Here is a 57671-nt window from a genome sequence, read left to right on the forward strand (position 1 = left end):
TTGGCGAGGAGGCAAAGCTGTTCCTGACCTCGCTTGGTGTGTTGTTTCCGATCTATCTCAACACCTATCACGGCGTGCGCAATGTCGATCGCGGGCTGATCGAGATGGGCCGCATCTATGGCATGAGCAACTGGTCGCTGTTTACCAAGGTGATCTTTCCAGGCGCACTGCCCTCCATCTTCGTCGGCCTGCGTTATGCGCTCGGCATCATGTGGCTGACGCTGATCGTGTCGGAATCGATCGCTGCCTCCTCGGGCATCGGTTACATGGCCAACAATGCCCGTGAATTCATGATGACCGATGTCGTGGTGCTCGCACTCGTCATCTATGCCGTGCTCGGCAAGCTTGCCGATGTCATCGCAAGGGCGCTGGAGCGCTGGACGCTGTCCTGGAACGTCGCCTATCAACGCTGAAGCAAGAGGGTATCTTTCCCATGTCTATTGCACCATTCAATCCGACGCTTTCGCTTCTGCATCAGGCTGAAACCGCGCACACGACAGAACCTGTCGCCCTCGAGACCGGTCCTGTCAGGGCCGCAGCCTTGCGGCTGAAGGGGGTTGAGAAGAACTTCGGATCAAACCGCGTGCTGCGTGGCATCGATCTCGACATTCCCGCCGGGCAGTTTATCGCCATCGTCGGCAAAAGCGGCTGCGGCAAGAGCACACTGTTGCGGCTGCTGGTCGGGCTTGAGACGGCAAGCGGTGGCGACATTGCCTTCAAGGACGAACAGGGCCGTGCGATTGCCCCGGAGGCCCGCATTGTTTTCCAGGAGCCGCGCCTTCTGCCGTGGTTCAACGTTATCGACAATGTCGGTGTGGGCTTGGGCGAGGGGGTGTCGCGTGAGGAGGCTCGCCGGCGTGCCGAACACGTGCTGTGGGAAATGCATCTGCGCAATAAGGCGCTGGACTGGCCGGCAAGCCTCTCGGGAGGCCAGCGTCAGCGTGTGGGGCTGGCGCGCGCGCTGGTGAGCCGTCCGGGTTTTCTGGCGCTCGATGAACCCTTGGGAGCGCTCGACGCACTGACGCGTATCAGCATGCAGCAGCTTGTTGCACGTGTGTGGCGGGAACTCGGATTTACGGCGGTGCTTGTAACGCATGACGTGGCCGAAGCGGTGCATCTGGCCGACCGGGTGATCGTGCTGGACGAGGGCCGCGTGACGCTTGATCTCGACGTACCCAGCCCGCATCCGCGAAAACATGGCGATCCGGAACTGGCACAGCTGGAAGGACGCTTGCTATCGGCGATCCTCGGCACATCGTGAGGGGGCAGTTGCCCCTTCACGATGGGGCTTGTTAACGTCAGAACGGCTTGATGATGGCAAGGCCCACGACGATGACGATGGAGACGAGAACGATCGGCATGCCCTTGGCGACGAAAGCCGGCGGATCGATCAGCGGGTTGGCTTCCATACGACGTAACCAGGCGCTCTGCATGCCATGCAGGGCCGATAACAGCACGACGATCAGCAGCTTGGCATGGAGCCAGCCACCGGAAAAGCCGACATAACCGAAGACAAGGATGAGGCCAAAGATCCAGGCGCCGGCAAGCGCGCCTGTGGTGACGATCCGGTCATAACGGCGCAGCGCGCTGATGACGCCGGTGCGGATCGGCGCCGGCACCATGCCGATGACGAAGGCATTGATCAGCATGCCGCCGACCCAGATGATATCGGAGGCGACGTGAAGCGCCTTGAAGAGAAAATAGAGCATGGATCAACCCCAGATCTGTGTTTCGGAAAAGCCGAGTTCGGCAAGATCGCCCCGGCGCAGGGCCTGGTCAGTGGGCGATGCGCAGAAAAATTCATCGAGTTGCGGTGGTTTGGTGCGGGTGCCCGAGAGCATGGCATGCACCTGGCCGCGATGGTGGATCTGGTGCTGGAAAAGATGCAGCAGCAGGCGGTCGGTCTGTTCGTGCTGATCGCCGTTTGCGCGGGGGATGACGATGTCGCAGGCAAAGTCATCATCCTGCATCTGGCGACAGTGATCGATCAGGCGTCGATCCACGGCGCGCTGCTCGCGTTCCAGATCGCTGAAATCGAGAAAGGGAAGTTCCGGCGTGAAAGCGGCGACCCCCATCGGTCGGCCTTCCAGCGCGCTCACGTAAAACCAGTCCACCGTCAGGATGTGGTTCAGCGTATGCAGGATGGAGGGAAAAAAGCTGGTGCGGGTAACCTGCAGTTCCAACGGCGTCAGCGTTCGGCAGGCGCCAAGAAGCCGATGATTGGCCCAGGCATTGTTATAGGCCTGGACGAGGAAATAGCGGTTTGGTGTCATAGTGCCCCTCCGGTTGTCGCTGAATTTAGAGGGACAGGGCGGTGCTGGCTAGGCTTGATCGACGCTATCAGGCATTTCCGATAGCGCAAGCTTCCGAAGCCAACCGATCCGGTATAGGATTTCCGACAGCGCAGATGTTCAAAAAGATGGGACTGCGATGTTTCTTGACCTTAACGGCTATTATCGACGCCAGCCGGAGCCACCACCGCAAAACCCGCCGCGACGGACACTGACCGCCCGGGAGCAGAAGGTGATGATCTGGGTGATCTGCCTCAACCTCGTGCTGCTGGTGGTGGCGCCAATCGGTGGCGCGACCGTGATCCATGCAGCCATTGCCGCGCTGTTTCGCTAGGCGGAACAAGAGAAGATGGCGGGCCGGAGCATGTTCCGACCCGCAACCCAAAAACATCAGGCCCTGGTGAGGCGGGCGATGACCAGATGGCCCGGGCTCGGGTGGCCATCCTGCATGCGCACGTTGATCTCTTCCATCTCGATGACGACAAAACCCGTGGCGGCCAGGCGCTCGCGGATATAGGCGGCCGAATGGGCAAAACGCTGATGCGGGCCGACCATGTAAGGGCGGCCGGCGAGAACCTCGTCGGAGAGCGTTTCGGAGGAAAACACAAAGATGCCGCCATCCACCATGTTTTCCGCAGCGCCAAAAAACAGCGGTTCCAGCGCGCCGAGATAGGGAAGAACGTCGGTGGCGGTGATCAGATCGAAGGGTTCGTCGTCGTTGTCTTCGAGGAAATCCTCGATTTCGGCCACATAGAGCGTCTCATACAGATCCTTCTCATGGGCGATCTCGACCATGTTTTCGGAAATGTCGATGCCGGTGATATCCTCGCAGAGATCACGCAGCGTGCCGCCCGTCAGCCCTGTGCCGCAGCCGAGATCGAGCATGCGCTTGAAGGGGCCAAGTTCGCGTTCCTGCAGGCGCTGCAGCACCATTTTCGGCACATCATAGCCGAGCTGAGCGACGAGGATATCCTCAAAGCTTTCGGCATGCTGGTCAAACAGCGTCTCGACATAGGCATCGGGCGCCCTGGTTGGCGTTTCACCGCGTCCGAGCGAGGCGATGCGCACGGCAGCGCCACCATGATCTTCCGGATCGATTTCAAGAACCTCGCCGTAAGCGGCGACGGCGGCATCGATTTCGCCGGCCTTTTCGTGGGCGAGAGCCCGGTTATAGGCTTCCGCCAGCGCTTCTTCGTCGATCTTCGTCATGGCAGCCTTCTTGTGTCCGAACCGTTTGAGCCGGATTTAAGCAAAGTGCTGGCCAATGGCAAGGACAGGTGCCTGCCTAAAGCAAAGTCCACCCTAATGCAGGATGAACTCGCCTTTCAACGAGCGCCATTCGCTGGCGGCGATCAGCTTGCGGTGGACATACCGCACGGAATGCAGCGGTCCATCCAGCGTGTCCTGCCAGAATTTCAGAAAGCCGCGCATTTCGGGAAAGTCCGGCGCCAGATCGTAGTTTTGCCAGATATAGGTCTGCAGAAGGGCCGGATGATCCGGCAGGCGGTAAAGGATCTGGGCGGTGGTGAGGCCGTAGCCTTTCAGCATCATGTCCATTTCGGGTGTCATGCGTATCCCCTGGAGTTGACCCTGCATCGAGCGCGAGCGCTCTTAGACATTGGAGCACCGCTGGCTTAAGTGAAGCTTAACAAAACGATCATATCAAGAGTTTTATCTCAATAAATCAAATGCTTAGCACTCATCATGAACGGCTGCTGCCATAAGGGTTCATCTGCTGTTCACATCACCCGGTGTCTTGTTGAGCGTGGAACCAAAGACCGTGTCCGCCGTTGAGGCGCGCCGATCCCGGCGCAAGGGACGGTTAAAAGACGACCAGGAGAAAACATGTCCAAGCGAACCGGATATCTTGCAAGCGTTGCAATGCCGCTGATTTCGATGAGCCTGATGGTGCCGCACGCGCAGGCCATGCCCAACATGCCGCAGCTTGAGCGCGCTTATGGTGCAAGCGACATCATCCGCGTCCAGGACGCCGTGAGCCCGCTGCCTGCAGGCGCAGAAAGCGAAGAGGAGCTGAAAAAGCGCCGCGCACCGCCTGCTGCCGAAGAACAACATCAGAAGGCGCCGCCGGAGGCAAAGCCCGAGGCGCGCCCCGAACCGAAGCCCGAGCCGAAAGCCGAACCACGCGCCGCTGCCCCGGCACCTGAAGCCCCGGCCGAGCCCAAGGCACGCCCTGCCGCCCGTGAACCGGTGGCCGAAGAGCCGAAAGCGCCGGAGTCGAAAGCCCCTGAGCCCAAGGCTGCAGAACCAAAAGCTCCAGAACCCAAGGCCGCGGAGCCCAAGTCCGCGGAACCCAAGGCTCCGGAACCCAAAGCTGCTGAACCGAAGGCCAGGGAACCCGTAGCGGCTGACGCGCCTGCCGCTCGTTCGCAGCCGCCCGAACCAAAGCCAGCCGAGGCGAAACCCGCCCGCGAAAAGCCGGCGGCCGAGCCGGAGGCGCAGTCGCGCCCGGCGCCTGCCGAGGCCGCACCTACAGCAAAACCTGCCCCGGAGAAGAAGCCCGGCGAAGCGCCGCGCCCACGGCCGACGGATGCCCAGAAGCCGCAGCCGGAAGCCGGCGAGGCGCCGGCGCCTGCCGCGCGGCCGGCAACGCCGCTCTCTGGCGAAGCACCGGCACCGGCCGCACGCCCTGCCGCTCCGGCAGCTGTTGCTCCCGCACTGGTCCCCGGCGCAAAGACCCCAGCCGTTGTCGCCCCCGATGCTCAGGCACCTGCCGCTGGTCAGACGCCCGGTCAGCCCCCGGCACCCGGCGCTCGTCCCGTGCCGCCGGCACCGGGTGAAGCGGCAGCACCCGCCGCACCAAATGTTGCATCGCCCACCACACCGGAACAGGTCGAGCGGGCCCGCAAGATTGCCGAGAACCCCGCTGCCAGCAATCAGCCCATCGTGCTGCCGGTTGAAAACGGTGCAGCCGTTCTGGATAGCGCCAAGGAAGCGCCTTCTGCCATGGGCCGACCGGGCGGCCCTCGCGATGGCCAATCTCGTGACGGGCAATCCCGTGACGGTCAGCGCCGTGATGGCGGGCCGCAGGCAGGACAGCCGGGCGCCCAGCCGCAACCGGTGGCACCCAACACCCCGCCGCCACCGCCGCCGCGGTCCGATGCCGATGCCCAGGCAGGCCCTGCCGGCCGTGCAGCCCCGCCGGTGCGCATGGAGGCCATCACCTCCGAGCGTGGCGAGCGGATGCGTGAGCGCCCGCGTTATGACATGCCCGCCGGTTTTGACGGACGCGATGCCGGCGGTCCCTCCGATGACGGCCGCATCATCATCAACTTCGACAACCGCACCATCGTGCGCCACGACGACAGCCGCCGTTTCTACGACAGCGGTTACACGCCGGAATACGAACGCCTGCCGGGCGGACGGACCCGCGAAATCATCGCGCGGGACAATGGTGTGCAGATCGTGACGATCCGCGACCGCTACGGCGACGTGGTGCAGCGCTCGCGCATTGGCGAGGATGGCCGCGAATATGTGCTGTTTTATGCGCCAGAGCAGCGCCAGGACCGTGGCCCGGACTACGAATGGCGTGACCCCGCCGACGACCTGCCGCCGATGCGTCTGACGGTGCCGGTCAGCCAGTACATCATCGATACCTCGACCGATCCGGACCGGGACTATTACAAATTCCTGGAACAGCCGCCGGTGGAGCGTGTCGAACGGGTCTATTCGCTGGATGAAGTGCGCTATTCCGCCCGTATCCGCGACAAGGTGCGCCGTATCGACCTCGATACGATCACTTTTGCCACGGGCAGTGCGGATATCCCCATGAACCAGGCCCGTTCGCTGCGCAAGGTGGCCGATGCCATCAACGAGGTGCTGAAGAAGGATCCGAGCGAAACCTTCCTGATCGAAGGCCACACGGATGCCGTGGGTTCCGACGAGAGCAATCTTGTTCTCTCCGACCGCCGTGCCGAGCAGGTGGCGGTGGTGCTGAGCGACGTCTACGGCATTCCGCCGGAAAACATGACGACGCAAGGTTATGGCGAGCGTTACCTCAAGGTGAACACCGACGGCCCCTCGCAGGAAAACCGCCGCGTCACCATCCGCCGCATCACGGCGCTGGTAAAGCCGGTGGCGCAGAACCGCTAAAACCCTTCTGCACTGCAATCATGGCCGCCGGAGAGATCCGGCGGCTTTTTCGTGCGCTAGCGAGACTGAGGCCTCATTCGCCGCACCAATAGCAGCATGTCGCGGCGAGCAAGATTGCGGAAAGAAATGTGTGGGCGCATCCAATCGGCATCATATCCGCGCTCCGCGAGCAGTTCCTTTGCGTCTGGCAATCGCTCGAGCAGGTGGCGTGACAGGCGAAATGCGCCCGCCACGTTGCAAAACGGGCTGGAGCCGCGTGGCAGGAGACCACCAAGGCGGTCGAGGTGGCGATTATGCTGTGGCAGAGGCTGTGGCAACGGCATTCCGCCTTCCTGTTGCGCCGGAATCCGGCTATCCCTCCGTCAATCGAGAGCGGATAGGCCGCCCATTTGGGACATGTCGGGTTCGGTTACAAAATGCTGATGGAACAAGCCATGGCCGCGTTTTCCGGCCGGAATGGTCATTGAGGGACGGTCTAATGAACTTGCAGCTTGAGCAGGCATTGCCGGATGGCAGATCTTTGCATGCAGGCCGGATCGACAAGGAGATTGTAATCGCCGATCTCGCCCGTGATTGCGCGCACTCGCTGCCGCGGTTGCTTCCGATGCTGGAGGAACTGGCCGGCCGTTTTTCCCGGAGTCATTTCATTTTTCTCGAAAACGATTCCGTCGATCGGACAAAGGCAGTTTTAAAGTCTTTCGCTAGACAGCATCCTTCTTGTTATTTTGAAAGCTTGGACGGAATTGGCCGGACTTACCGCAAGCGTACGGCCCGATTGGCCTATCTGCGCAATGCCGTTCTGGCGCGCGCCGAAGTCTGTGTCGCGGATACTCAGCATGCTTTTCTATTGCTGCTCGACCTTGATGACGTCAATTCCACCGTCAGCGTCGATTATCTGGTGAATCTTGTCGAAAATGACACCGGCGACTGGGCCGGCCTCTTCGCCAATCAGGCGGACCGCTATTACGATCTGTGGGCCCTGCGCCATGCCAGGCTCTGCCCCTACGATGTCTGGAGGAAGGTGCGCGAGCGCCCCAAGGAGATGAGCCCGGAGGACGCCGTTGCGCGCTTCATCACCGCGATCTCCTTTTCGCTACCGCCAGATCAAGGGCGTGTGGAGGTAGAAAGTGCCTTCGGCGGATTGGGCCTTTATCGGCTTTCGGCGATTTCCGGGTGCCGTTATTTAGGGCTTGGCGATGATGGCCATGAGGTTTGCGAGCATGTGGCCTTTAATGAGGCAGTGCGTCGGCGTGGCGGTCGGCTTTTCATTGATTGCGCTCTCATCAATGCCAGAGGTACCGAGGTTCATGCGCCGCCCAAGACCCGCTGGCAAAAGTGGAAGAAGCGCCTTCGCAGACTGAGATTGGTATGAGGGGACATATGAACCCATCCTATTCACAAAGGCTGATTTTTGAACCTTCATGGCCGCCGCATCACGATGATCGTCGCGCAAGTCCACCGCAGCCGCCTGGTCCGCCCTGTGGCCGGGGCTGCACCACTTCGTATAACGACGAGCCGAGCGCCGCGTTTCAGGGCCGAGTTTCAGGATGGTCTCGCGTAAGCGGCGCAGGCGGCTGTCGCCCGTGCCGGTGACGATCTCCATCACCCGCCGTCCGGTGCGCAGGACCTCGTGGGCGAGCATGTCTGGAAAGGCAGGAGCAGTGCGTCAGGCGTCGCGTGCTGTCTTGGGAAGGCCCACCACCTTCAGCACAAAATCGGCAATCGCCATTGTGTCGTTGAGGTCAAAGACGGGGAGTGTGGCGTCGGGGACGGGGTGGTCGGCGGCGATGGCGGTGATGTGGGGATCGCTCGGGGCGAGCGGTTCGCGGTTTTTTGCTTCCAGCCGGCGCGCCTCGATCTTGGGCACCGGCTCGCGCTTGTAGCCTTCGATAAGGACGAGATCGCAAGGGGCAAGGCGCGCGAGGATTTCTTCGAAGCTGGGTTCAGGCGTGCCACGCAACTCGTGCATGATGGCAAAGCGGGTGCCGGAGACCAGCGCCACTTCATGCGCGCCGGCCTGGCGATGGCGATAGCTGTCGGCGCCGACCTTGTCGATGTCGAAATCGTGGTGGGCGTGTTTGATGGTGGAAACGCGAAAACCACGCCGCGTCAGTTCTTCCACCAGGCGCACGGCAAGGCCGGTCTTGCCGGAATTTTTCCACCCGGAAATGCCAAAGATGCGCGGGCGTGTGTCTGGTGCGGTCATGTCATAGAGCCTCGAGGTAGCGATGGGCGGTCTGCAGGTCATCCGGCGTGTTGACGTTGAGGAAGGGATCGAGCGGCCCGATGGCGGTTGCGATATCAGCAAAATCCACCTCCACCGTGTCATAACGGGCAAGGAAGGTTTTGACGCGCGGGTTTTCCGGGGTTTCCAGAAAGGCTTGCAGCGCATCGGCGATGTCGACCGGCCAGAGGCCGCAGACCGGATGCATGGCGCCGCGTGAGGCGGCAACCGCGATCTGGTGGCCGTCCTCAATGGCTCTCTGCAGACGTTTAACCAGATCTGTCGGGAGGAAAGGACTGTCGACGGGGGCGGTCAGTACGTGGCTTGCATCAGGCGCGCGGGTTTTGGCATAGCGCATCGCGGCGAGAATGCCGGCGAGCGGGCCGCGCTGGCCGGGGAGGGTATCGGGCACAAGGGCCAGGTTTTCCGGGGGCTTAAAACCTTCCGGCGCATTGATGGCAAGGGCCGACAGCTGGGGGGCAAGGCGCGCGATCGCGTGAGAGAGCAGCGTTTTTTCAGCGAGCAGCACCTGCGCCTTGTCCTCTCCCATCCGCTGCGAGCGGCCGCCGGCCAGAATGACGCCCGGAGGTTTTACCGAGACCGGATGAATTGTCGTCATATGTCCTCGCTTGCGGCGTTTCTGGCGGTCAGGCGGATGAACTCGGTGGCGGCGATGGCAAGGACCGCGCAGGCGAACATCAGCCAGAGGACCAGCATGACGCCGTCGCCAAAACTCAGGAGCCAGCCTGCCAGAACAGACAGCGCAGCGCCAGCGCCGGTGATGACCGCGCCGCCGAGACCCGAGGCGGAGCCGGCGAGATGCGGGCGAACGCTCACCATGCCGGCATTGGCGCTGGGCAGCGCCAGACCGTTGCCAATCCCGACAAGCGTTAGCGGGCCGAAAAAGGCGATCGCCGCCTCGCTTCCGGTGCCGACGAGAAGGAGCGAGCCGGCGACGCCTGCGATGCTGACGATATTGCCACAGGTGATCATGCCCATCAGGCCGACATGGCGGGCATAACGTCCCGAGAGGAAATTGCCGACGAGATATCCGACGGCCAAAAGCATGAATTGCAGGCCGAGCATGGCCGGCGCCAAGCCATAAACGACCGAGCCGATATAGGGTGCGCCGCCGAGAAAGGCGTAAAAGATGCCCGAGGCAAAACCGCCGGTCAGCACATAACCCCAGAAGGCGGGGGCGCGCACCAGTTCCGGCCAGGCGCGAAACTGCGCGCCGATACTTACCGTGCGCCGGTGGTTGGTTTCGCCGAGATCGCGCAGGCTGATGGCAAGGCAGACGAGGGCATAGACGAGGATGACGAGGAAGTTCGCCTTCCAACCAAAAACATCGCCGAGAAAACCGCCGAGTGCCGGCGCCACCATCGGCACCAGCGACATGCCCATCGTGACATAACCGATCATCGAGGCAGCCTCATCGGCCGGCACCATGTCGCGCACGATGGCACGCGACAGGACAAAGCCGGCAACGATGGCCGTCTGCAACAGGCGCCCGATCATGAAGACGGTGGCATTTGGGGCGACAAGGCAGATCAATGTGCCGATGGCCAGCAGCACGACACAGCCGATCATGACAGGGCGGCGGCCAAAAAGATCCGACAACGGCCCGATGACCAGTTGCAGGATGGCGGTGCCAGCGAGATAACCGGATACGGCAACCTGCATCACGCCGTAGCTTGTGCCGAAATGGGTGGCCATGGCCGCAAGCGTCGGCAGAAAAATATTCATGCTGAGTGCTGCAAGCCCCGCCACCAGCACGAGCGTGGAAATGTGCGGCGGGGTTGCGCGGTCAAGATAGACGGATCGTGTCACCGGTTCGGTACTGGTCATCCGGCCTGACCGCTCAAACAGGCGTGCGGGGCGGGGTCGTAGCCGCAATCGTTCGTGCCCGCTGTTTTTCCCGGTAGAAGGCATAGAGGCCCGACACGACGATGAGGCTTGCGCCGACGGCCATATAACCATCCGGCTGCTCACCGAAGAAATAGAAACCGAGGGTGAGCGAAAACATCAGGCTGGTATAACGGAAGGGGGCGACAAACGAGATATCGCCGGAGCGCATGGCAATCACGATGCTTTGGTATCCGGCAAGGATAAGCAGCGAGGCAATTGCGAGGTGCCCGAGAGCAGAGGCGCTGACGGGGCTCCAGCCGCCCATGGGGAAGATGAGGACGGCACCGAAGACCGTGTTGGTGAGCGCTGCAAACAGCGACACCAGCAGCGTGGGGATGCCTGCATGGATACGTCTTGTGGTCAGATCACGCCCGGCGGTGAAGACAACGGCAATGACGGCAAACAGCGAGGCGGGCACGAAGGCTTCAGGACTTGGCCTGAGAACAATCAGCACGCCGATGAAGCCGACAATGATGGCCGACCAGCGTCGCCAGCCGACGGGCTCCTTGAAGAAGGCCCATGCGCCAAATGTCACGGCGAGCGGCAAGGACAGAAGGATGGTGGCGGCAACCGCCAGATCGATATGGGCAAGCGCCGAGATATAACTGACGGCCGCACCGATCTCGAAGCCGGAGCGCAGGATGACGCTCGGCGCAAACATCAGCCTGACCTGATGCAGGAGGCCGTAATATCGGGCGAGCAGAATGAGCATCACCAGCGTCATGGTACCGCGCAGGAACATGATCTGGCCGACATTCATCTCCGGCGTCACCATTTTCACGAAGGCATCGTTGGTGGTGAACACGCCCATGGCAAGCGTCATCATCAGCGCGCCGCGTGCATTCTGCGACAAAGGCATTTCCGATTCCCTAGAAGATTTTTTCGACCTGATTTTAGCAAGGGCTTAAAGCATCGCCGGGGTGCGGACCAGCCATTCGATCAACCTATGAGACCTGCTGTCATATTTTATCCCATAAATGGCCAGCTTTTGCCGGGCGTTAACGTATGTTCAATAGCTGCCGGGCAAGTTTCGAAGTGTTCCGCATGAGGTGGAATGACGCGTGACAGGTGCCGATGCGGGCAGACCGGGTTACTGCACGGGGTAGTGCGATGTCATTCCTGGACCGTCTTTTGCAGAGCCGTCGGATCGTGACCAAGGTTCTGCTCTTCGTCGTGCCGTTGATCCTCTTGATTGCGGGGGTCGGCCTTGCCGGCTTTTATACGGCGCGGATGCTGAACGGCCACATGACTGTGACCCGGGCATCCATCGAGAATATTGGCGATTTCGAACAGCTGCAGGCGGATCTGCTCGGCTTTTTCGCCGATCCCTCCCGCAACAAACTGACAAGCCTCAACGAAGGTATCGACCAGCTGGAAAAGGGGGTCGTGACCCTTGACGGGCTGCAGCTGACCGATGCCGACCGGACGCGGCTGGATGTGGTGCGCCAGACAGCGCCGGCGCTGAAACAGCAGACGGCAGGCCTCTGGGAGATCGAGCGCAAGATCACGCGCACGGAACAGGCGATGGAATCCGGTGTCGATGAAATCCGCATGCTCGCTTCCTCTGTCAACGCGCAGATCATCACCGTGCGCAAAGAGGCGGAAAGCAAGGAACGTTTTGCCAAGGGCGCGCTGTTTGATGCCTTCGTGCTGAAGACGGTCGATCGCCATATCGAAAACATTATTGATGCCATCCGCGGCGTGACCGATGACGCCACCACCATCAAGGCGGCGTCCGCTTATCTCGGCGTCTTGCAGAAGCAGTTTCCGAAACTGGAAGGCCGCGGCACAACCAAATCCGCGCGCATGGTGGATGCCGTGAAGGCGCAGGCGCAAAGCCTGCAGGAGCTGATTGCCGGACCGATGCCGACGCCGGAAAAGGCGGTTGCCGTGCGCGCCGCAATCGACGCCTTCGTGCCCGTGCAGGAAGCGTTTCGGCAGGAGGTGCTGCGCAGCACCGCGACCGCGACCGACCGCTTTGCCAACCTGGAAGACGAAGTGCAGCTGATGCGCAGCCTGCTCACCGAAATCGGCACCTCGTTGCAGCTGATCGACCTCTTGCAGCTGCATACCGAGCGTCTGCGGGTAACGCTCTCCGAGGCTGCCCGCGAGGAGGTTTTGGCCGATATCCGCGCGCTGACGACGGCGAGCGGCAATGTCAGCAAGCTCGGCACCAAAAACGAAGCCATGCGCGAATTTTCGCCGCAGCTTCTGCCGCAACTGGAGCAACTGAGCGGCAACACCGATGTGATCCTGAAGCTCTCGGCCGAGTGGAAGGCAGCACGTGCGGCCGCCCAGGACACGCTTGCGAAGGGCATGGCGGGATTGAAGGATTTCGTGGCGCAGGCGCAAGAGGCCGGCAAACAGGACAGCGAGCTTTCGGCCAATCTGTCGGTCGCCGCAACCGTCGTCGGCACGCTTCTCGCCATCATTGGCGCCCTGATGCTGGTGGAGACCCTGCGCGGACCGCTGCGCCGGGTGACCGAGATCATGACCCGGCTTGCCGGTGGCGATCTCGAGGTCAAGATCGACGGGCGCGAGCGTGGCGACGAGATCGGCGACATGGTGCGCTCGGTCAGCGTGTTTCGCGATGCAGCGCTTGAAAACGTTCGCCTCGAGCAGGAGGCAAATGCGGCGCGCGGCGCAACGGAGGCCGAGGCGCAACGCCGTGCGGCCGAGCGGGCGCGCATCTCCAACGAGCAGAGCCAGGCGCTCTCCGCGCTCTCAGAAGTGTTGCATCGTCTGGCCGAAGGTGACCTCGAACAGGAAATGTCGGAAAATCTCCCCGCCGAATTCGTCGAGATGGCCCGCACCTATAACCAGGCCGTCTCGACGCTGCGGGCCACGCTGTCAGATGTTCGCATGGTCGCCGGCGATATCGACAGCGGCACCGGCAACCTTGCCGCCTCCGCCGACGATCTGGCACGGCGCACCGAACAGCAGGCCGCAGCGCTTGAAGAGAGCACACGCGCCTTGCGCCAGCTCGGCCATATCGTGCGCGCCACCGCAGACAGCGCCAAGCGCACGGCGCAATCCGTCGACCAGACGGAAGCCTTTGCGACCCGCTCCGGTGCCGTCGTGACGAATGCCATCGCGGCTATGGGCGAGATCAACCGCTCGTCTGAAAAGATCGGCACGATCATCGGCGTCATCGACGAGATCGCGTTCCAGACCAACCTGCTGGCGCTGAATGCCGGCGTGGAGGCCGCCCGTGCCGGCGAGGCGGGGCGTGGTTTTGCCGTCGTTGCGCAGGAGGTGCGGGAACTCGCGCAGCGCAGCGCAAATTCCGCCAAGGAGATCAAGGGCCTCATTTCCGAAAGTGCGCGGCAGGTGGTGAACGGCGTGCATCTGGTTGAGGAAACCGGCGAGGCGCTGACTGAAATCATCAGCCATATCGGCACCGTGCAGAAACTCGTCGCCGACATCTCGTCTGCCACCGGCGAACAGTCGGTCGGCATCAACGAGGTGACGCATGCGCTCGGCGAAGTGGAACTGATCACCCAGCGCAATGCCGCGATGGTGGAGGAAAATAACGCCGAGATCCACGGCCTTCGCGGCCGCGTCGAGGCGTTGTCGGAAAAGATCGAGCATTTTCGCACGGGTGAACCAGTCTCGGGCGGCGTGCGGCGGGAGCGGGCGGCGTAACGAACTTCTATAAGCCCTATAGGCAAAAGCCGTCGTGGAGAGATCCGCGGCGGCTTTTGCCGTTTTAGCGGTCGGTCAGAAGCTAACGCGCCTTCACCTTCGTCACCTCATCCCCGGCAAACACGATGACATAACCGCCCAAGGGTTCGGCATCTGCCGCCATCTGGCGCAGGCCGGTGGCATAGGGTTCGCGGGAAAATGCGTCTGCGCGGGCGGGGTCGACCAGCACGGTGGTCTGCAGCCCTTGCGTGTAGATCATCATGCCGGCCGTTTGCGGATGCCATTCGGGGCCGAGCGTGTCGGACATGCGCCAGAGACAGAGGAAATCGCGGCAGAGTTTTGGGCGGGTGTCGTAGATCGTGCAGCCCTTGTCCTCGACGCAGTGGCGGCACAGCGTGTTGGCCGGTTTGTCCAGCGCCTCGATGTCAGGGAGGTGGCAGCAGAAGGTGCAGGTGCCGCAGGTGCGGTCTGTTGCGCCGGAGGCGTTGGGGTTAAGGGGCTGTGCGGTCATGCCCGGTTTCTACAGCATGAGCGTTTTGCGGGAAAGCCAAAGGGTTGAGCGATGCGGGACGTGTGCGCCCCGCATCGGGAGGATCAAGCGCGGGACGCTGACGTCTGGCCTTCGAGCGAAGGCGTCGCCTTGCGGCGATAAAGGAAGAGCGTCGCGACTAGGCCGCAGAGGGCGGCAAAGCTCATCCAGTAGCCGGGGGCAGCTTTGTCGCCGGTGGCCTCGATGGCGAAGGTGGAGATCGCAAGCGAGGAACCGCCGAGCGTCGTCGCAAGGCTGTAGGCGAGCGAGAAGCCGGCGGTGCGCACCGTGACCGGCACCACTTCGGTGAGCGCCACCACCATCGCGCCATTGTACCAGGCGTAGATGAAGGACAGCCACAGCTCCACCACCAGCATATGGCCGAAGGTGATGTTGGCGGCAAGCCAGGAGAGTGCCGGATAGCTGGTGAGGATGGCGAGAACCGTAAACGCAATCAGGATCGGCTTGCGGCCGATGCGGTCGGATACGGCGCCGGCAATCGGCAGCCAGATGAAGTTCGATACGCCGACCGCCATGGTGACGAGAAGCGCCTGCGATTCGGAAAGATGCAGCACCGACTTGCCGAAAGAGGGCGTGTAGACGGTGATGAGGTAGAAGGACACGGTCGTCATCATCACCATGCCGACGCCGCCGAGCACCACCGACCAGTTGGAAAACAGGGTGCGGAAGATTTCCTTGGTATCCGGCTGGTGCTTGCGTGCGGCAAACTCCTTGGTTTCCTGCAGCGACCGGCGGATGATGAAGATGAATGGGATGATCATACAGCCGATGAAGAAGGGAATGCGCCAGCCCCAGTCAGAAATCTGCTGCTGCATCAGGAACTTGTTGATGAGAAAGCCGAGAAGGGCAGCCACCACGATGGCCACCTGCTGGCTGGCCGATTGCCAGCTGACGTAAAAACCCTTCTGGCCGGGTTTTGCCATTTCTGAGAGATAGACCGAGACGCCGCCAAGCTCCACACCGGCCGAAAAGCCCTGCAGGAGACGGCCGATGAGGACGAGAATGGGGGCTGCGATGCCGATGGTGGCATAGGCCGGCACGAAGGCGATGAGCACCGTGCCCGTGGCCATCAGAAGCAGCGTGACGATGAGACCCTTGCGGCGCCCGATGCGGTCGATATAGGGGCCGAGCGTCAAGGCGCCGATGGGGCGCATCACAAAGCCGGCGGCAAAGCTGAGGAATGTCACCATCAGCGAGACGAACGGATTGTCATTGGGGAAAAACGTTGCGGCAATATGCGAGGCATAGATGCCGAACAGGAAGAAATCGAACATTTCGAGGAAGTTGCCGCTCGTGACGCGCAGCACCGTCTTGATCGTCTCGGTTCGTGTTTCTGTCACGACCGTTCTCCTTGGAGTGAGGAATGCCATTGGCCGGCAGGTTTTGGGATACCCGCAGAAGGGCCGCCAAGGGCAGACAGGATGGAGCTAAAATTATTCAGCTGCTGCAAACGCCGGGCAACATCATCCAAACAAAAGGGTGGAATCGTGCGCGCCAGAACATCCGTAGCGGACGCTGGTTTGCGACCGAAACACGGCGAAAATCGGTCGAAAAGTATGATTGTTGGACGAGGTCGCAGCCCTCGATCGTTCCGGCTGTCAGGCTGCGACGGCTGAAAAACCTCAGCCGCCGGTGACGCTCATGTGGCGGGCGACGGCCGGGCGGTTGTTGCGGTCGATGATGAAATCGTGTCCCTTGGGCTTGCGGGTGATTGCCTCGTCGATGGCGGCAGACAGATAGGCGTCGTCGGGAGAGGCGCGAAGCGCCGTGCGCAAGTCCGCTGCATCGTTCTGTCCCAGGCACATATAGAGCGTGCCGGTGCAGGTAAGGCGCACGCGGTTGCAGCTTTCGCAGAAATTATGCGTCATCGGCGTGATGAAACCGAGGCGGCCGCCGGTTTCCGCGACGCGCACATAACGGGCAGGGCCGCCGGTCTGGTAACCGATGTCGGAGAGCGTGAACTGCCCTTCGAGATTTCTCCGCAGCTCCGAGAGCGGCATATACTGGTCGGTGCGGTCCTCGTCGATCTCGCCCATCGGCATGGTCTCGATCACGGTCAGGTCCATGCCGCGGCCATGGGCAAAACGCAGCATCTCTGGAATTTCGTGGTCGTTGAAGCCCTTGAGAGCGACGGCGTTGAGCTTGATCTTGAGGCCTGCCTTCTGCGCGGCCTCCATGCCCTCCATCACGCGGGACAAATCGCCCCAGCGGGTGATGGCCTTGAATTTTTGGGCATCGAGCGTGTCGAGCGAGACGTTGATGCGCCTGACGCCGCAGTCATACAGTTCATCGGCATAGCGCGCCAATTGCGAACCGTTGGTCGTCAGCGTCAGTTCCTCAAGGGTTCCGGCCTCGATGTGGCGGCCGAGCGCGCGCACCAAAAACATGATGTTCTTGCGCACCAGCGGCTCGCCGCCGGTCAGCCGCAGCTTGCGCACACCCTTGGCGATAAAGGCGGAACAGAGACGGTCGAGTTCCTCGAGCGTCAAAAGGTCCTTCTTCGGCAGGAAGGTCATGTTTTCCGCCATGCAATAGGTGCAGCGGAAATCGCAGCGGTCCGTCACGGAGACACGCAGATAAGTGACCGAGCGACCGAACGGATCGATCATCGGGCTCTTGTCGGCAGAAAGCGGCGCGTGGGCACCATCAAGGGCGAGCGGTGGCTGGACAAAACTGTTCAAGGCAATTTCTCCTCAAGCCACAAAATGGGTCTTGATGCTTGTGTCGTCAAGTCGGATAGGATGCACCAAACACGCCACTGCACGCCACTGCTCATTTCGCCGCGGTGATTGCCTCCCTTGCAGGAAGACAGCGGTGCTCCATCTTGCCTCGTGAAACGAAAGAACATCCGATGAGCGAACTTTACGACAAGGCCTGGCCGACCGAACTCCGGGTATCCGAGGATCGTCGCACGCTGACGGTGGCCTTTGACGATGGCTCCCGTTTTGCGCTGCCGGCGGAAATGTTGCGCGTGCTGTCTCCCTCTGCCGAGGTGCAGGGCCATGGCCCCGGCCAGAAGGTGACGGTGCCGGGAAAACGAATGGTTGGTATTCGCAACGCCATTGCGGCCGGCAATTATGCCGTGCGAATCGCCTTCGATGATGGCCATGACAGCGGCATCTTCACCTGGCGTTACCTGCGGGAACTGGGCGAAAAAGGCCAAGAGCTTTTTGCCGGCTACGAGGCAGAGCTTGCCGAAAAAGGCCTTAACCGCGACAACCCCGCCATGAGCAGGTAACCGTATGGCCGACGAGCAAGAGGAGCCGGGTGAACTGCTGCGCGAGGAACGCCAGGAGGACAAGCGCGTCGGTTTTCCCGAACTGTTCTTCGATCTGGTCTTCGTTTTCTCGCTCATCCAGCTATCACATTTCATCGTCACCGATTTCACCCCGCTTGGCCTCTTGAAGGGCACCATGATCGCGCTGTCGCTCTGGTGGGTGTGGAACCACACCGCCTGGGTGATGAACTGGCTGGATCCGGAACATGGCGCGGTGCGCGCCATGTTGTTCGGGCTGATGTTCTTTGGCCTCTTGCTGTCTGCTGCCATTCCACACGCCTTCGGCGACAAGGGACTGATGTTTGCCGGCGCGTATATCGCCATGCAGCTCGGCCGGTCGATCTTTGCCGTCTATGCCTTCAAGGAGGTGATGCCTGCTGTCAGGCGTAATTTTGCCCGCGTCTCCGTCTGGTTTGCGCTTTCGGCCTGCCTGTGGATTGCCGGTGCGCTGAGCCGCGAGGAGATGCGGGTTTTCCTCTGGCTTGCAGCGCTTGCGGTGGATTATGCAGCCCCCGAACTGCGTTTTTTCGTGCCGGGCCTTGGTTTTTCGCGCACCAGCGACTGGGATATTTCCGGCGAGCACATGGCCGAACGCTGCGCCCTCTTTGTGCTGATCTGTCTTGGCGAAAGCGTTCTGGCCATCGGGCGCACCTTTGCCGAGGAGGACATGACGGGGGTGCTGATGGCAACCTTCGTCGGCGCCTTTGCCGCCACCGTCCTGATGTGGTGGATCTATTTCCATTTCGGCCAGGCCAAGGCCAGCCAGGAGATCGAAACGACCGATGAGCCGGGCGAGGTGGCCTTGCATGTGTTTACCTATGGCCACATGCCCGTCGTTGCCGGCATCATTTTGACAGCGGTTGCCGCCGAATATCTGATCGCCCATCCCCCGGAGCCTGCCGATACGGCGCACGCGGCTGTCATTCTCGGCGGGCCGCTTTTGTTTCTCGCCGGTAATCTCTGGGTGAAGCGCATGACGACGGGGCGCCTGCCGGCCTCGCATCTGGCGGGTCTGACGCTCTGCATCCTGTTGTTCTTCCTGGCGCCTTTCGTTGTCATCCATGTCACAGGCCTTGCCGCGGTGCTGGCGCTGCTGATGGTGGCCGTCTGGGAATACCGCCAGCTGTCACGCCGGCCCGCAAGCTCCGGCGACATTGCCGATGCGAGCGGCGAATAGAGCCGCAAAGACCTCATGGCTTTGTCTTGCGTGGTGACGGCAGCCCCGTTAGCGTCTGCGCAGCATTACCGGAGAGCCTGACATGTCGATCATCGAAAGCGTGGAAGCCCTGCGCGCCATCTACCAGGAAAAATCCGAGGCCTCCGTTGCCAAGGTGACGCCGGCGCTGACCGGACCTTACCGGCAGATGATCGAGGCATCACCCTTCATGGCGCTGGCAACCGTCGGTCCGGAAGGGCTCGATTGCTCGCCGCGCGGTGATCTCGGCGGCGTGGTGCGGGTTGAGGACGACAAGACGGTGCTGCTGCCGGACTGGCGCGGCAACAACCGCATCGACAGCCTGGAAAACATCGTGCGTGATCCGCGCGTGGCGCTGATGTTCCTCATTCCCGGCTCCAGCAGCGTGATGCGCATCAACGGCCGTGCCGTGGTGTCCGTCGATCCGGCCCTGCTCGAAAGCTTTACGATGGATGGCCGCCATCCGCGCAGCGTGACGGTGGTCACCATCGTCGAGGTCTATTTCCAGTGCGCGCGCGCCGTGATGCGCGCCGAGTTGTGGAATAGCGAGCGCCATCTCGATCCCAAAGCGCTGCCGACGCCGGGCGACATGCTGAAGGCGGCAAAGACAGATTTCGACAACGAGACCTATGACCGTGAATGGCCCGCACGCGCTGCCGCGAGCCTTTGGTAGACAAGCCTTTGGTAGACAAGCCTTTGGTAAAACGGGCCTTCGGTAAAACGGGCCTGACGCGGCAGGCGTTGCAACACCGTCAGCCCTTGTAAATCAGCCAGCTCTTGCCGGTGTAATCCTTGGCCATGCCATCCTCGTAGAGCATGGTGCGGTTGCGGCCGGCATTCTTGGCGCAGTAGAGGGCCGTGTCTGCCCTGACATAAAGCTCGCCGGGGTCTTGCGCCTGTGCCCCCATGGCAAAACCGAGCGACAGGGTGACCGGTCCATAATCGACGCCCGTGCGCAGGTTGCGCAAGGGGCGGCCCTCAAGGGTCCGGCGGATGCGTTCGCAGATCTCCATCACCTCGTCCATGGTCTTGTTTTCCGCAATGATGGCAAACTCCTCGCCACCGGTGCGGGCCACGAAAACATCGCGCGGAAGGGCCGCACGAATAATGGCGGCGACGGAGGCCAGGATCTTGTCGCCGACCGGGTGGCCATAGGTGTCGTTGATCTTCTTGAAGTGGTCGATGTCGGCGAGAACCAGACCCGTCACCGGCAGCACCATCGGATCGTCATAGAGGGCAGCCAGTCGCTCATCGAAGGCTCGACGATTGCCAAGCCGCGTCAGCGAATCCGTGTTGGCGATGCGCTTGTACGTGTCCAGTTCCTTGCGGACTGCTTCCATTTCCCGCGAGCGCTGCACCATGCCCTCGACGGTCTTTTCGCCATTGGCCAGCGTTTCCCCGGTGGCGGTTGCGACGAGATTGATGGCGCTCGCCAGCAATTCGGCTGATAACGTGTGTTTGGCAGTGACGCGTTCTTGCGTTTCCGACAGCAGGCGGTTGTAGTTTTCGAGCGAGGCCTGTTCCTGGCGTAGCAGTGCCAGCACGCCTTCGAGTTCCTCACGGATGCGGTTTTGCGCACGCTCGACCGCGCCGGTCCCGTGCGTGCCGAGGTAAAGGGCGGCCAGTTCGTCCAGTTCCTCCTGGCGAACCCGGGGGCCGAGCTTTGCAAAATCGCGGGACAGATCCGGGTGGTTGCCAAGCATGGCTTCATAAAACAACTGGTAATTGCGCGGAATGGGCGATACGCCCATGCTGCGCATTGCCTGCATGATATGGCCCGCAATCTCTGAAGGGGCCCCCTTTGGCGCAACGGCCGATGTCATCGTAACCCTCTGGCGCTTTCGGTTAATTCCGACGAAAGCTTTAGGGACAAGATATTGGAAATCTCTTAAGGCAGCATTGCAGGTATCTGGCACAAATGTCTTTTTCCGCATCGGCCAGCGGCATGGATCTTAGCCCGATAAGGCCGGAAAAATGCTCCGGGCGACGCGCCTGCGCCGCCCGGAGCCGGACCTTACTTCGGGCCGATCATGTTTTCCGGGCGCACATACTGGTCGAACTCCTCATTCGAGAGGTAACCGCCGCCAACGGCTTCCTCGCGCAGCGTCGTGCCGTTCTTGTGGGCGGTCTTGGCGATCTTGGCGCAGGCATCATAGCCGAGCTTGCCGTTCAGCGCCGTTACCAGCATCAGCGAGTTTTCAACGCCCTTGCGGATATTGTCTTCCCGGGCTTCGATGCCAACGACGCAATTGTCGGTGAAGGAAACGGCGGCATCACCCAGCAGCTGAACCGACTGCAGGAAATTGTAGGCCATCATCGGATTGTAGACGTTCAGCTCGAAATGACCCTGGCTGCCGGCAAAGGTGATGGCGGCATTGTTGCCAAAGATGTGGGCGCAGACCTGGGTCAGCGCTTCCGACTGGGTGGGGTTGACCTTGCCCGGCATGATGGACGAGCCCGGCTCGTTTTCCGGCAGCGCCAGTTCGCCAAGGCCGGCGCGCGGGCCGGAGCCAAGGAAACGAATGTCGTTGGCGATCTTGAAGAGGGCAGCGGCTGCCGCATTGATCGCGCCGTGCGAAAACACCATCGCATCATGGGCTGCAAGCGCCTCGAACTTGTTCGGGGCGGTGATGAAAGGCAGGCCGGTGATGGCGGCGATCTCTTCGGCAACCTTTTCGGCAAAGCCGATGGGGGCATTAAGGCCGGTGCCGACGGCGGTGCCGCCCTGCGCCAGTTCGTAAAGGCCCGGCAGCGTGAGTTCCAGGCGCTTGATGGCAGACGCCACCTGCGCGGCATAGCCGCCAAATTCCTGGCCAAGCGTCAGCGGCGTTGCATCCTGCGTGTGGGTGCGGCCGATCTTGATGATATGGGCAAAGGACTTTGCCTTGGCATCCAGCGCCTGGTGCAGATGCTGAAGCGATGGAATGAGGTGGCGCACGATCTGCTCGGCGCAGGCGATATGCATGGCCGTCGGATAGGTGTCGTTCGACGACTGGCTCATGTTGACATGGTCGTTCGGGTGAACCGGCTTTTTGGAGCCCATCACGCCGCCCAGCATCTCGATGGCGCGGTTGGAGATGACTTCATTGGCATTCATGTTCGACTGGGTGCCGGAACCGGTCTGCCAGACGACGAGGGGGAAATGATCGTTGAGCTTGCCGTCGATGACTTCCTGGGCAGCGGCGATGATGGTTTCGCCGATCTGAGCATCCAGCCCGCCGAGCGCCATGTTGGCGCGGGCAGCCGCCTGCTTGACAATGCCGAGCGCACGCACGACGGAGAGCGGCTGCTTTTCCCAGCCGATCTTGAAGTTGCCGAGCGATCGCTGCGCCTGGGCACCCCAGTAGCGGTCGCTCTGAACGTCGATCGGGCCAAAGGTATCGGTTTCGGTGCGCGTGGTCATCTCAAAGCCTCTGTGTGACAAAAAAGGATCGTGGAACCGGGTTAGCCAAGCCACCGGCGCCGCGCAAGATCAGGCGGCGAATTACTATACGATCACAGCGGCACTGCAAGCGGGGCAAAGCACCCCCATCCGACGATGGGCCGGGGCAGGCACCACGAAAGATCCGTCGGCCTTTGACGGTTGCAGCGTGCCCTGAAAGACACGGCCTCCTTATAAAACAAGCGCTTTTTGCCGCGTCACGCCAGCGTGAACAGGCCATTTGGCGTGGTGTTATAAAAAATTAACCAGTGGTTTCTTAGGGTTCTGGAAACGATAAACAGATGCGTCGGATCTTTTTGCCGATCTCGTGCGTCTTTCGTTTGCTTTCCACGGCGCGCCGCTTCCGTTAGAGACAGGCGGAACAGGCTGAACGCACGCTGATTCACGGCTCATAAGGTGACGGGGACAACATTGTCGCACTCCCACAAAAAGACTTCGCTCGCACTTGCCCTTCTGTCGGGCATTTCGTTTTCTTCCCTGGGGGCAGGTCACGCCCATGCCCTGACGCTGATGGAGATGTTGCGCGGCAACCGCCAGGGCACGCAGCAACACGTGGATACCCGCAACCTCGTTTCGCCGGACACGCAGCGTGCCGCCGACCGCAGCGACCCCGAGCCGCTGCCAAAAGTGTCGGCGCCGAAATATCTCACCTACAAGAGCGACCAGACGCGCCAGATCCGCACGCAAGGTTTTACCGCTGCCCATGCGACCGACCAGACGCGTTTTCTCGCCAATGCGTCCGTCACGGCGCCCTCCGATGTCGCAGCCGCCGTCGAAGCCTATTACAGTAAGGGTGGCGCGCCGCTCTGGGTGGAGCAGGGCGATGTGAACGAGCGCGCCCATGCGGTGATGGCCCTGTTTGCCAAGGCAGAAGAGTTTGGCCTTGATCCGTCCGACTACCGCCTGACGGTTCCGGCCATGACGACGGCAAGTGTAACGCCCGAGCAGGCGACGCCGGCATCGACGACCGCATCGACACCGGCCGAGACGGTTGTGGCTCCGGCAGGCGCTGCGAGTGCCCAGCCGGTTCCTGCAGACGCTGCAACGGCTGCAACGCCGGCGCAGGCTCCCGCGACACAGCCGGCAGCGCCCGTTGCCCAGCCCGCAACGCTTGCCGACAGCCATGACCGCGACCTGATGCAGTTCGAGCTGGCCATGTCTGCCAAGATGGTGCTTTTTGCCCAGGACCTGGTGCGTGGCCGCGTCGATCCCAACCGGCTTTCCGGTTATCACGACCTGAAGCGCCGCGACTTTGCGCTGGACGGCCTGCTGGCGTCTGCCGGTGCAGCACCGGATGCGAGCGCCTATCTGCAGGGGCTTGAGCCGACCGGCGCCGAATACCGCGTGCTGAAGGCCGAACTGCTGCGCCTTCGGGCCGAAAGTGTCAACCAGGTGGAAGCCGTCCGCCTGCCGAGCGACCTCGTTCTGAAGCCGGGCAACAGCAGTGCCGAAATGGCGCATGTCGTTGCCGCGATCCAGCATCGCGGTTCGGCTGCCCTGAAGGCAAGCCATGCCTCGACGCTTGCCGGTTATCAGGCAAGCCCCGACTATGCGCCGGATCTTGTCGATCTCGTCAAGGGTTTCCAGCAGGAAGCCGGCCTCAAGGCCGACGGTGTGATTGGACCCGCGACCGTGCGCGCCATGGTGGGCGAGACGAGCGAGAACAAGCTCGAAAAGCTTGTTGTTGCCATGGAGCAGACCAAATGGCTGCCCAACACGCTTGGCGACCGTTATGTCTTCATCAACCAGCCCGCTTTCCGCGTCTATTACCATGATCAGGGCCGCGAGCAGTTTTCGATGCGCGTCGTGGTCGGTTCGAAGTCGAACCAGACCTATTTCTTCCGCGACGAGATCAAGACCGTGGAAGTGAACCCCTATTGGGGCGTGCCGCAGTCGATCATCATCAACGAGATGCTGCCGAAGCTGCGCCAGGACCCGAGCTATCTCGACCGTCTCGGTTATCAGGTGGAAGTGGGCGGCAAGGCCGTGTCCTCGACTGCGGTCAACTGGTACGGCTCGACCCAGTCGATTGCCGTGCGCCAGCCGCCATCCAGCGACAATGCGCTTGGCGAATTGAAGATCCTCTTCCCCAACAGCCATGCCATCTACATGCATGACACGCCGTCGAAGAGCTTCTTCCAGCGCGACATGCGTGCGCTGAGCCATGGTTGCGTGCGCCTTGCCGAACCGCGCAAGATGGCAGCCGCCGTGCTGGGCGTGAGCGAGCAGGAGGTTGGCGCCCGCATTGCCCAGGGCAAGAACCTGGCGCTGCCGGTGACGGCCAAGATCCCTGTCTATGTCGCCTATTTCACCGCCTGGCCGAACAAGGATGGCAAGGTGGAATTTTTTGACGACGTTTATGACCGCGATCAGGCAGTGGTGAAGGCGTTCGAGGCGACGAGCAAGGCGCGCGGCGCCTGATCGCCAGAGCCTGAAACACATGATAAAGGCGGCTCGCGGGCCGCCTTTTTTCGTGCATGGGGGCCGTCGGCCCTTGAGGCCAGTCAGGCGGCCTTGCGCTGCGCCAGCACCTGATGGACCAGATCGACGGTCAGCTCATCGAAATGCGAGATGACAGCGGTCGGATCGAGTGTATCGACGGGCACGTCCGAATAACCGAAGGTGACGGCAATGGAGGCGACGCCGGCATTTTTGGCGGCCAGAATGTCGTTGACGCTGTCGCCGATCATGACGGAGCGGGCAGGATGGCCGCCGGCCTGTTCGATCGTGCCCAGCAGATGACGGGCATCGGGCTTGCGCACGGCAAATGTATCGCCGGCGGTCATGGCGACAAAACGCCCGGCAAGTCCCAGCTTTTCGAGGAGCGGATAGGCGAGTTCGCCGAGCTTGTTGGTGCACATGGCAAGCCGCATGCCAGATGATTCCAGCCGCGCGAAACTGTCCAGAAGCCCGTCATAGACGCGGCTGTGGCCGGGCATTTCGGCCTTGTAGTGATCGAGGAACCGGGCAAGCAACGGCTCGACTGCAGTGTCGTCGAGCGGCTTGCCCCTCAGATCGAAGGCGCGGCGGATCATGACGCGGGCGCCCTGGCCGACGAGATGCGTCAGGTCGTTGAAATCGACCGGCGCAAGATCGGCGACCGCAATCGTGTGGTTGAGGCTCGCGATCAGGTCCGGAGCAGTATCGATCATCGTTCCATCGAGATCGAAGACGACGAGAGGTTGGGTCACGGCAAGGCCTTTGCATCAAGGAAGGTCTGATCCCGCCAATTACGGTTTGCCGCGGAAAAATGCAAACGGGCCGGCAAAAACAGCCCACAGGAAGCCGGTATAACATGCATGCGGGGGACTTTTGTTTGACAGGCGGGCCGTGTAAACAGCTTGCGGCGAAACAGACGGGAGCGAGCGGCGTATGGACGCCCGGGACATGAAGGTGAAGGCTGCCGAGGCGGCCCTTCAATATGTGGAAGACGGCATGCGGCTGGGCATCGGCACCGGCTCCACGGCGGAAGAATTCGTGCGGCTGCTGGCGGAAAAGGTCGCAGACGGGCTCTCGGTTCTGGGGGTTCCGACCTCCGAGCGCACGGCGCGGCTCTGCCTGGAGCTTGGCGTGCCGCTGAAATCGCTGGACGAACTGCCGCAGCTCGACCTTACCATCGATGGTGCAGACGAGGTGGACGGGCATCTGACCCTGATCAAGGGTGGCGGCGGCGCGCTTTTGCGCGAAAAGATCGTGGCAGCCGCCTCGACGCGGATGATCGTCATTGCCGACGAAACCAAGGTGGTCGAAACGCTCGGAAAGTTTCCGCTGCCGATCGAGGTCAACCCGTTTGGCCTTGGCTCGACGCGCATTGCGATCGAGACGCTGGCCGCACGGCTCGGCCTTTCCGGCGATATCAAGCTTCGGCGTTCAGGTGAAGATGTCTTCACAACCGATGGCGGCCACTACATTTTTGACGCATTCTTTGGCCGTATTCCTGATGCAGAGGCTCTTTCGACCCAGCTGAATTCTATCCCCGGCGTCGTGGAGCACGGGCTTTTCATCAACATGGCGTCCTTCGCGATCATTGCCGGTGCGGCAGGAGCGCGGACGCTGAAGGCGAATTAAGACAGGAGCAACGAAACATGATCAGACAAGCGGTTCTCGGCCGTGCTGCGGCACTTGCAATCCTTCTCTCAGGCGCCATGGTCGGCGCGACGGCGCAGGCGCAGGAGATCGCTGCCGATCACCTGAAGGCGGCCCGCGACGTCATCTCGGCGCTCAAGGCCACCGAACGTTACGATGCCATTCTTCCCGGCCTCGCCGAGCGGCTGAAGAGCGAATACATCACCGCTTCGCCGAACTTCCAGGACCAGATTTCCAAGACCGTCGATGCGCAGGCGCTGGCTCTTGCTCCGCGTCGCGCCGATCTGGAAAAGGAAGTGGCGACGATTTTCGCCCGCTCGTTTACGGCCGATGAACTGAAGGCGATCTCGGCTTTCTACTCCTCCGACGTTGGTCAGAAATACCTGAAGACCCTGCCGCTGGTGCAGCGCGAATCTGTTCGCGCCGCCCAGATCTGGGCCAATGGCGTCTCGCGTGATCTGACCACCGGCAGCACCGAAAAGCTGCGCGGCACCATCGATGCGGCACCGATCGCACCGCCGGTGGCCGAGGTGGAAGGCCAGGCGCCCGCCGCCAAGCCCTGATCCCTGCCATTTGTGCATGACAGCCCTGAAAGCCCGGAGCGATCCGGGCTTTTGCTTTTGCAGCGTCCGCATTATATGGCAGGGCAACACATCCCGTTGCGGGCGGCCGGTTCGCGCACCCCATGCGTTGCGTTGCTGCGGTCGCCGTTTATCCCGATCCCTGACAGGAGTTTCTCATGGCCAGTTACGATTACGATCTCTTTGTCATCGGCGGCGGATCGGGCGGCGTACGCTCGGCGCGGCTGGCAGCCGGCCTTGGCAAGAAAGTGGCGATTGCCGAAGAATACCGGTTCGGCGGCACCTGCGTCATCCGTGGCTGCGTGCCGAAGAAACTGTTCGTTTATGCCTCGCAGTTTCACGAGCATTTCGAAGATGCCGCCGGTTATGGCTGGGCGGTCGGCGAAAGCCGTTTTGACTGGAAGGCGCTGATTGCGGCCAAGGACAAGGAAATCGCCCGTCTGGAAGGGCTTTACCGCCGCGGACTGGAAAATGCCGGCGCAGAACTTCTCGATACCCGCGCCGAACTGGTCGATGCCCACACGATCCGGCTGCTGAAGACCGATACGACGGTGACGGCGGAACGCATCATCATCGCAACCGGCGGCACCGCCAATCCGCATGCGGCATTGCCCGGCCACGAGCTGTGCATCACCTCCAACGAGGCGTTCCATCTCGAAGACCTGCCGAAATCCATCCTGATTGCCGGCGGCGGTTATATCGCGGTTGAATTTGCCAATATCTTTCATGGTCTCGGCGTCGAGACGACGCTGATCTACCGCGGCAAGGAAATCCTGTCGCGTTTCGACCACGACATGCGCCAGGGCCTGCACAAGGCCATGGAAGCCAAGGGCATCCGCATCGTGCTCACTGATATCATCGAGGAGGTGACGCAGTCGCCCGCCGGCGGGCTGAGCGCGCGCACTAAGGCCGGCGCCACCATTGTTGCCGACCAGGTGATGCTGGCGCTTGGCCGCGACCCCTATACACAAGGCTTGGGTCTCGAAAAGGCAGGCGTTGCCGTGGATGAGCGCGGCGCCGTCATCGTCGACGCCTATTCGCGCACCAATGTGCCGCATATCTTTGCGCTTGGCGACGTGACGGATCGCGTGCAACTGACCCCGGTCGCCATCCATGAGGCGATGTGCTTCATTGAGACCGAATACCGCGGCAACCCGACCTCGCCGGACCATGATCTCATTGCAACGGCTGTGTTCTCGCAGCCGGAAATCGGAACTGTCGGAATGTCCGAGGAGGACGCGGCCAAAAAATTCGACGAGATCGAAGTGTACCGCGCCGAGTTCCGTCCGATGAAGGCGACGCTGTCCGGCCGGGCGGAAAAGATGATCATGAAGCTCGTCGTCAATGCCAGCGACCGCAAGGTGGTGGGCGCCCATATTCTCGGTCACGATGCCGGCGAAATGGCGCAGCTTCTCGGCGTGTCGCTGAAGGCCGGCGTCACCAAGGACGATTTCGACCGCACCATGGCGGTGCATCCGACGGCCGCCGAGGAACTGGTGACCATGTACAAGCCGAGCTACCGCGTGCGGGGCGGAGAGCGTATCGACGGCTGATTGCGCAAAAGTGCCGCCTCATCGTCAGCCGGTGAGGCGGGGGGCGCTCAGCAGTTTTCGAAACAGCACCTGCATGGCGTCCTCGATGCCTTCGGTCGGGCTCACCTCGAAGAAATAGCCTGTCGACGCGCAGGCCTCCATATGCGGCGAGATCTTGGCGTTGAACGGCTTGATCCAGTTGACCCAGAAGCTGTCGTCCATCAGCGGCAGGTAGGTGGTGTAGAGGACGGCGATCTTCACGCCGTTTTTCTTCAGTGCATCGCAGAAACTGGTATCGATCGGCTCCTGGCAGCGTGTTACCCTCAGGGGCTCGCTGCAGGTGGGCTTGGCCGCATCGAACACCCCGTCGGCCACGAAAAACAGCACTTTCTGGCGGTTTGTGGTGCTGTCGCCCGTGCCGCCCTTGCCGATCAACGTCTTCATCTTCGATAGTGCTGAATCGAAATCCGTCAGCTGGTTGCTCTTGTAGTTGTTTTTCGGCGTCGTCATCAGGTCGACGAGGTCGGTTGCGGTGCGCACCTTGGCCATGTCCGAACTCATGGGCGAGACTTCGGTGAGGCCGGCGGTATCGGCGGTCGCACCGAACGTATAGACCGCCATGCGGTATTGATCGGCAAGCTGGGCATAGCGGGTGGCGTCATGGGTGAGGGCCTGGGTCGCCTCGCGCACCACGTCGATGCGCATCTTCACGCCGAGCGATTTGGCCAGCAGGTAGTAGTTGTCGGCATTGGTGGTCTCGTGGCAGGCGAAGGCGCACTGGTCAGGCGTATTGCGCTTCATCGTCGCAATGTCGGCGGTGGTGGCGGCAAGTCCCATCGACGGCGTGTTGTCGAGCAGCATGTAGAAATCGACAAAGGCATTCGTCTGGTAAGTGGCCGTTGCCGTGCCCGAGATGGTGATGCTGTCAAGGCCGAGCACGCGCATGAAGGCGGTGGGCACACTTGCCTCGAAGGTGAGGGATGAGACGAGATCCTTGCCCTGACGATTGAGATCGATATCGACCCTGGTCACCTGCGCCTGGATATTGGACATCTGGCCGCGAAACAGGCTGAGCGCGTCCTGGGCGCCGATCGCCACCTTACCATCGCCGCCCATGGCAAGCGCTGCCGCCACGCCCGGGGACTTTTCCGACAGGGCGCCGAGAGCTGCTGCATCGGCGGCGGCCATCAGCGCCGTACGCTGGTCGAGCGCATAGGCCAGATCGACCGCCATGCCGCCACCACCGATCAGAGGTGCCGCGATGAGGGCGGTCGTGATGCCGAAATTGCCGGAACGGTCGCGCAGGAGCGTGAGGAGGCGCATGAAAAAGCCATCTGTCGTGAAAGGATCACCAAAAGAGTGCTGCATCATGCGGCAGGAGGGGCGAAACACGCCCCCGAAGTGCCCAAGATTAGAACGCATCGATTGCCACAGGTTGAAGAAACAGGATGAACAAATGCCTGCCTCAGCAGCCGGCGAGGGTGGTTTCCCCGGCTATGCAAGCCGCCTGCAAAGGTTTATAAGCCGCCAACTTGAGGAACGGCACCGGCAGGACCCGGTGCGAAGGACGGATAAAAGACCATGGCACAGAACTGGACCCCGAACACGTGGCGGCAAAAACCGATCCAGCAGGTTCCGGATTATCCGGACATGGAGGCGCTGAAGGCAACGGAAGCCCAGCTCGCAACGTTTCCGCCACTCGTGTTTGCCGGGGAAGCCCGCCGCCTGAAGAAGAGCCTTGCCCAGGTGGCAGAAGGCAACGGCTTCCTGCTGCAGGGCGGCGACTGCGCTGAAAGTTTTCAGGAGCATGGCGCCGACACGATCCGCGACTTCTTCCGCGCCTTTCTGCAGATGGCTGTTGTATTGACGTTTGGTGCCCAGCAGCCGGTGGTGAAGGTTGGTCGTATTGCCGGCCAGTTCGCCAAGCCGCGCTCGTCCAACATCGAAAAGCAGGGTGATGTGGAACTGCCGTCCTACCGCGGCGACATCATCAACGGCATCGAGTTCAACCCGGAAGCCCGCATTCCGAACCCGGAACGCCAGCTGATGGCCTACCGCCAGTCGGCAGCGACGCTGAACCTTCTGCGCGCGTTTGCGATGGGCGGTTATGCCAACCTGGAAAACGTCCACCAGTGGATGCTCGGCTTCGTCAAGGACAGCCCGCAAGGCGAGCGTTACCGCAAGCTGGCCGACCGGATTTCCGAAACGATGGACTTCATGAAGGCCGTCGGCATCACCTCGGAAAACAATCCGGCGCTGCGCGAGACCGATTTCTTCACCAGCCACGAGGCGCTGCTTCTGGGTTATGAGGAAGCGATGACGCGCGTCGATTCGACCTCCGGCGACTGGTATGCCACATCAGGCCACATGATCTGGATCGGCGACCGCACCCGCCAGGCCGACCATGCCCATGTGGAATTCTGCCGTGGCATCAAGAACCCGATCGGCATGAAATGCGGCCCGTCCATGCAGGCCGACGATCTGTTGCGGCTCATCGACATTCTGAACCCGTCCAACGAGGCCGGCCGCCTGACGCTGATCTGCCGCTTCGGTCATGACAAGGTCGCCGACCATCTGCCGCGCCTGATCCGTGCCGTCGAACGCGAGGGCCGCAAGGTCGTGTGGTCCTGCGATCCCATGCATGGCAACACGATCACGCTCAACAACTACAAGACCCGGCCTTTCGAGCGGGTTCTGTCGGAAGTCGAAAGCTTCTTCCAGATCCACCGTGCCGAAGGCTCGCATCCCGGCGGCATCCACGTGGAAATGACCGGCAAGGACGTGACCGAATGCACCGGCGGCGCTCGTGCCGTGACGGCCGGCGACCTGCAGGACCGTTACCACACCCATTGCGACCCACGCCTCAATGCCGACCAGGCGCTGGAACTGGCCTTCCTTCTCGCCGAGCGCATGAAGACCGGCCGCGACGAAAAGCGCATGGTGGTGAACGGCTGATCGGCCGTTTTCACGCACAGGATTGAAGAGGGGCCGGAGGGAAATATCCGGCCCTTTTTCGTGGGCGTTGGAAGGTTACGGTTCCTGACAGGCTTAATAGCCGAACTTGGCTTTCAGTGCCAAAGCCTGCTCGGATGCTGTATCGCCCTTTTTGAGCTTCTTCTCGATGCCGGTCCAGATGTCGCCCATATATTGCGGCTCATCCTTGGTGTTCTCGACCCAGACCTTCTTGCCATCACTGTAATATTTCGCACACAGGTCTTCGAGATAAGGCGGCTTTGCCTTGTCCGGACCATGCCATTCGAGGTGCAAGCAGACCTCGTTGCCGCGGGCGGTCCACGTTCCCTCCGTAAAATATTCCTGGCCCTTTTTCGGGTTGAACCCGATCGCCGTACCATCCGGTCGCCAGTAGACCCGCGATGGCTGCCAATCGATCGTCTTGCCCGAGTAGATCGCTTTCGCTTCTTCCTCCGTCAGAGGTTTTGCGGTTTTGGGCAGTTTTCCATCATTTTTCGCCAATGCGGGAAGGGCTGCCGGCAGCGCGAGGCTGATGGCGAGCACGGTAAGGCTTATCACATGTTTCATGACATTCCCCCTTGTGTTCATGCTGCTGGTGATTGATCTGCTGTCAGAGATGCAAGACTGCCGGAGACGATCGGGTGTCGGCGTCGTACCGCTGTCTCAATGATGGCACTTCGTGTAGGAATGACAAACATTATTTTGCGCGTCTTTAGCTATAGAATTGGAAAATTGTCAGGTCGTTCAGAATTTTTATTGAATTTATATTGACGATACATCCATGTGTATGAATGCGCGGATGAATATATCTTTGAGTTGCAGTCCGGGGCCCTTTAATAGGGGCATCTGCTACCGCCGATCGAACCAGCGTGCCCAAACATTGTCGCGGCGCATTAGGACGGAGCAGGCGCGAGCGGAAAGACCGGTGGGCTTGTCCACGCCGATCTGCAGCACGCGTTTCCAGTCGACGGCGCCTTTGAGAGCCTCCGGCGCCTCTCTATGTGCCATCAATTTCGCTGAAACTTCCTGTCAGCCGAAGCTGTTTGACCCGGACGCAACGAAACGTCAGGTGTTTCTGACGCGACCGGAGGGACATGGAATGGACGATCATCAGGGTGGCTGCCTCTGTGGCGCGGTGCGATTTGTGGTGCGGGGGCAACTCGACGGGGTGGTTGGCTGTCATTGCTCGCAGTGCCGGCGCCAGACGGGGCTTTATTATGCCGCGACCGAATGTGCATTGCGTGACATCACCATCGAGGATGCCGGCACGCTCCACTGGTACCGTGCAAGCGACAGCGCGGGACGGGGATTTTGTGGTCGCTGCGGCTCGGCGCTGTTCTGGCAGGCCGATGGTGAGGATCGGGTGTCGGTGATGGTGGGCGCCTTCGACGATCCAAGCGGACTTTCGATGCGGTACCACATCTACTGCGCCGACAAGCCCGATTTTTACGAGATCGGCGGCGATGCCCCGCAATATCCCGCCGGCCATTCCCGCCGGCCGCACGAGGCGCAGACCTGACATCGAAAATTCACCCTCTGCCGCATTGCTCCGACGAGAGGCGCACGCTAAATCAGGGACATGACCCAGGAACCTGCACAGACCCTTCGTATTGCCCTTGCGCAGCTCAATCCGACCGTCGGCGATGTCGCCGGCAATCTGGCGCTTGCCCGCGAGGCGCGCCGGGATGCCGCCCGTGAGGGGGCAGACCTGATCGTCTTTCCCGAGCTTTTCCTCTCCGGTTATCCGCCGGAAGACCTGGTGCTGAAGCCGGCTTTTCTAAAGGCTTGCTGGACGGCGCTGGAGACGGTTGTCGAAGACACCAGGGATGGCGGTCCCGGCGTTATCATCGGCCTACCGAGGCAGGGCGACAAGGGGCGGCACAATTCGGTGGCCATTGTTGATGGCGGCAAGATTCTGGCGCTGCGCGACAAGATCGACCTGCCCAATTACGGCGAGTTCGACGAAAAGCGCGTGTTTGACGAAGGCGAAATGCCGGGGCCGGTGAACTTTCGCGGCGTACGGCTTGGCGTGCCGATCTGCGAGGAAATCTGGAACGATCTTGGTGTTTGCGAGACGCTGGCCGAATCGGGCGCGGAACTTTTGGTCGTGCCGAACGGCTCGCCCTATTATCGCGGCAAGCTGGATGTGCGCCATCAGGTGGTGCTGCGCCAGGTGATCGAAAGCGGGCTGCCGCTCATCTTCGTCAACCAGCTTGGTGGACAGGATGAACTGGTGTTCGACGGCGCAAGTTTCGGTTTCAACGCCGACAAGACGCTAGCCTTCCAGATGAGCCAGTTCGAGACGGCGATGGCCGTGACCGACTGGCACCGCGACGGCGGCACATGGCGCGCAACGTCCGGCCCCATGGTCCATATCCCCGAAAAGGAAGAGGCTGATTACCGCGCCTGCCTTCTGGGCTTTCGCGATTACGTCAACAAAAACGGCTTCAAGTCGGTGGTGCTCGGCCTCTCCGGCGGCATCGATTCGGCGGTCTGCGCGGCAATCGCCGTCGATGCGCTGGGCGAGGAGCGGGTGCGCACGGTGATGCTGCCTTATCGCTATACGTCCGAAGAAAGCTTTTCGGATGCGGCCGATTGCGCGCGCGCGCTCGGCTGCCGTTATGACATCGTGCCGATTTCCGAACCCGTCGAAGGATTTTTGTCCTCGCTTGCCGACATGTTCGAAGGCACCGAAGAGGGCATTACGGAAGAGAACCTGCAGAGCCGCACGCGCGGCACCATCCTGATGGCGATTTCCAACAAGTTTGGCGCCATGGTGGTGACCACCGGCAACAAGTCGGAAATGTCGGTGGGCTACGCGACGCTCTACGGCGATATGAACGGCGGCTTCAACCCGATCAAGGACCTCTACAAGATGCAGGTCTATGCGATTGCCGAATGGCGCAACCACCATGTGCCGGCAGGGGCGCTCGGGCCGAGTGGCGAGGTGATCCCCAAGAATATCATCTCCAAGGCCCCCTCGGCGGAGCTGCGGCCGAACCAGACCGACCAGGATTCGCTGCCGCCTTATCCGGTGCTGGATGATATCCTCGAATGCCTCGTGGAAAACGAAATGGGCACGGACGAGATTGTTGCGCGCGGCCATGACGTGGCAACCGTCCACCGCATCGAGCATCTTCTTTATCTCGCCGAATACAAGCGCCGGCAATCGGCGCCGGGCGTGAAGATCACAAAGAAGAATTTTGGCCGCGACCGACGTTACCCGATCACAAACCGGTTCCGCGACCGGGCTTGAGGCTTTTCGCTCGCAAGAAACTGTCGCTTTCCACACGGTCATCGCCTCCGGAGAAATACCATGCGCAGTTCCATCGAGATCTATGACCTGAAAAGCCGCTCGTCCCGCGTGGTATGGCAAACCGAGGCCCTGTTTGAGGCGCCGAACTGGGCGCCGGACGGGAAAAGCCTGGTGCTGAACAGCGAGGGGCGAATGGTTCGTCTGGCGCTTGACGGCAAGCCTGAGCTTGAGGTGATCGACACCGGTTTTGCCGTCCAGTGCAACAATGATCACGGGCTTTCACCGGATGGGACGCTGATGGCGATTTCCGACAAGGTGGAGTTCGGCAAGTCGGCGATCTATGTGCTGCCGGCGGAGGGCGGAGCTGCCAAACTGGTGACGAAAAACCTGCCAAGTTATTGGCACGGCTGGTCACCGGATGGGCAAAGCTTCACCTATTGCGGCATCCGCAATGACGTCTTCGATATCTACACGATCGGGATCGACGGCGGTGACGAGACCCGCCTGACCCATGGCGAAGGCCGCAATGACGGGCCGGATTATTCGGCTGACGGACAGTGGATCTATTTCAACTCCAGCCGCAGCGGGCGCATGCAGATCTGGCGCGTGCCGGCTTCAGGTGGCACGGCTGAGCGAATCACCGACAGCGAATTTGGCGACTGGTTCCCGCATCCCTCGCCGGATGGCAGGAAGGTTGTCTTCGTCTCCTATGATGGCGATGTGTTCGACCATCCGCGCGACCATAATGTCCGCGTGCGGCTGATGGACCCGGATGGCAAAAACGTCGAGACACTGTTCGAACTGTTTGGCGGGCAGGGCACGATGAATTCGCCAAACTGGGCGCCGGACGGATCGGCCTTCGCCTATGTCCGATACTTTCCGCTGCCATGAGCCAGGAAAAGCCTGAGACCGGGGCAGGCGGGCTTTGCCCGGCAGCACCCTTTGATGAGACGGCGCGCGATGCCGTTTATGCGGCCATTCACACCCGGCGCGACGTGCGCGACCAGTTTTTGCCGACACCGCTTCCTGACGATCTGGTGCGACGCCTGCTGGAAGCGGCCCATGCGGCGCCATCAGTGGGTTTCATGCAGCCGTGGAGCTTCATCCTAATCCGCGACGAAAAAACGCGTGCGCGGGCCGTGGAGGCCTTCAGCCGTGCCAATGACGAGGCAGCAGCACAGTTTGCCGATGAAAAACAGGCGCTGTATCGCAGCCTGAAGCTTCAGGGCATTGCCAAGGCGCCGCTCTCCATCGTCGTGACCTCGGATCCCGACCGGGCAGGACCTGTGGTGCTGGGGCGCACGCACAATCCGCGCATGGATGTCTATTCCACCGTCTGTGCCGTGCAGAACCTCTGGCTTGCCGCGCGGGCCGAAGGCGTCGGTGTCGGCTGGGTCAGCATTTTTCACGATCGCGACGTGCGTGCGCTGCTGAACATTCCCGAACGCATCGAGATCGTCGCCTGGCTCTGCCTCGGTTATGTCGAGGAACTCTATGACGCGCCGGAACTGGCGGTGAAGGGCTGGCGCCAGCGGTTGTCGCTTGATGATCTCGTCTGCGCGGAAAGCTGGCGGGAGCCCGGAGCCTGACGACACGGCGACCTGTTGCCGCCAGCGCCGTATCACTGCGTCGGCTGCGCACCTGCGCTTTTTGGATGGGCGAGATCGATTTTCTGCTGGTCCGGGAAAAAGACCGGACCCACGGTGCGCACCGGCTTGGAAGCATCCCAGTCTCGGTCCGGCGGCCCCTGCGGCCGGGCCGCCTGAAGCGGCTCGATCTTTGACTGCAGGCTGAGGATGGACGGTGAGGCTGGCACACTGGACGTCGCGGCCTGCGGCAGAACGGCCGGGCGCGGCGCAAGTTTTTCCTGTTCGACGGCGGCATAATCGATTTCGCCACAGCGGAGCGCCCGCATTTCCGCCCGGATCTCGTCTTCGCTGCGGATCGGTGCTCGAACGACGGACAGATCCCCCTGGCGGCGGGCAATCATCGCGCGCCGGTTCGTCTCCATGGAAGACAGTGTTTCATCCAGGCCGATGCAAGGGTCTGGATAACCGTCCTGATAGGTGACGATGGCGCCGACGTGGCAGCGCAATTGCTGCATTTCGAGCCGGACACCGCGAATTTCGCGGTTCTGGGCCGCCAGCATCTGGCCGAAGCCGCGCGCTTCCTGCGTATTGCCGATCACGGTGGGGGCAGCGGCAATCTTCTGGCCGAGGCTGAGGCAGCGTTCGGCATTTTCGGCCGCATGGGCCGCAGCCGGCAACAGAAGAATCACGGTGGTCAGCAGCGATGATAGTCGCATGAAAAAGATGTCCGGTGGTTGTCACATCTGTTCGAAGCGGCAGGATGCCGCTTTGAGGTTGAGAATGTGATAAGTCACCGGAAAATCTAGAGCACCTTGCCGTTTTAGCCAGAGGTCACGGCAAAATCCGCATGCGAGGCTTCAACGACCGCAAGTGCCGCCATGTTGACGACGCCGCGCGAGGTAACCGAGGTCGACAGGATATGTGCGGGCTGGGCTGCCCCAAGCAGGATCGGACCGACATGCAGCGCATCCATCATGGTGCGGGCAATACCGAGTGAGATATTGGCAGCATCGAGGTTCGGGAAGACCAGAAGGTTTGCCTCGCCCGTCAGGCTGCTATCGGGAAGCGCGCGCTTGCGCAGCTGTTCCGAGAGGGCCGAACCCGCCTGCATTTCGCCGTCCACTTCCAGTTCCGGCGCCCGCTCGCGGATGAGCTTCAGGGCAGCCCGCATCTTGGTGGCGCTTTCGGAATTGCGCGAGCCGAAATTCGAGTGGCAGATCAGCGCGGCCTTTGGCGTGATGCCGAAGCGGCGGATTTCCTGTGCCGCGAGAATGGTGATCTCGGCGATCTCTTCCTGCGTCGGATTGTAGTTGACGAAGGTATCGGTGAAGAAGACCGGGCCCTTCTGGGTGATCAGCAGGCTCAGGCTCGAAAACGCGCACACGCCCTTCTGCTTGCCGATGATCTGGCTGACATCCTTGAGATGGCGGTCGAACCGGCCCTCGACGCCGCAGATCAGCGCATCCGCTTCACCGCGCTTCACCGATAGGGCACCGATGACGGTGTTATTGGTGCGCACGATGGTGCGGGCCGCTTCCGGGTTGATGCCGGCGCGCCCGACGAGCGCCACGTAATCATCGACGTAATCGCGATAACGCGGATCGTCTTCCGGGTTCACCACGGCAAAATCGACGTTCGGGCGAATGCGGATGCCAAAACGCTTGAGGCGCGCCTCGATGACGGAGGGGCGGCCGATGAGGATCGGCACGCCGGTCTTTTCCTCGAGCAGAACCTGGGCGGCGCGCAGCACGCGCTCGTCTTCGCCTTCGGCAAAGATCACGCGGTTCTTTTCCGCCTGCTTGGCGCTCGTAAAGATCGGCTTCATGACGAAGCCGGAGCGCCAGACGAAGCGGTTCAACTGGTCGAGATACTGGTCAAAATCGGCAATCGGGCGCGAGGCAACACCGGTTTCGGCCGCAGCCTTGGCCACAGCCGGCGCAATGCGCAGGATGAGGCGCGGATCGAACGGCGAGGGGATGAGGTAATTCGGGCCGAACACCGGCGTTTCATCCGCATAGGCGCGGGCGGCAACGTCGGAGATTTCCTCGCGCGCAAGGCCGGCAATCGCCTTGACCGCCGCCATCTTCATTTCTTCGTTGATCGTGGTTGCGCCGCAATCGAGCGCGCCACGGAAGATGTAAGGGAAGCAGAGGACGTTGTTGACCTGGTTGGCAAAATCCGAGCGGCCGGTGCAGATCATCGCATCGGGACGGGCGGCCCGCGCCAGTTCCGGCATGATTTCCGGCGTCGGGTTGGCCAGCGCCATGATCAGCGGCTTTTCAGCCATCTGTTCCAGCAGTTCCGGCTTCAGCACGCCGGCGGCCGAGAGCCCGAGGAACACGTCGGCGCCGCCGATCGATTCGGCAAGCACCCGCTTGTCGCTCTTTTGGGCGTAGATTTCCTTCCACGGGTCCATCAGCACGTTGCGCCCGTCATAAACGAGGCCTTCGATATCGTGGACCCAGATGTTTTCGACCTTCGCCCCGAGCGAAACGAGGAGGTTGAGGCAGGCAAGTGCCGCAGCACCGGCGCCCGAGGTGACGATCTTGACGTCGGAAATCTTCTTGCCGGCAAGTTCCAGGCCGTTGAGGATGGCAGCCGCCACGATGATCGCCGTGCCATGCTGGTCGTCGTGGAAGACCGGGATATTCATCTTCTGGCGCAGCTGGCGCTCGACTTCAAAACATTCCGGCGCCTTGATGTCTTCCAGGTTGATGCCACCGAAGGTTGGCTCCAGAGCGGCAATCGTCGACACCATCTCGTCCACCGTTTCAGCAGCGATCTCGATGTCGAAGACGTCAATGGCGGCGAATTTCTTGAAGAGGACGGCCTTGCCTTCCATGACCGGCTTGGAGGCAAGCGGTCCGATATTGCCAAGGCCAAGCACGGCGGTACCGTTCGACACGACGCCGACAAGATTGGCGCGTGCCGTATATTCAGCGGCCATCTCGGGATTGTCGCGGATGGCAAGGCAGGGGGCTGCAACACCCGGAGAATAAGCAAGCGCGAGATCGCGCTGGTTGCCGAGCGGCTTGGTGGCCACGACCTCCAGCTTGCCCGGGCGCGGATAGCGGTGGAAAAACAGTGCCTGCTCATCCAGGTCCGCCTTTGCGGTGTCCTTGTCCACAGGTGTGTTGTCCTTGTGTTCCATCGCCATCTCCTTTCAGTCTTTTGTCTTGGTCTGTCTCATACATCAAACGGCGTCGGGGAACAGTAGTGAAATATCGGGGGCAAGGACGCAAGTCTGTGTCCCTGCTGCCGCATCCGGCAGTTTGCGGCGGCGGAATGGCCCCGCAACCGGCCGCTGTCATGCTCCTGAAATACGAGTCTGATTTGGACAGAGGAGGGGCGGTCTGACGAAAGGGTGAGCGACGTGGCAGAGACACTGGAAACGAAACACTTCAGGACCTTGTTCATTTCCGATATCCACCTGGGTTCCAAGGCGGCAAAGACCGATTTCCTTCTGGATTTCCTACGCTACCACGAGGCCGAGACGATCTTTCTGGTCGGAGACATCGTGGATGGCTGGCGGCTGAAGCGCAGCTGGTACTGGCCGCAGGGCTGCAATGACGTGGTGCAGAAACTGCTGCGCAAGGCGCGCAAGGGCACCCGCATCGTCTACATTCCCGGCAATCACGACGAGTTCCTGCGTGCCTTCCCCGGCGTTCACTTCGGCGGCATCGAAGTGGCGGACCGGATGGTGCATGAAGCCGCCGACGGCCGAAAATACCTCGTGCTGCATGGCGACGAGTTCGACGTCGTCGTGCGCAATATCCGCCTCCTCGCTTATCTCGGCGATTGGGCCTATGACGCAGCCATTGCCATCAATGTCGTCCTGGCGGCGGTGCGCCGGCGCCTCAACCTGCCTTACTGGTCGTTTTCGGCCTGGGCCAAGCTGCAGGTCAAACAGGCCGTCAACTTCATCGGCGAATTCCAGAAGGTCGTGGCCGAGGAAGCCCGGCGCAACAATGTCGACGGCGTGATCTGCGGCCATATCCATCATGCTGTCATGGAGGATATCGACGGCATCCGCTACATCAACACCGGCGACTGGGTGGAAAGCTGCACGGCCATCGTCGAGCACATGGATGGCACATTCGAGCTGATTTCCTGGCAGCATTCCGGCCAGACTGTGGAAATGCCGGCGCTGCTGGCGCCGCCCCTTACGGCAAAAGGTGACATGCAGGCAGCCTGAGCATTCTCCCTGCCGGCTTTCTCCGGCAGATTTGCCTGCCGTGCGCGGGGCTTGATGTCCGAGCGGTGGCAAGAGTGTGGCGCATGCTGTGCATGCGTGGTAAAGCGATCAAATTCCAAGACGATTCCCGATCGCCCAACCCGCCGCCGTCAGCATGGGAGCCCCCGTGGCCCAGGCTTTTTCCCCGATTGCCATTCCCCGTCTGTTTCCCGTTCGTTGCGCGCTGGCCTATGCGGCAGCGCTTGGCGTCAACGGTATTCTTTTGCCATTCTTTCCGGTCTGGCTGAAATCGCTGGCGCTCGACGAGTGGCAGATCGGCCTCATCCTGTCGGTGCCGATCGTCCTGCGCGTTCTCTCGGCGCCGGTTGCCGGTTACCTTGCCGACCGGCTGTCGGAGCGGGTGCGTATCCTTCTGTTTTCCGCCGTCCTCTCCATCACCACCGCACTTCTGCTGATGGTGGTCGACGGCTTCTGGATGGTGCTTCTGGTGTTCAGCCTGCAAGGGGCTGCCTTTGCGCCCTTCACGCCGGTTCTGGAAAGTATCACTGTCATGGGCGTGAGACGCTGGGGTTATCGTTATGGCACGATCCGGGTCTGGGGCTCGATCGGATTTGTGGCGATGACGCTGCTGGCGGGCGAGGCGATCTCGCGCTTTTCAGCCTCCGTCGTGCCGCTTGTGGCGGCCTCGGCCTTCTCCTTGACGCTGGTGGCGGCGCTCATCGTGCCGCGTCTCGGGCGCGCTGCCGCACTGCCGGAAAAAGTGGTTTGCACAAATCAGTCATCGGTGATTGCCGCACCGGACCTCAACCTCCTGATGATCGGCTGCACGCTCGTGCAGTCCACGCATGGCATGTATTATGCATTTTCCGGCATTCACTGGCAGCAACTCGGCTTTTCCGGGTCTGAGATCGGTGTGCTGTGGTCGGCGGGCGTCGTGGCGGAAATCCTGTTTTTCTTCCTGTCCGGCCTGATTGCCCGAAAGGTCTCGCCGGTCGGGCTGATGGTGTTCGGCTCGGTGGTGGCCGTGCTGCGCTGGGTTCTGTTCGTCCAGCCGCTCGGCTTCGTGAGCGCCACTCTTTTGCAGTGCAGCCACGCCTTCAGCTTTGCCTTCCTGCATTTCGGCATGCAGCAGAAGATCGTCGAGAGCGTGCATGAAAGTAAGGAATCGACGGTGCAGGGCACCTATTTCTTCTATAACGGCGTGTTTCTGGCCACATCGACCTTCCTGGCCGGCCTCATCTACCGCGAGTTCGGCCAGAACAGCTATTACCTGATGGCGCTTGTGGCGGCCGGTGGCCTGGCGCTGACGCTGAAGGCCGCACGCAGTAGCCCACGACGGGCCGGTAGCGAGGCCGGCGTCTGATCAAGCGGGATTTGCAGACAAGGCTGCGTTTCTTCCCGTTCGCCTTTTATCTTGCCGGCCGTTCACACGCCGTGCCGTGCCGGTGGCGTACGGTCAGAAAACGACCTGTGGCTTTGAGGTTACTGCTCGGCCTTTTTGGCTTTGGACAGCATGGCAATTCGCACGGTGGCGGCTATATTGCGCCTCTTAAGTGCGGGATCAACCGTGCGTCCGAGCAGTAATAGATGCCCATGAAGCCGAAGCCCGTCAACGACCGGTCTGCCACAATCGAAAAAGATGAATCTGCTGGCGAGGGGGAACGTTATCTCCTGTCGGGGGATTGGCGCAACCGTGGCATTTCGGGGGTTCTGAAAGATCTGTCTGTCCTGGAGACGCAAGAGGCAGCCGGCAGGCTTGAACTCGACGTCTCCGCAATCGACCAGGTCGACACATCCGGCGGCTGGCTCATTCGCCGGCTGATCAATGCGCGCCGGGCGCAGGGTGGTGATGCCGTTGTGGTGGGGGCAAGCGAGCAGCTGAAGGAGCTGCTCGATGTCATGCCGCAGGAAACGCCGGCCCCGCCTGCCAAGGCCGCCGACAATGCCTCGCTGTTCCAGCGCGTCTTTACGCCGCCCGGCCGCGCCATCGTCGAGCTTTGGCAGGATGCCGTTGCCGCCATGAACATCCTTGGCTCTGCCGTGGGTGGTGCGCAGCTGAAGCTTGGCCGCGGCACCGGCATCTCGCCGGCTTCCGTCGTCACCCATATCGACCGGATGGGCGTGCGCGCCGTGCCGATCATCATGCTGATGTCCTTCCTGATCGGCGCCATCATTGCCCAGCAGGGTGCCTTCCAGCTGCGATATTTCGGCGCCGAACTGTTCGTTGTCGATCTCGTCGGCATTCTGCAGCTGCGTGAAATCGGTGTGCTGCTGACGGCCATCATGATTGCCGGCCGCTCCGGAAGCGCCATCACCGCCGAAATCGGCTCGATGAAGATGCGCGAGGAAATCGATGCGCTGACCGTGATCGGGCTCAATCCCGTCGGCGTGCTGGTGTTTCCACGCCTGGTGGCGCTGACCATCGCGCTGCCGCTTCTGACCATCGTTGCCAATTTCTCCGCCCTTTATGGCGCAGCCATCGTCGTGTGGCTCTATTCGGGCATCACCTTCGAGACGTTTCTTGCCCGCCTTCACGAGGCGGTGGAATATTCGTCCGTTGCATCCGGCATGATCAAGGCGCCGTTCATGGCGCTTGCCATCGGCATCGTATCGGCCGTCGAGGGCATGAAGGTCGGCGGCAGTGCCGAATCGCTTGGCGCCCATGTCACGGCGGCCGTGGTGAAGTCGATCTTCGTGGTCATCCTGATGGATGCGCTTTTTGCAATCTTCTACTCCGCAATCGACTTTTAGGATGGGTATGGCCGTTCAGGACAATGTGATCGATGCGGTCGAGCATCCGGAGCCGGGGAGCGTCATCCTGTCCGTGCGCGATCTGACGGTTGGTTTCGGCACGAAGACGGTGTTGGAAAACCTTGATCTCGACATCTATCGCGGTGAAATTCTTGGTTTCGTCGGCGCCTCCGGCACCGGCAAATCCGTGCTGATGCGCACGGTGCTGCGCCTTCTGCCACACCGGTCCGGCACGATCGAGATCCTCGGCGTCGACTACGAAAAAGCCGACGACCGACAGCGCATGGCGCTCGATATGCAGCTAGGCGTGCTGTTCCAGCAGGGTGCCTTGTTTTCCTCGCTGACGGTGAAAGAAAACATCCAGCTGCCGATGCGCGAATATCTCGACCTGCCGCAGTCGCTGATGGACGAGCTGGCCTATCTGAAGATCGAGCTGGTTGGCCTTGCTGCCGACGCGGCGGACAAATACCCGTCCGAGCTGTCTGGCGGCATGATCAAGCGGGCAGCCCTTGCGCGGGCGCTGGCGCTCGATCCGGCGCTGGTCTTTCTCGATGAACCGACCTCCGGCCTCGACCCGATCGGGGCTGCCGAATTCGACATGCTGATTGCAAAGCTGCGTGATACGCTCGGCCTTACCGTCTACATGGTCACCCACGATCTCGACAGCCTGTTTTCCGTCTGCGACCGTATCGCGGTGCTTGGCCAGAAGCGGGTTCTGGTCGAGGGAACGCTGGACGACATGCTGGCCTGCGACGATGCGTGGGTGCAGTCCTATTTCCGCGGAAAGCGGGCCCGGTCCATCGTCACCGACCACGGCGCAACCGGCACAGTACCAGGAAAGTCTTGAGAGCCATGGAAACAAAAGCCAATTACGCCATCGTCGGATTTTTCACCCTGCTGGTCGTGGCTGCCGCCTTCGGTTTCGTCTACTGGATGGCGCAGTATGGCCGCAGCGGACCGACCGCCGAAGTGGCGATCCGCATTCCGGGCTCGGCGAACGGGCTTTCGGTGGGCTCGGCCGTGCGCTTCAACGGCATTCCGATCGGCTCTGTGCGCAGCCTGACGATCGATCCGGAAGATCCGCGTTACTCGATTGCCTTCACCGAAGTGCAGACGTCTGCCCCGATCTATCCCTCCACCAAGGCTGTGCTGGAAGTGCAGGGCCTGACGGGTGCCGCCTATATCGAAATGTCGGGCGGGCGCACGGACGAGGAAAACCTCCTGAAGACATCGGAAGAGACGGGCCGGCCGGCCGTACTGATTGCCGACCAGTCGAGCGTGACCAACCTTCTGGCCACCGCCGACAAGATCCTGCAGCGTGCCGATGATGCAATCGGCCAGATCCAGGGTTTCGTGACCGACGCGCGCGGGCCGCTGACCCGCACCATCGAACATGCCGAAGCCTTTACCGGCGCGCTCAGCTCCAATTCCGATGCCATCGACGATTTCCTGCGCAGCCTTTCGACTCTTTCCGTCACCTTCAACCGCGTTTCCGAACGGGTTGATTCGACGCTTGAAGCGGTTGACGGTCTTGTCCGTGCGGTGGATGCGCAGAAGATCAACAATGTCATCACCAATGCCGAAAAGGTGACCGGCGACATTGCCCAGTCCACGAGCAATATTGGCCCGATCATGGAGCAGGTGAAGGAAGCAGCCGGCGGCTTCAACCAGGCGAGCGTCGAGGCGCAATCGGTGCTGAAGCGCGCCGATAACCTGCTGGCTGCCGTCGATCCGACGCAGATCGGAAACGCCGTCAACAATATCACGGCGGCCTCCGTTGATGCGCGTGGCGCCATTGCCTCTGCCCGTCAGGTGGTCGATAACGTTTCGGCGCGCCGCGACGAAATCAACAATGCCATCCGTGACTTCACCGACATGGCGCAGAAACTGAATCAGGCCTCGACGCGCGTCGACACCATTCTGGTGAAGGTGGACACGATGGTGAGCGGCGACGATTCCAAGGGCCTGTTTGCCGAGGCGGAAAAGACGCTGCAATCGATCCGCGCCACGGCTGACAACCTGAACGCCCGCATCGGTCCGATTGCCGACAACCTTGCCCGCTTCTCCGGCACCGGCCTGCGCGACGTGCAGACGCTGGTCGGCGATACCCGCCGCGCCGTGGATAACCTCAACCAGACCATCACCAATTTCGACCAGAATCCGCAGAGGCTGATTTTTGGCGGCGAGTCGGTGAAGGAATATGACGGCCGTACACGGCGTTGACGGGAGCGAGTAACCCAATGATGGACACACAGATGCTGAAGCGCCCGGTCAAAACCACCGCCTTTCTCGCCCTTCCCCTGATGGCGCTGCTTCTGGCCGGCTGCGGCACGAAGGCCAATAACGACACATTCGATCTGTCACTGACGCCGATGGCCGATGCGCCGACGGCGCGCAACAAGCAGATCCTCGTGCCCGAACCGACGGCGCTTAAATCGCTCGACAGCGAACAGGTTCTTGTGCGCGTCTCGCCCTCGGAAATCCAGTATCTCGCCGATTCGCAATGGGGTGACCGCCTGCCGCGCATGGTGCAGTCGAAGCTGGTGCAGGCGTTCGAAAACACCGGCAAGCTTGCCGGCGTCGGCAAGCCAGGGCAGGGACTGGCCATCGATTACCAGGTGGTGACGGATATCCGCGCCTTCGAGATCAATTCGACCGGACCACGCACGGCCAATGTCGAAATCTCGGTCAAGCTCCTCAACGACCGCAATGGGTCGGTGCGCGCGCAGAACGTGTTCCGCGCCAGCGTGCCGGTCTCAGGCGAGGGCAATACCCAGCTGATCGCCGGCATCAACCGCGCCTTTGCCAAGGTCGGCGCCGACATCGTGGACTGGACGCTGCGCTCGCTTTAAGAGGCTAGCTCGAAGGAAATACGGCTTCGCGGGATTGGCCAATGTCTGCGGAGCGTAGCCTGAATCGAGGTCGTCTATTGCGTGCGCCATTGCACTCACGCCTTTGAATAGGTCCTTTGGCGTATGTCTTGCTGCCGTCATGGCAACCGCCTAGACGGCACGCCATCAGTGCTTATCGGCAAAGGCATGGGACATGGGGATCAGAAATATCCTGATCGAAGGCGGCTCCGGAACTGGCAAGACAACAGTTGCGACGGAGCTGGAGCGACGCGGTTACCACGCGGTGCACGGAGACCGTGTTCTCGCCTATCAGGGTGATCCCGTAACAGGCGCAAGGCTCCTCCCTGCCATGGCTGCACGGCACGCGGACGACCCGGACTTTATCTCCCGGCATCACATCTGGGATGTGGAAAAGGTAAGGGCCCTTGTGGCTGATCACACTTTTCCCGTTACCTTCCTTTGTGGCGGCTCGCGGAATTTTTCTCAGTTCATCCATCTCTTCGACGCGGTCTTCGTGCTCGACGTTGATCTCGAGACACTGAACCGTCGGCTCGACGGGAGGCCTGACGAATGGGGCTCAAAGCCCGCCGAACGGGCGCTCATCCTGCGCCAGCACGCGAGCCGCGAAGGCATTCCACCAGGCGCCATCAGCATTGATGCAACTCGGCGGATTTCCGATGTCGTGGATGATATCCTTACCCGGTGCGGGTGATGCAGGCGCCTGCCCATTCGCGTGGGTGAACGCGCTGCACCTTATGGCAACCATCTCGGAGAACAGGTCCAACCGGGCGGGGCTCTAGCCTCTGGCGGTTACTTGCAGATGGCGTGCAAGAAAGTCTCTAGCCTTGAGGAAGCTCCAGGTCTTGGGAGCAATGCGGACTGGGCCGTCGTCCGCCAGAACGTCACCAAGCGGGCAGGCGAGCAGTTGGGCTGCCTCGTTGCGATCGAGGGCATATTGGGCACCGTCCAAGATGACTTGGGCTGTGGAACGGCTCGCGGTGAGGAAGAAAAGCTCCGGGTGACAGAAGACCGGATCATAGGCAAGGCCGATGGCGAAAGTTTCAGCGCGGTCGAGATCCGTGACGGCAATTTCCTCTTCGATTTCCCGCGCAATCTCAAGGGTGAGATCCAGTTGATCAAAACCCTCGGCTGGCTCCGCGTAACCACCGATCAGATAAAGTCCACCGGGGTTCTGTTCGGCAGCAAGGCTTCGTCTTGTGACGATGACCTGCGCGTCTGCCGTCAGCACCACGGCGGTCATGCCGAGCGGATTGGCCCTTTCGGCATGCGGATGCTCAACCTGAAAGTCCGCATGGCGTGTCGCGACATAGGCGAAATAGGTTGTGCGGTTCCCAGCGATTGTCAGCGTGCCGCCCTGAAGGCTGTAGCTCGCCATCCGCATCAGCGCGCCGTCAAAGACGGCCGCACTTCTGGCACGTAGCGCTTGCCAGCGGGCGGCGCGCTCGGTTTCCACCTCGTCGGAAAGCTGAAAGGTCCCGCGCACGTGGCAATCAATCCGATCGGCCGGGATGCTGAAGGACTGGTCTTCGAACACGAAGCATCTCCGGTTTGCAAAGGGGCTGATGGCGCTCCGCCCAATCTGGTCTGGCGCAAACAAGGGTCCGCTGCATCTGCAAAAAAAGACAAGGGGGAAGCAGTGCCACCCCCTTTTCCCATCAGTGCGAAGCCCCGACGTCTGCTCGGGACATCGGGAATGTCATCACAGTGCGGCCCAAGCTCAGCTGAACCGGCCAGCGGCGTGAGCGAGCATGGTGTAGACCTTGCCGGTATCCGAGGTCAGGTAGCTTTGCGTCACGCTGCGGTCGCGGTCGGTGCGGGCAACGTCGGCGAGCAGCTTTTCGAAGTCGGCGATGTAACGGTCGACGGCGGTGCGGAATTCCGGTTCGCGGTCATACTTGCGCTTGATGTCGTCAAAGGTCTGCTGGCCCTTCAGCGTGTAGAGGCGGCGTGTGAACACGTCGCGTTCGCCGCGCTGGTAACGACGCCACAGATCGACCGAGGCATCGTGATCGATGGCGCGGGCGATATCGACCGAGAGCGAGTTCAGCGATTCCACCATGTGACGCGGGTTGCGGCTGTCGCCGGCGCGCGTCTGCTGTTCGCTAGGACGTTGGGCCGGCTGGCGGGCGGGCGCTGCAGCTTCCGCCTCGTCACGCGAGGCGCCACGCAGGAGATCGCTGATCCAGCCGCCGCCTTCGCCGCGCTGGGCAGGTTCTGCCGCACGCGGGGTCACAACAGGCACCCGTTCGGTGGGCAGGCTGCCACGCAGGCCGCCGGACAGCGGCTCGCTGCGGGGTGCAGCCTGAGGCGCCTGCGGAGCGGCCGGGGCACGGGCGGGCTGTGCCGTGACGGCAGCAGGTGCCGGCGTGGGCCGCGGAGCCTGTGCCTGTGCCGGAGCTGGGGCCGGGGCGGGACGTGCAGCCGGCTGCGGGGCACTTGCGCGCGGAGCGGCAACATCAGAAATTTCCAGCGTCTGGGCCGAGCGGCCGACGAGGGCGGAAATATCCTGCAGCGCCTTGATCTGCTCGGCCACGGCCCGGCGCATGGCGGATGCGCTTTCCTTGGCTTCTTCCGGCAGGTCGAAGGCACCGCGCTTCAGTTCGGTGCGGGTATCGTCGAGTTCCTTGCGGATTTCGCTTGCCGATCGACGGATCTCGTCGGTGGCACCGGCAAAGCGCGCGATGGCCTCCTCGACCGACTTGCGCAGCGTGTCGCGCAGGTGATCGGCCGCCTGGTCGGATTTGCCGGCGGCATCGGCGAGCATGCGCTCAACATCCGACAGCGAACCGGTAATGCCGCCGCGCATACGCTCGGCAAGGCCGCGGGCCCGCTGTTCGGCGTCGGCAATCGTGCCTTCCAGTGCGCGGTTGGCTTCCTGGCTGGCACCCATCAGGGCCGCGCGCATGCCGTCCGCCGTCTGCTGAGCGCGACCTTCGGTCTCTGCCAGCGAGCGGTTGATATCGTTGAGCGAGCCGGAGAGGTTTTCGCGAAGCTGCGCACCCACTTCGAGCGACCGTTCGCCGGCGCGCTGGAAGGCACCGTCGACGACGCCCGAGAGATTGCGCATGTTCGTTTCGATCTCTTCCGAGCGCTTGACGAGGCCGACGGAAAGCGCGCGCAGGGCATCCTGACGCTCGGTCAGGGTGCTGGCGAGGTTGGACTGGGCAGCACCCAAGAGCGAGGAGGCCTGGTTAAGAACGGTGGTATATTCATCGAAGCGACCGACGATAGCACCGACCTGCGACAGTGTCTGGCCAGAGATCTGGCCGAGGCGGTCGACATTGTTTTCGAGAAGCCGGCTGGAGCTGGACACCATATCGGCAGCGCGCGTGCTGGCATCGGTAAACCGGGCTGCCGTTTCCTCGAGCTTCTGGTCGGCCTGACCGAGCTTTTCGGATGCCTGCTCGACCGTGACGCCGATTTCGCGGGCGGCATGCTCGACAAGGCTTGCAATGCCATTGTTGCTGTTTTCAAGCCGCGTGATCAGATCGTTGACGCTGTTGGCAAGGCTGTGCTCGCTGTTGCGGATCGCGCCGGTGGCCTGCTGGGTGCGTTCGGAAATGGCAGCGAGCGTTTCGTTGGTGCGCGACGAGATCGCCTCGACCAGCGAGCCGTTTTCCTGGCGCAGGCGCTGAGCATTCTGCTCGGCGGCTGCAATCAGGCGCTCGGCACTTTCGCCGGCAGCCGCTGCCAGACGTTCCGCTGCGGTGCGGCCTGTTTCGGCATACTGTTCGACAACCGGACGGGCCTTTTCATCGATAAGGCGCGAGAGTTCTGCCGAACGGGCAGACAGCATGGAGTTGAGGTCGCGCGAGCGGGTGTCGAGGCTGGAGCGGATGGCCTCGCCGCGGGCTTCGAGCGCCTTGTCGACGGCTTCGAGTGCCGCATTGATATCGCCGGTGGTTTCGGTGAGCGCCGTGCGGATGCTATCGCTGCGGGCGGCAACCGTCTGGTCGACGGACGCAAGCGTCTGCTCGATGCTGCCGGCGGTGTTGGCAAGCGACGAGCGGATGGCCGTGCCGCGCTCATCGAGCGTGCGTTCGGCATCGCCGAGCGCCTGGGTGATGCTGCCGACCTGACGCTGTACGAGGCCTTCTGCTTCCGAAACCTTGTGCATGATGGAATTGCCGGCCTCGGAGAAGGCCTGCGCCACGGCGGCGGCCTGGCCTGCGAGACGGTTCTGCGTTTCGCCGATGCGGCCGGCAATGTCGTTTGAGCGTTCTTCGAGCGCGCGGGCAAAATCCTGATGGCGCTGGTCAACGGTTTCGGCAAACTGCGCGCCGGCCTTGTTCAGCGTATCGGCAGAGCGCATGGCTTCGTTGTCGAATTCCTGGGCCGCAGTCGTCACGGCATCGCGAAGCGAGCTGGCAAGCGTCGATGCCTTACCTTCGATGGTGCGGCTGACATTGTCGAGGCCCATGGTGATCGCCCGGTCCATGGTGGACAGGCGCTCATCGACGCGGGCCGTGCCGGCATCGAAGCTGCCGGTGATGCGGTTGGCGGCTTCCGTGCTCAGGCGGTCGAATTCGCTGGTGCCTTGGCTGAGGGTTCCGGCGATGCGTTCGAGGCCTTCAGCGTTGACGCGTTCCAGTTCGGCGGTGCGCTCGGCAAGCGTCTGCGACAGGCTCATGCCGACGCCTTCCACCATGCCCGAGACATTGCCGATCTGGTTGCGGATGCGGTCTTCGAGGCCGACAAACGTGTCTTCGATCCGATGACCGGTGCGGTCGAGCGTCGAGGAGACGCCGCCGACCGTCTGTTCGACGCGGCTGGAGAACTGATCGGCCGAGGCGGTGATGTCGCGCGCGGCTTCGCCAAGCTTGCCGGCAATGTCGCCGGCGGTATCACGCAGGCGGGTTTCCAGCTCGATGCCGGCGGTGTCGATGACGCCGCGCAGGGCATCCTGCTGGTTCTCCAGCGACATTTCGAGCATGCCGGTGCTGGTGGCAATCGTGGTGCCAAGCGAGGTTGCCTGATCGAGAAGCAGGTCGCTGAGCTGCGCCTGGGCATCGATGAGCGTCGCAGACAGGCTTTCATTGCCGCTTTCGATGGTCGAGCGCATGCGCTCATGGCCGGTGGAGACAGTGTCCGACAGGCGCTGGTTGCCGGTCTCCATCAGATCGGCAAAACGCTGTTCGCTGGAACCGATGACGCCTTCGACGCGGCCGATGCCCTGGCCAAGCGTATTTTCGAAACGCTGCGTGCTGCCGGTGAGGCTCGTTTCGATGCGGTCCGCTGCGCTTCCGACCGTACGGTCGATGGCATCGTGGCCGATGACGAGGGTGCGCGCGAGATCGGCATTGCGGCTTTCGAGCGACTGGTCGAGGCGCTGCTGGTTTTCGCCGTAGACTGCACGAAGCGTTTCCGTGCGGCTGGCAAAGCTCACCTCGATGCGCTGATCGGCCTGTTCGACGGTCGACATCAGTGCTGCCGTCTTTTCATCCACGAGGCTGGAGAGGCGGTCTTCGCTGATCGAAATCGTGGCGCTGAGTACCATCGTGTGATCATCGAGGACTTCGCCGAGGCGGTTGCCGGCACCGCTGACCATATCGCCAAATTCGTTGACACGGCGGCCAAGATCGCTGTCGATGCGCTGCTGGCCTTCCGACAGGGTGCGCGACATAGTGTCGGCAAGGTTTGCCAGACGGTCTTCGCTGAGCGAGATCGTGGTGCTGAGCGCCATGGCCTGATCATCGAGAACTTCGCCAAGACGTGTGCCGGCGCCGCTGACCATTTCGCCAAATTCGTTGACGCGGCGGCCAAGATCGCTGTCGATGCGCTGATGGCCTTCGGCCAGCGTGCGCGACATGGTGTCCGTGAGGTTGGCAAGCCGGTCTTCGCTGAGCGAGATCGTGGTGCTGAGCGCCATGGCCTGATCATCGAGCACTTCGCCAAGACGTGTGCCGGCGCCGCTGACCATTTCGCCAAATTCGTTGATGCGGCGACCGAGATCACTGTCGATGCGCTGGTGGCCTTCCGACAACGTGCGCGACATGGTCTCAGTAAGGTTCGCCAAACGGTCTTCGCTGAGCGAAATCGTGGTGCTGAGCGCCATGGCCTGATCATCGAGCAATTCGCCAAGACGCGTGCCCGCGCCACCCACCATTTCGCCAAACTCGTTGACGCGGCGGCCGAGATCGCTGTCGATGCGCTCATGGCCTTCAGATAGGGTGCGCGACATCGTATCGATGCGGCTGTCGATGAGGCTGGACAGGCGCTCCGGCGCGCCGGCAACCGTCTGTTCGATGGCCTCCGCCTTTTCGGTGATGACAGTGGCAAAACGCTGGTTTCCAGCCTCGAGCGACTGGATGAGCGAGGTGGAGCGATCCGTTAGGCGTTCCTCGAAACGGCCCTGGCTTTCGGAAAGGGCATTGGCAAGCTGGTGGCTGCGCTCCGTCAGAACCGCATCCATGCGCTCATGGGCATTGCCGAGGCTGCCGGTGATTTCGGCAGTTCGCTCGGTCAGCGCGCCGGTCATGGCGGCGTGACGACCGTCGATACCCTCGATCAGGTCCTGCGCATGGGTATCGAAGCTTTCGATGAAGATGCTGCTGCGGATTTCCAGATCGTCGTTGAAATCGCGGCTGCGCTGCTCAAAACCTTCGGTCAGTGCGCGGGTGCGCTCATCCATCGTGTCGGCAAATTCGCGCGTGGTCTGCTCGATGCTGCCGGTAATCTGGCGGCTGCGGCTGTCGAGGTTATCGGTGAGCGTGCGGCTGCGCGTATCGAGATCGTCGATCAGGCCACGGCTGCGCTCGTCGATCGTTTCGGAAATGGTCTTGGCGCGGTTTTCAAGGCTGCTGTCGAGGGCGGCGGTTCGGCTGTCGAGGTCTTCCACGAGGCCACGGCTGCGCTGGTCAAGATTTTCGGTCAGGGTGCGGGCGCGGGTTTCGAGGTTTTCGTCCAGTGCGCGGCTGCGGCTGTCGAGCCCGTCGATCAGGCCACGGCTGCGCTCATCAATGCCAGAGGTCAGCGTGCGCGAACGCGCCTCCAGGCTGTCGTCGAGGCTACGGGCGCGGGTATCTAGATCGTCGATCAGGATACGGCTGCGGTTGTCGAGGCTTTCGTCGAGCACGCGGGCCCGGGCGTCAAACCCTTCGGTCAGCTGGCGGGTGCGCGCATCCATGGTTTCGGCAAGCGTGCGGGCGCGTTCATCGAGCGTTCCGGTGATGTCGCGAGCGTGGGTGCCGAGCGTCTCATCAAGCGTGCGGCTGCGGGCGTCGAGGCTTTCGTCCAGCTGGCTGGCGCGTGTGTCGAAGCCGTCCGTCAGCTGGCGCGTGCGGCTGTCCATGGTTTCGCCAAGCGCGTGGGCGCGCTCCGCCAGAGTGTCGGCAATCGTGCGGCTGCGACCATCCAGGTCTTCGACAAGGCGGTTGCTGCGGCTGTCGAAATCCTCGACCAGACGGTTGGCGCGCGTGTCGAGGCCTTCGTTGAGGGCGCGGTTGCGCTCTTCCAGCTCGGCGGCGAGCCGGCGCGCGCGGCTGTCCAAAACCTCGCCCAGCTGGCTGGTGCTGGTTTCCATGGTGTTTTCGAGCATTTCCTGGCTGGTGCCGAGCGTGGTGGCAAGCGTCAGGGAATGATCGGTAAAGGCCGAGCCCAGCCGTTCGATGCTGGTGGACAAAATGCCTTCCAAGGCATCGGAGCCGCCGGAGACGGTTTCGCGGATGCTGGAGAGGCTTTCGGTGAGCTTGGAGCCAAGCGTGCCGGCGCGCTGATCGAAGGCGGTGGTGAATTCTTCAAGGCCGGTATCGAAGGTGGCGCTGAGCTGGCCGATCGTACCCTGCAGGCGTTCCTCGAACAGGCCCGTGCGCAGGTCGAAATCCATCACCGTATCGTCGGCGGCGTTCTGCAGGGTCTGGCGGAAACCGGCGCCCTTTTCATCGAGCGAGCGGTTGAGCGTCGAGAGCACCGTGCCAAGCGACGTGGTGATCGTGCGCTCACCATCCGTCAGCGTTTCGTTGATATCGCGGGTGCGCGCCAGCAACGTCTCGTTGAGCAGGCGCGTGCGCTCATTCAGTGCCGCATTCAGCTTTTCGGTGCTGGCATCGAGCGTCGAGGCGCGAGTTTCGAACTGGCCGAGGATTTCGTTGCCGCGCGACGACAGCTTCGAGCCAAGCGTTTCAAGCCGTGTATCGAATTCGGTGGCGAGCGACGAGCCGGAGGCGGTGAGCGCACCGATCAGGCCTTCGGTCTTGGCAGACAGGAGCGAGCCCAGCGCATCACCGGCGGCATTGGTCTTTTCCATGAGGACGGCGGCACGGGTGTCGATCATCGAGGCAAAGGCCTCGCCGGAGGTCGCAAGGCGCACCGCAATCTCTTCGGTGGCGAGCGACAGCTCTTCCTTCATGTTCTCATGCGCACCCAGGATGGAGCTGCGGATGCGCTCGGCATGGTTGACGATGGCGTCGCGTTCCGAGCCCAGTTCGTGGACAAGGCCGCGCACCCGCATCTCGTTATCGGCGTAGCTGCGTTCCAGCGCGTTGACTTCGGAGTGAACCAGCGTTTCCAGCTCGGTGGCGCGCGCAATGGTGCGCTCGATGCCTTCGTTCATCGCCGAGACTTCGCGGCGCACGGCTTGGCCGACGGTCATGATGCGTTCCGACGCAATCGTTTCCGGTTCCGACAGGCGAAGCGCGACCTCGGCCATGGAGCGGGCCGCATTGCGCAGGTCCTGCGCCCGCGCCATCATGATGGCGAAGGCGAAAAACAGCATGATCGGCACGAAGATGCCGATAAAGACGGCAACGACGCCGGGCATGGCGACGAGATCGGCAACGGATGACACCTGCCAGATCTGCGCGCCATAAAGGAGGTGGGCAAGGCCCGCGCCGCCAACGGCCCACAGCAGCGAGACAATGCCGGCATTGCGCAGCGACGAGCGCATGGAACCGCTTTCCAGCGAGCGAAGAATGGCCGGCGTGCTGCGGCGTCCGCTGTCATTGGCGGGCTCGAAGCTTGGCGATTTCGCCGCGCCCGGTTCCGGCGGCAACGCCTGGCGGCTCGGTTCCGGCGGGCGAGGGCGCGGTGGGGATGCCTGGGCTGATGGCTTTGCTGATGACTGGGCTGGGCGCTGCGTCGGCGTTTCTGGCACCTTAGTGGCCTCCCGGGCAGGGGGAACGGATTTTTTCGACGCTGCCGGCTGCATCGCTTCCTCGAAGTCGATCTTCAGCGCGTCTTCCAGCGCCTGGAACGCGGTTTCGTCGATCGACTCGTTGTTCGGATTCTTCGCCATGCGGTTACGCCTCGTTACCATACTCGTCCGGCTGATCGTGGGTTTCACCCTGCCGCGTGAGGCGAAACTGTCGATCCGGCCGTACCGGGTCCCGAGACCGGGCATACAGCCGGCTCGGTGTCCCGTTCACTCTCGAACCCGGGGAGCCTTCCGTCGCAAAGACGTCATAAGAAAGGCTTGACCGGTATCCGGGCTGGTGCCGGGCACATGCCCACACCAGTTCCAGTCGTACTGTAGTGGCACATTAGCCTTCCAGACACAATTCGGGCCGTCATCATGGATTGGATGCTGTTTCGTTGTTAACAGATTTTAAACCGCACTTTAACGACTTTCCCCTTGATTTCGCGCGGGTTACGGGAAATTAACCATAGTGTGAGAAAACTGCCGCGATTGCGCCGGAATTTAACCGGATAGCGAGCCAGCCCTGACACCGTCGGGGACCGGAGGAGAGGCAAGGGACGAACAGTCGCGATGCCCAGCAGTCCGGCAGAAGAAGGGAACTGACAGCCTGCCGTCGCGGCTCTCGCGCCGGCGCCCGTCTGTTCCGCACGGCAACAGAGGATGAACCGGTTCATGGCCGCGGTCAGTATTGCTTTCGAAATGCCCGAAAACGGAAGAGGCGAACACCCATCGACATCCCGTCCCATCGATCTCGTGCACCTTGCGGTGCAGACGATGGGCGACAAGGAGCTTGAGGCGGAGGTGCTGCAGCTCTTCGCCCGTCAGGCGCGTGCTGCTCTGCACGAAATGAGCGGCGGCGCGAACGAACAGGTGGTTGCAGCGGCCCACAAGCTGCGCAGTGCTGCCAATGCCGTCGGCGCCTTTGCCGTGGCAACGGCTGCCCTTGGTGTGGAAACCGATCCGGTGAATGCCGCCGCCCGCGCAAGCGTTGCTGCCACGGTGATCGAGGCGGAAAATTTTATCCTGAAGCTTTCGCGATAAACGGGTCCGCAGCGTTTCCCGAACACGTCTGCGGCAAATCTGCTCCGCAAGACCGTGTGCTGGTGTTAAAAGGGTTCTCAACGTTGACTGAAGCGGCGAATTGTCGGAAGACATCGCCGTTTTGACTTCAGTTTGCAAGGATCCGACATGACGCAACTCACCATCGTCGCCTTCGACGGAACGCGCTTTGACATCAATGCGGAGCCCGGCTCCACCGTGATGGAAAACGCCGTCCGCAATTCCGTCCCCGGCATCGATGCCGAATGTGGCGGCGCCTGTGCCTGTGCCACCTGTCATGTCTATGTCGACGACGCCTGGACGGCAGCCGTCGGCGGACCGGCACCGATGGAAGAAGACATGCTCGATTTCGCCTTCGACGTGCGCCCGACCTCCAGGCTCTCCTGTCAGATCAAGATCACCGATGCCCTGGATGGGCTGGTGGTCAACATTCCCGAACGTCAGGGCTGAGGCCGTCAGCCACCCGACACGTCGGCATACTCATGTCAGGATGGCAGGCAAAAAAACGCCTCGCTTGCGCGGCTGCGTCAAGCGAGGCGAAGGCGGGCGTATCACTGTCGAGCGAGGGAGGGAGCGCTTACAGCTTGTCGATACGCCAGGAGAACACCGGGAAAAATCAAAAACGCGGACGCCAGTCCGTAGAGGCCTGCATGCGATAGATTTGTGTCATTGCATAGGCATCGGGGCATTGGGCTGAGGGGCAGTGGTCACCGTTGTCGCCAACGCCGCCACGATGGCGACAACGGAACCAAACTTCAGGGAACCTCGTATCGTCCAGCCCCTCAGTGATTTTGACTATATAAGGTTCCAGAAATATTCATACTGGAAGAAATAACCAGTCATTGACCATAGGTTGCGCAAGCTTCGAGCAAGCTTCCGCCGTGGCTGAAAAGTCAGGCATGGGTCGCCGGCCGGTTCACGCAGGTCCCAGCGGGCGTCAGATCTTGTGTCTGATCAGATAGTTACTCGGAAGAGCCGGTGCGATGCCTGAGAAGGCGCAT

General features: G+C 61.8%; 49 protein-coding genes and 1 pseudogene (2 of these 50 cut by a window edge). 28 read left to right on the forward strand and 22 right to left on the reverse strand.

The genetic code is table 11. The annotated features are described in order from the left end of the window. Positions 1–413, forward strand: the final stretch of a protein-coding gene (locus AC4CWH_RS06515) for an ABC transporter permease subunit (protein ID WP_491320893.1). It extends 418 nt beyond the left edge of the window; the window shows 413 of its 831 coding nt (coding positions 419–831); its start codon lies beyond the left edge, outside the window; its stop codon occupies positions 411–413. Positions 414–433: 20 nt separating this feature from the next. Beyond that, the gene (locus AC4CWH_RS06520; protein WP_491320894.1) at positions 434–1261 is read left to right on the forward strand and encodes an ABC transporter ATP-binding protein; all 828 of its coding nucleotides are present in this window, start codon (positions 434–436) and stop codon (positions 1259–1261) included. A gap of 37 nt (positions 1262–1298) precedes the next feature. On the opposite strand, the gene AC4CWH_RS06525 is transcribed toward AC4CWH_RS06520, so the two are convergent. Then, entirely contained in the window at positions 1299–1709 is a 411-nt protein-coding gene (locus tag AC4CWH_RS06525; RefSeq protein WP_491285030.1) for a CopD family protein, read from the reverse strand. A gap of 3 nt (positions 1710–1712) precedes the next feature. Beyond that, on the reverse strand, positions 1713–2273 hold the full coding sequence (locus tag AC4CWH_RS06530) for a DinB family protein (RefSeq protein WP_491320895.1): 561 nt from the start codon (positions 2271–2273) through the stop codon (positions 1713–1715). Positions 2274–2430: 157 nt separating this feature from the next. Here AC4CWH_RS06530 and AC4CWH_RS06535 point away from each other — a divergent pair, with 157 nt between their 5' ends. After that, entirely contained in the window at positions 2431–2625 is a 195-nt protein-coding gene (locus AC4CWH_RS06535; RefSeq protein ID WP_491320896.1) for a hypothetical protein, read from the forward strand. A 56-nt stretch (positions 2626–2681) separates the two neighbouring features. Here the strand turns inward: AC4CWH_RS06535 and AC4CWH_RS06540 are convergent, their stop codons facing one another. Both AC4CWH_RS06540 and AC4CWH_RS06545 read right to left on the reverse strand, forming a co-directional pair. Continuing rightward, a complete protein-coding gene (locus tag AC4CWH_RS06540; RefSeq protein WP_491320897.1) occupies positions 2682–3500 on the reverse strand; it encodes a class I SAM-dependent methyltransferase in 819 nt (272 codons plus the stop codon). Positions 3501–3593: 93 nt separating this feature from the next. After that, entirely contained in the window at positions 3594–3860 is a 267-nt protein-coding gene (locus AC4CWH_RS06545) for an usg protein (protein ID WP_491285038.1), read from the reverse strand. A 276-nt stretch (positions 3861–4136) separates the two neighbouring features. Here AC4CWH_RS06545 and AC4CWH_RS06550 point away from each other — a divergent pair, with 276 nt between their 5' ends. Beyond that, positions 4137–6401, forward strand: a complete 2265-nt coding sequence (locus tag AC4CWH_RS06550) for an OmpA family protein (RefSeq protein WP_491320898.1) — start codon at positions 4137–4139, stop codon at positions 6399–6401. A gap of 478 nt (positions 6402–6879) precedes the next feature. Next, the gene (locus AC4CWH_RS06555; RefSeq protein WP_491320899.1) at positions 6880–7773 is read left to right on the forward strand and encodes a hypothetical protein; all 894 of its coding nucleotides are present in this window, start codon (positions 6880–6882) and stop codon (positions 7771–7773) included. Positions 7774–8067: 294 nt separating this feature from the next. Here AC4CWH_RS06555 and mobB read toward each other — a convergent pair whose 3' ends face one another. The 4 genes from mobB to AC4CWH_RS06575 are packed head-to-tail and all read right to left on the reverse strand — an operon-like array spanning position 8068 to position 11392. Continuing rightward, entirely contained in the window at positions 8068–8607 is a 540-nt protein-coding gene (gene mobB, locus AC4CWH_RS06560; protein ID WP_491320900.1) for a molybdopterin-guanine dinucleotide biosynthesis protein B, read from the reverse strand. Between the two features lies 1 nt (position 8608). Further along, positions 8609–9244, reverse strand: a complete 636-nt coding sequence (gene mobA / locus AC4CWH_RS06565) for a molybdenum cofactor guanylyltransferase MobA (RefSeq protein WP_491320901.1) — start codon at positions 9242–9244, stop codon at positions 8609–8611. Then, positions 9241–10473 (reverse strand): multidrug effflux MFS transporter, encoded by a 1233-nt coding sequence (locus AC4CWH_RS06570; RefSeq protein WP_491320902.1) that lies wholly within the window; start codon positions 10471–10473, stop codon positions 9241–9243. Before AC4CWH_RS06570 ends, mobA begins: the two co-directional genes overlap by 4 nt. A 13-nt stretch (positions 10474–10486) precedes the next feature. Beyond that, positions 10487–11392 carry a DMT family transporter gene (locus AC4CWH_RS06575; RefSeq protein WP_491320903.1) on the reverse strand — a complete coding sequence of 302 codons (906 nt, stop codon included), beginning with the start codon at positions 11390–11392 and terminating at the stop codon, positions 10487–10489. Between the two features lie 251 nt (positions 11393–11643). Here AC4CWH_RS06575 and AC4CWH_RS06580 point away from each other — a divergent pair, with 251 nt between their 5' ends. Next, on the forward strand, positions 11644–14178 hold the full coding sequence (locus AC4CWH_RS06580; protein ID WP_491320904.1) for a methyl-accepting chemotaxis protein: 2535 nt from the start codon (positions 11644–11646) through the stop codon (positions 14176–14178). 82 nt (positions 14179–14260) lie between these two features. Here AC4CWH_RS06580 and AC4CWH_RS06585 read toward each other — a convergent pair whose 3' ends face one another. From AC4CWH_RS06585 to moaA, 3 genes are all read right to left on the reverse strand, one after another. Continuing rightward, positions 14261–14689 carry a hypothetical protein gene (locus AC4CWH_RS06585; protein WP_491320905.1) on the reverse strand — a complete coding sequence of 143 codons (429 nt, stop codon included), beginning with the start codon at positions 14687–14689 and terminating at the stop codon, positions 14261–14263. A gap of 83 nt (positions 14690–14772) precedes the next feature. Then, positions 14773–16098, reverse strand: coding sequence for an MFS transporter (locus tag AC4CWH_RS06590; RefSeq protein ID WP_491320906.1), 1326 nt, complete (start codon positions 16096–16098; stop codon positions 14773–14775). Positions 16099–16350: 252 nt separating this feature from the next. Beyond that, complete coding sequence (gene moaA / locus AC4CWH_RS06595; RefSeq protein WP_491321372.1) at positions 16351–17337, reverse strand: GTP 3',8-cyclase MoaA; 987 nt, start codon at positions 17335–17337, stop codon at positions 16351–16353. 242 nt (positions 17338–17579) lie between these two features. Here moaA and AC4CWH_RS06600 point away from each other — a divergent pair, with 242 nt between their 5' ends. From AC4CWH_RS06600 to AC4CWH_RS06610, 3 genes are all read left to right on the forward strand, one after another. Next, positions 17580–17966 (forward strand): gamma-butyrobetaine hydroxylase family protein, encoded by a 387-nt coding sequence (locus AC4CWH_RS06600; protein WP_491320907.1) that lies wholly within the window; start codon positions 17580–17582, stop codon positions 17964–17966. A gap of 4 nt (positions 17967–17970) precedes the next feature. After that, the gene (locus tag AC4CWH_RS06605; protein WP_491320908.1) at positions 17971–19182 is read left to right on the forward strand and encodes a low temperature requirement protein A; all 1212 of its coding nucleotides are present in this window, start codon (positions 17971–17973) and stop codon (positions 19180–19182) included. 82 nt (positions 19183–19264) lie between these two features. Continuing rightward, on the forward strand, positions 19265–19873 hold the full coding sequence (locus AC4CWH_RS06610; RefSeq protein WP_491320909.1) for a pyridoxamine 5'-phosphate oxidase family protein: 609 nt from the start codon (positions 19265–19267) through the stop codon (positions 19871–19873). Positions 19874–19952: 79 nt separating this feature from the next. On the opposite strand, the gene AC4CWH_RS06615 is transcribed toward AC4CWH_RS06610, so the two are convergent. Beyond that, on the reverse strand, positions 19953–21023 hold the full coding sequence (locus tag AC4CWH_RS06615) for a GGDEF domain-containing protein (RefSeq protein WP_491320910.1): 1071 nt from the start codon (positions 21021–21023) through the stop codon (positions 19953–19955). A 191-nt stretch (positions 21024–21214) separates the two neighbouring features. Continuing rightward, complete coding sequence (gene fumC, locus AC4CWH_RS06620) at positions 21215–22603, reverse strand: class II fumarate hydratase (RefSeq protein WP_491320911.1); 1389 nt, start codon at positions 22601–22603, stop codon at positions 21215–21217. Between the two features lie 472 nt (positions 22604–23075). Between fumC and AC4CWH_RS06625 the strand changes: the two are divergent. Beyond that, a pseudogene (locus AC4CWH_RS06625) lies at positions 23076–23147 on the forward strand (hypothetical protein); the annotation flags it as partial. Between the two features lie 11 nt (positions 23148–23158). Further along, the gene (locus AC4CWH_RS06630; RefSeq protein WP_491321373.1) at positions 23159–25063 is read left to right on the forward strand and encodes a L,D-transpeptidase family protein; all 1905 of its coding nucleotides are present in this window, start codon (positions 23159–23161) and stop codon (positions 25061–25063) included. 83 nt (positions 25064–25146) lie between these two features. On the opposite strand, the gene AC4CWH_RS06635 is transcribed toward AC4CWH_RS06630, so the two are convergent. After that, entirely contained in the window at positions 25147–25794 is a 648-nt protein-coding gene (locus AC4CWH_RS06635) for an HAD family hydrolase (protein WP_491321374.1), read from the reverse strand. A 220-nt stretch (positions 25795–26014) separates the two neighbouring features. Here AC4CWH_RS06635 and rpiA point away from each other — a divergent pair, with 220 nt between their 5' ends. The 3 genes from rpiA to gor all read left to right on the forward strand — a co-directional run bounded on the left by rpiA (position 26015) and on the right by gor (position 28862). Beyond that, positions 26015–26710, forward strand: coding sequence for a ribose-5-phosphate isomerase RpiA (gene rpiA, locus AC4CWH_RS06640; protein ID WP_491285070.1), 696 nt, complete (start codon positions 26015–26017; stop codon positions 26708–26710). A 17-nt stretch (positions 26711–26727) separates the two neighbouring features. After that, positions 26728–27291: a DUF2059 domain-containing protein gene (locus AC4CWH_RS06645; RefSeq protein ID WP_491285071.1), complete on the forward strand. Its 564-nt coding sequence runs from the start codon at positions 26728–26730 to the stop codon at positions 27289–27291. Positions 27292–27467: 176 nt separating this feature from the next. Next, entirely contained in the window at positions 27468–28862 is a 1395-nt protein-coding gene (gor, locus tag AC4CWH_RS06650) for a glutathione-disulfide reductase (protein WP_491320912.1), read from the forward strand. A 24-nt stretch (positions 28863–28886) separates the two neighbouring features. On the opposite strand, the gene AC4CWH_RS06655 is transcribed toward gor, so the two are convergent. Then, a complete protein-coding gene (locus tag AC4CWH_RS06655) occupies positions 28887–30164 on the reverse strand; it encodes a hypothetical protein (protein WP_491320913.1) in 1278 nt (425 codons plus the stop codon). Between the two features lie 258 nt (positions 30165–30422). Here AC4CWH_RS06655 and AC4CWH_RS06660 point away from each other — a divergent pair, with 258 nt between their 5' ends. After that, a complete protein-coding gene (locus AC4CWH_RS06660) occupies positions 30423–31796 on the forward strand; it encodes a class II 3-deoxy-7-phosphoheptulonate synthase (RefSeq protein WP_491285076.1) in 1374 nt (457 codons plus the stop codon). A gap of 93 nt (positions 31797–31889) precedes the next feature. Here AC4CWH_RS06660 and AC4CWH_RS06665 read toward each other — a convergent pair whose 3' ends face one another. Both AC4CWH_RS06665 and AC4CWH_RS06670 read right to left on the reverse strand, forming a co-directional pair. Then, positions 31890–32381, reverse strand: coding sequence for a DUF995 domain-containing protein (locus tag AC4CWH_RS06665; RefSeq protein ID WP_491285077.1), 492 nt, complete (start codon positions 32379–32381; stop codon positions 31890–31892). Positions 32382–32663: 282 nt separating this feature from the next. Then, positions 32664–32822, reverse strand: coding sequence for a hypothetical protein (locus tag AC4CWH_RS06670; protein WP_491320914.1), 159 nt, complete (start codon positions 32820–32822; stop codon positions 32664–32666). A gap of 91 nt (positions 32823–32913) precedes the next feature. Between AC4CWH_RS06670 and AC4CWH_RS06675 the strand changes: the two genes are divergently transcribed. The 4 genes from AC4CWH_RS06675 to bluB are packed head-to-tail and all read left to right on the forward strand — an operon-like array spanning position 32914 to position 36659. Next, the gene (locus AC4CWH_RS06675; RefSeq protein ID WP_491320915.1) at positions 32914–33333 is read left to right on the forward strand and encodes a GFA family protein; all 420 of its coding nucleotides are present in this window, start codon (positions 32914–32916) and stop codon (positions 33331–33333) included. Between the two features lie 60 nt (positions 33334–33393). Then, positions 33394–35070: an NAD+ synthase gene (locus AC4CWH_RS06680; RefSeq protein ID WP_491320916.1), complete on the forward strand. Its 1677-nt coding sequence runs from the start codon at positions 33394–33396 to the stop codon at positions 35068–35070. Positions 35071–35130: 60 nt separating this feature from the next. Continuing rightward, complete coding sequence (locus tag AC4CWH_RS06685; protein ID WP_491320917.1) at positions 35131–35961, forward strand: TolB family protein; 831 nt, start codon at positions 35131–35133, stop codon at positions 35959–35961. Next, entirely contained in the window at positions 35958–36659 is a 702-nt protein-coding gene (gene bluB / locus AC4CWH_RS06690; RefSeq protein ID WP_491320918.1) for a 5,6-dimethylbenzimidazole synthase, read from the forward strand. Before AC4CWH_RS06685 ends, bluB begins: the two co-directional genes overlap by 4 nt. 32 nt (positions 36660–36691) lie before the next feature. Here the strand turns inward: bluB and AC4CWH_RS06695 are convergent, their stop codons facing one another. Both AC4CWH_RS06695 and AC4CWH_RS06700 read right to left on the reverse strand, forming a co-directional pair. Continuing rightward, on the reverse strand, positions 36692–37375 hold the full coding sequence (locus tag AC4CWH_RS06695; RefSeq protein WP_491320919.1) for a hypothetical protein: 684 nt from the start codon (positions 37373–37375) through the stop codon (positions 36692–36694). A gap of 104 nt (positions 37376–37479) precedes the next feature. Next, positions 37480–39810 carry an NADP-dependent malic enzyme gene (locus tag AC4CWH_RS06700; RefSeq protein WP_491320920.1) on the reverse strand — a complete coding sequence of 777 codons (2331 nt, stop codon included), beginning with the start codon at positions 39808–39810 and terminating at the stop codon, positions 37480–37482. Positions 39811–40032: 222 nt separating this feature from the next. Here AC4CWH_RS06700 and AC4CWH_RS06705 point away from each other — a divergent pair, with 222 nt between their 5' ends. The 7 genes from AC4CWH_RS06705 (at position 40033) to AC4CWH_RS06735 (ending at position 47169) form a co-directional block, all read left to right on the forward strand. Further along, positions 40033–40854 carry a UDP-2,3-diacylglucosamine diphosphatase gene (locus AC4CWH_RS06705; RefSeq protein ID WP_491320921.1) on the forward strand — a complete coding sequence of 274 codons (822 nt, stop codon included), beginning with the start codon at positions 40033–40035 and terminating at the stop codon, positions 40852–40854. A gap of 166 nt (positions 40855–41020) precedes the next feature. Continuing rightward, positions 41021–42217 (forward strand): MFS transporter, encoded by a 1197-nt coding sequence (locus AC4CWH_RS06710; protein WP_491320922.1) that lies wholly within the window; start codon positions 41021–41023, stop codon positions 42215–42217. A 230-nt stretch (positions 42218–42447) separates the two neighbouring features. Next, positions 42448–43605 carry an ABC transporter permease gene (locus AC4CWH_RS06715; RefSeq protein ID WP_491285317.1) on the forward strand — a complete coding sequence of 386 codons (1158 nt, stop codon included), beginning with the start codon at positions 42448–42450 and terminating at the stop codon, positions 43603–43605. A gap of 7 nt (positions 43606–43612) precedes the next feature. Further along, positions 43613–44452, forward strand: coding sequence for an ABC transporter ATP-binding protein (locus AC4CWH_RS06720; RefSeq protein ID WP_491320923.1), 840 nt, complete (start codon positions 43613–43615; stop codon positions 44450–44452). A gap of 5 nt (positions 44453–44457) precedes the next feature. Beyond that, positions 44458–45828, forward strand: a complete 1371-nt coding sequence (locus tag AC4CWH_RS06725; RefSeq protein ID WP_491320924.1) for an MlaD family protein — start codon at positions 44458–44460, stop codon at positions 45826–45828. 17 nt (positions 45829–45845) lie between these two features. Continuing rightward, positions 45846–46457 (forward strand): ABC-type transport auxiliary lipoprotein family protein, encoded by a 612-nt coding sequence (locus AC4CWH_RS06730; RefSeq protein WP_491320925.1) that lies wholly within the window; start codon positions 45846–45848, stop codon positions 46455–46457. 193 nt (positions 46458–46650) lie between these two features. After that, positions 46651–47169 carry a P-loop nucleotide/nucleoside kinase family protein gene (locus AC4CWH_RS06735; protein WP_491320926.1) on the forward strand — a complete coding sequence of 173 codons (519 nt, stop codon included), beginning with the start codon at positions 46651–46653 and terminating at the stop codon, positions 47167–47169. An 84-nt stretch (positions 47170–47253) separates the two neighbouring features. Here the strand turns inward: AC4CWH_RS06735 and AC4CWH_RS06740 are convergent, their stop codons facing one another. After that, positions 47254–48012, reverse strand: a complete 759-nt coding sequence (locus AC4CWH_RS06740; RefSeq protein WP_491320927.1) for an NUDIX hydrolase — start codon at positions 48010–48012, stop codon at positions 47254–47256. Between the two features lie 183 nt (positions 48013–48195). Further along, a complete protein-coding gene (locus tag AC4CWH_RS06745; RefSeq protein WP_491320928.1) occupies positions 48196–55710 on the reverse strand; it encodes an apolipoprotein A-IV repeat region-like domain-containing protein in 7515 nt (2504 codons plus the stop codon). A 573-nt stretch (positions 55711–56283) separates the two neighbouring features. Here AC4CWH_RS06745 and AC4CWH_RS06750 point away from each other — a divergent pair. Together AC4CWH_RS06750 and AC4CWH_RS06755 are read left to right on the forward strand one after the other, a co-directional pair. Continuing rightward, entirely contained in the window at positions 56284–56652 is a 369-nt protein-coding gene (locus tag AC4CWH_RS06750) for an Hpt domain-containing protein (protein WP_491320929.1), read from the forward strand. A 147-nt stretch (positions 56653–56799) separates the two neighbouring features. Beyond that, on the forward strand, positions 56800–57120 hold the full coding sequence (locus AC4CWH_RS06755) for a 2Fe-2S iron-sulfur cluster-binding protein (RefSeq protein WP_491285104.1): 321 nt from the start codon (positions 56800–56802) through the stop codon (positions 57118–57120). A gap of 512 nt (positions 57121–57632) precedes the next feature. On the opposite strand, the gene AC4CWH_RS06760 is transcribed toward AC4CWH_RS06755, so the two are convergent. After that, a protein-coding gene (locus AC4CWH_RS06760) for a DUF922 domain-containing Zn-dependent protease (protein ID WP_491320930.1) crosses the window boundary here: on the reverse strand, positions 57633–57671 show its 3' portion. The gene runs 570 nt beyond the window's last position; 39 of the gene's 609 nt are visible here — the last part of the coding sequence; its start codon lies beyond the right edge, outside the window — the gene reads right to left on this strand; the stop codon is at positions 57633–57635.

The organism is Neorhizobium sp. PAMB6716 (genome assembly GCF_058242805.1).

Coding starts and splice junctions, on each gene's coding strand:
- AC4CWH_RS06660 (WP_491285076.1), top strand. CDS start 30,423: ATGGCACAGAACTGGACCCCGAACACGTGGCGGCAAAAACCGATCCAG.
- AC4CWH_RS06675 (WP_491320915.1), top strand. CDS start 32,914: ATGGACGATCATCAGGGTGGCTGCCTCTGTGGCGCGGTGCGATTTGTG.
- AC4CWH_RS06570 (WP_491320902.1), bottom strand. CDS start 10,473: ATGACCAGTACCGAACCGGTGACACGATCCGTCTATCTTGACCGCGCA.
- rpiA (WP_491285070.1), top strand. CDS start 26,015: ATGGACGCCCGGGACATGAAGGTGAAGGCTGCCGAGGCGGCCCTTCAA.
- AC4CWH_RS06540 (WP_491320897.1), bottom strand. CDS start 3,500: ATGACGAAGATCGACGAAGAAGCGCTGGCGGAAGCCTATAACCGGGCT.
- AC4CWH_RS06600 (WP_491320907.1), top strand. CDS start 17,580: ATGAGCGAACTTTACGACAAGGCCTGGCCGACCGAACTCCGGGTATCC.
- gor (WP_491320912.1), top strand. CDS start 27,468: ATGGCCAGTTACGATTACGATCTCTTTGTCATCGGCGGCGGATCGGGC.
- fumC (WP_491320911.1), bottom strand. CDS start 22,603: ATGACCACGCGCACCGAAACCGATACCTTTGGCCCGATCGACGTTCAG.
- AC4CWH_RS06750 (WP_491320929.1), top strand. CDS start 56,284: ATGGCCGCGGTCAGTATTGCTTTCGAAATGCCCGAAAACGGAAGAGGC.
- AC4CWH_RS06720 (WP_491320923.1), top strand. CDS start 43,613: ATGGCCGTTCAGGACAATGTGATCGATGCGGTCGAGCATCCGGAGCCG.
- AC4CWH_RS06520 (WP_491320894.1), top strand. CDS start 434: ATGTCTATTGCACCATTCAATCCGACGCTTTCGCTTCTGCATCAGGCT.
- bluB (WP_491320918.1), top strand. CDS start 35,958: ATGAGCCAGGAAAAGCCTGAGACCGGGGCAGGCGGGCTTTGCCCGGCA.
- AC4CWH_RS06550 (WP_491320898.1), top strand. CDS start 4,137: ATGTCCAAGCGAACCGGATATCTTGCAAGCGTTGCAATGCCGCTGATT.
- AC4CWH_RS06535 (WP_491320896.1), top strand. CDS start 2,431: ATGTTTCTTGACCTTAACGGCTATTATCGACGCCAGCCGGAGCCACCA.
- AC4CWH_RS06680 (WP_491320916.1), top strand. CDS start 33,394: ATGACCCAGGAACCTGCACAGACCCTTCGTATTGCCCTTGCGCAGCTC.
- AC4CWH_RS06735 (WP_491320926.1), top strand. CDS start 46,651: ATGGGGATCAGAAATATCCTGATCGAAGGCGGCTCCGGAACTGGCAAG.
- AC4CWH_RS06610 (WP_491320909.1), top strand. CDS start 19,265: ATGTCGATCATCGAAAGCGTGGAAGCCCTGCGCGCCATCTACCAGGAA.
- mobB (WP_491320900.1), bottom strand. CDS start 8,607: ATGACCGCACCAGACACACGCCCGCGCATCTTTGGCATTTCCGGGTGG.
- AC4CWH_RS06635 (WP_491321374.1), bottom strand. CDS start 25,794: ATGATCGATACTGCTCCGGACCTGATCGCGAGCCTCAACCACACGATT.
- AC4CWH_RS06700 (WP_491320920.1), bottom strand. CDS start 39,810: ATGGAACACAAGGACAACACACCTGTGGACAAGGACACCGCAAAGGCG.
- AC4CWH_RS06685 (WP_491320917.1), top strand. CDS start 35,131: ATGCGCAGTTCCATCGAGATCTATGACCTGAAAAGCCGCTCGTCCCGC.
- AC4CWH_RS06615 (WP_491320910.1), bottom strand. CDS start 21,023: ATGACATCGGCCGTTGCGCCAAAGGGGGCCCCTTCAGAGATTGCGGGC.
- AC4CWH_RS06755 (WP_491285104.1), top strand. CDS start 56,800: ATGACGCAACTCACCATCGTCGCCTTCGACGGAACGCGCTTTGACATC.
- AC4CWH_RS06695 (WP_491320919.1), bottom strand. CDS start 37,375: ATGCGACTATCATCGCTGCTGACCACCGTGATTCTTCTGTTGCCGGCT.
- moaA (WP_491321372.1), bottom strand. CDS start 17,337: ATGATCGATCCGTTCGGTCGCTCGGTCACTTATCTGCGTGTCTCCGTG.
- AC4CWH_RS06525 (WP_491285030.1), bottom strand. CDS start 1,709: ATGCTCTATTTTCTCTTCAAGGCGCTTCACGTCGCCTCCGATATCATC.
- AC4CWH_RS06575 (WP_491320903.1), bottom strand. CDS start 11,392: ATGCCTTTGTCGCAGAATGCACGCGGCGCGCTGATGATGACGCTTGCC.
- AC4CWH_RS06665 (WP_491285077.1), bottom strand. CDS start 32,381: ATGAAACATGTGATAAGCCTTACCGTGCTCGCCATCAGCCTCGCGCTG.
- AC4CWH_RS06630 (WP_491321373.1), top strand. CDS start 23,159: ATGTTGCGCGGCAACCGCCAGGGCACGCAGCAACACGTGGATACCCGC.
- AC4CWH_RS06745 (WP_491320928.1), bottom strand. CDS start 55,710: ATGGCGAAGAATCCGAACAACGAGTCGATCGACGAAACCGCGTTCCAG.
- AC4CWH_RS06730 (WP_491320925.1), top strand. CDS start 45,846: ATGATGGACACACAGATGCTGAAGCGCCCGGTCAAAACCACCGCCTTT.
- AC4CWH_RS06580 (WP_491320904.1), top strand. CDS start 11,644: ATGTCATTCCTGGACCGTCTTTTGCAGAGCCGTCGGATCGTGACCAAG.
- AC4CWH_RS06670 (WP_491320914.1), bottom strand. CDS start 32,822: ATGGCACATAGAGAGGCGCCGGAGGCTCTCAAAGGCGCCGTCGACTGG.
- AC4CWH_RS06530 (WP_491320895.1), bottom strand. CDS start 2,273: ATGACACCAAACCGCTATTTCCTCGTCCAGGCCTATAACAATGCCTGG.
- AC4CWH_RS06545 (WP_491285038.1), bottom strand. CDS start 3,860: ATGACACCCGAAATGGACATGATGCTGAAAGGCTACGGCCTCACCACC.
- AC4CWH_RS06655 (WP_491320913.1), bottom strand. CDS start 30,164: ATGCGCCTCCTCACGCTCCTGCGCGACCGTTCCGGCAATTTCGGCATC.
- AC4CWH_RS06605 (WP_491320908.1), top strand. CDS start 17,971: ATGGCCGACGAGCAAGAGGAGCCGGGTGAACTGCTGCGCGAGGAACGC.
- mobA (WP_491320901.1), bottom strand. CDS start 9,244: ATGACGACAATTCATCCGGTCTCGGTAAAACCTCCGGGCGTCATTCTG.
- AC4CWH_RS06590 (WP_491320906.1), bottom strand. CDS start 16,098: ATGGCATTCCTCACTCCAAGGAGAACGGTCGTGACAGAAACACGAACC.
- AC4CWH_RS06555 (WP_491320899.1), top strand. CDS start 6,880: ATGAACTTGCAGCTTGAGCAGGCATTGCCGGATGGCAGATCTTTGCAT.
- AC4CWH_RS06585 (WP_491320905.1), bottom strand. CDS start 14,689: ATGACCGCACAGCCCCTTAACCCCAACGCCTCCGGCGCAACAGACCGC.
- AC4CWH_RS06725 (WP_491320924.1), top strand. CDS start 44,458: ATGGAAACAAAAGCCAATTACGCCATCGTCGGATTTTTCACCCTGCTG.
- AC4CWH_RS06645 (WP_491285071.1), top strand. CDS start 26,728: ATGATCAGACAAGCGGTTCTCGGCCGTGCTGCGGCACTTGCAATCCTT.
- AC4CWH_RS06715 (WP_491285317.1), top strand. CDS start 42,448: ATGAAGCCGAAGCCCGTCAACGACCGGTCTGCCACAATCGAAAAAGAT.